Annotated in this window: 42 protein-coding genes and 9 pseudogenes (1 of these 51 only partly in view); 25 read left to right on the top strand and 26 right to left on the bottom strand. The window is 34.3% G+C overall.

The genetic code is table 11. From position 1 onward, the window contains the following. Window positions 1–2: 2 nt before the first annotated feature. Together AB3210_RS02645 and AB3210_RS02640 are read right to left on the bottom strand one after the other, a co-directional pair. The gene (locus tag AB3210_RS02645; protein WP_230609182.1) at window positions 3–665 is read right to left on the bottom strand and encodes a RadC family protein; all 663 of its coding nucleotides are present in this window, start codon (window positions 663–665) and stop codon (window positions 3–5) included. Between the two features lie 164 nt (window positions 666–829). Next, entirely contained in the window at window positions 830–1,750 is a 921-nt protein-coding gene (locus tag AB3210_RS02640; RefSeq protein WP_264690051.1) for a helix-turn-helix domain-containing protein, read from the bottom strand. Window positions 1,751–2,113: 363 nt separating this feature from the next. Here AB3210_RS02640 and AB3210_RS02635 point away from each other — a divergent pair. The 3 genes and pseudogenes from AB3210_RS02635 to AB3210_RS02625 form a co-directional block, all read left to right on the top strand. Continuing rightward, a pseudogene (locus AB3210_RS02635) lies at window positions 2,114–2,359 on the top strand (PD-(D/E)XK nuclease family transposase); the annotation flags it as partial. Window positions 2,360–2,992: 633 nt separating this feature from the next. Further along, a complete protein-coding gene (gene ltrA / locus AB3210_RS02630) occupies window positions 2,993–4,540 on the top strand; it encodes a group II intron reverse transcriptase/maturase (protein ID WP_149168704.1) in 1,548 nt (515 codons plus the stop codon). Further along, window positions 4,537–5,295 carry an Rpn family recombination-promoting nuclease/putative transposase gene (locus tag AB3210_RS02625; protein WP_264690050.1) on the top strand — a complete coding sequence of 253 codons (759 nt, stop codon included), beginning with the start codon at window positions 4,537–4,539 and terminating at the stop codon, window positions 5,293–5,295. The genes ltrA and AB3210_RS02625 overlap by 4 nt, the downstream gene beginning before the upstream one ends. 181 nt (window positions 5,296–5,476) lie before the next feature. Here the strand turns inward: AB3210_RS02625 and AB3210_RS02620 are convergent, their stop codons facing one another. The 5 genes and pseudogenes from AB3210_RS02620 to AB3210_RS02600 all read right to left on the bottom strand — a co-directional run. Then, window positions 5,477–5,632, bottom strand: coding sequence for a hypothetical protein (locus tag AB3210_RS02620; protein WP_167495309.1), 156 nt, complete (start codon window positions 5,630–5,632; stop codon window positions 5,477–5,479). Window positions 5,633–5,654: 22 nt separating this feature from the next. Next, complete coding sequence (locus AB3210_RS02615) at window positions 5,655–12,497, bottom strand: latrotoxin-related protein (RefSeq protein ID WP_230609175.1); 6,843 nt, start codon at window positions 12,495–12,497, stop codon at window positions 5,655–5,657. Between the two features lie 8 nt (window positions 12,498–12,505). Beyond that, window positions 12,506–14,026, bottom strand: coding sequence for a hypothetical protein (locus AB3210_RS02610; RefSeq protein WP_149168922.1), 1,521 nt, complete (start codon window positions 14,024–14,026; stop codon window positions 12,506–12,508). A gap of 214 nt (window positions 14,027–14,240) precedes the next feature. Further along, a pseudogene (locus AB3210_RS02605) lies at window positions 14,241–14,788 on the bottom strand (IS630 family transposase); the annotation flags it as partial. A 155-nt stretch (window positions 14,789–14,943) separates the two neighbouring features. Then, window positions 14,944–15,021: pseudogene (locus AB3210_RS02600) on the bottom strand (hypothetical protein); the annotation flags it as partial. Window positions 15,022–15,258: 237 nt separating this feature from the next. On the opposite strand from AB3210_RS02600, the gene AB3210_RS02595 reads away from it, so the two are divergent. From AB3210_RS02595 to AB3210_RS02585, 3 genes are all read left to right on the top strand, one after another. Continuing rightward, window positions 15,259–16,647, top strand: coding sequence for a hypothetical protein (locus AB3210_RS02595; RefSeq protein WP_367363651.1), 1,389 nt, complete (start codon window positions 15,259–15,261; stop codon window positions 16,645–16,647). 473 nt (window positions 16,648–17,120) lie between these two features. Then, window positions 17,121–17,669: an IS5 family transposase gene (locus AB3210_RS02590; RefSeq protein WP_264690049.1), complete on the top strand. Its 549-nt coding sequence runs from the start codon at window positions 17,121–17,123 to the stop codon at window positions 17,667–17,669. A 25-nt stretch (window positions 17,670–17,694) separates the two neighbouring features. Beyond that, window positions 17,695–19,107: an IS4-like element ISWosp2 family transposase gene (locus AB3210_RS02585; RefSeq protein ID WP_214303148.1), complete on the top strand. Its 1,413-nt coding sequence runs from the start codon at window positions 17,695–17,697 to the stop codon at window positions 19,105–19,107. An 80-nt stretch (window positions 19,108–19,187) separates the two neighbouring features. Here the strand turns inward: AB3210_RS02585 and AB3210_RS02580 are convergent, their stop codons facing one another. The 3 genes and pseudogenes from AB3210_RS02580 to AB3210_RS02570 form a co-directional block, all read right to left on the bottom strand. After that, window positions 19,188–19,397 (bottom strand): ankyrin repeat domain-containing protein, encoded by a 210-nt coding sequence (locus AB3210_RS02580; protein ID WP_264690065.1) that lies wholly within the window; start codon window positions 19,395–19,397, stop codon window positions 19,188–19,190. Between the two features lie 14 nt (window positions 19,398–19,411). Continuing rightward, complete coding sequence (locus AB3210_RS02575; protein ID WP_255702879.1) at window positions 19,412–19,537, bottom strand: hypothetical protein; 126 nt, start codon at window positions 19,535–19,537, stop codon at window positions 19,412–19,414. 139 nt (window positions 19,538–19,676) lie between these two features. Then, window positions 19,677–20,502 (bottom strand): annotated as a pseudogene (locus tag AB3210_RS02570) (transposase family protein). A gap of 644 nt (window positions 20,503–21,146) precedes the next feature. On the opposite strand from AB3210_RS02570, the gene AB3210_RS02565 reads away from it, so the two are divergent. The 5 genes and pseudogenes from AB3210_RS02565 to AB3210_RS02545 all read left to right on the top strand — a co-directional run bounded on the left by AB3210_RS02565 (window position 21,147) and on the right by AB3210_RS02545 (window position 30,148). Further along, entirely contained in the window at window positions 21,147–22,484 is a 1,338-nt protein-coding gene (locus tag AB3210_RS02565; protein ID WP_096097233.1) for a hypothetical protein, read from the top strand. A 7-nt stretch (window positions 22,485–22,491) separates the two neighbouring features. Then, window positions 22,492–24,690 (top strand): hypothetical protein, encoded by a 2,199-nt coding sequence (locus AB3210_RS02560; protein ID WP_096097234.1) that lies wholly within the window; start codon window positions 22,492–22,494, stop codon window positions 24,688–24,690. Between the two features lie 649 nt (window positions 24,691–25,339). Next, complete coding sequence (locus AB3210_RS02555) at window positions 25,340–27,283, top strand: ankyrin repeat domain-containing protein (RefSeq protein ID WP_264336127.1); 1,944 nt, start codon at window positions 25,340–25,342, stop codon at window positions 27,281–27,283. Between the two features lie 356 nt (window positions 27,284–27,639). Next, a complete protein-coding gene (locus tag AB3210_RS02550; RefSeq protein WP_019236482.1) occupies window positions 27,640–28,947 on the top strand; it encodes a hypothetical protein in 1,308 nt (435 codons plus the stop codon). Between the two features lie 355 nt (window positions 28,948–29,302). Beyond that, window positions 29,303–30,148, top strand: a pseudogene (locus AB3210_RS02545) (IS982 family transposase). Window positions 30,149–30,315: 167 nt separating this feature from the next. On the opposite strand, the gene AB3210_RS02540 reads toward AB3210_RS02545, so the two are convergent. The 5 genes and pseudogenes from AB3210_RS02540 to AB3210_RS02520 form a co-directional block, all read right to left on the bottom strand. Next, the gene (locus AB3210_RS02540) at window positions 30,316–31,872 is read right to left on the bottom strand and encodes a recombinase family protein (protein WP_096097267.1); all 1,557 of its coding nucleotides are present in this window, start codon (window positions 31,870–31,872) and stop codon (window positions 30,316–30,318) included. A gap of 2 nt (window positions 31,873–31,874) precedes the next feature. Further along, window positions 31,875–32,297, bottom strand: coding sequence for a DUF2924 domain-containing protein (locus AB3210_RS02535; protein WP_019236408.1), 423 nt, complete (start codon window positions 32,295–32,297; stop codon window positions 31,875–31,877). Between the two features lie 17 nt (window positions 32,298–32,314). Beyond that, complete coding sequence (locus AB3210_RS02530) at window positions 32,315–32,884, bottom strand: ankyrin repeat domain-containing protein (protein WP_019236409.1); 570 nt, start codon at window positions 32,882–32,884, stop codon at window positions 32,315–32,317. After that, complete coding sequence (locus AB3210_RS02525) at window positions 32,885–33,592, bottom strand: ankyrin repeat domain-containing protein (protein ID WP_230609168.1); 708 nt, start codon at window positions 33,590–33,592, stop codon at window positions 32,885–32,887. A 276-nt stretch (window positions 33,593–33,868) separates the two neighbouring features. Next, window positions 33,869–34,682: pseudogene (locus tag AB3210_RS02520) on the bottom strand (IS982 family transposase). A 227-nt stretch (window positions 34,683–34,909) separates the two neighbouring features. On the opposite strand from AB3210_RS02520, the pseudogene AB3210_RS02515 reads away from it, so the two are divergent. Beyond that, window positions 34,910–35,239: pseudogene (locus tag AB3210_RS02515) on the top strand (IS481 family transposase); the annotation flags it as partial. 225 nt (window positions 35,240–35,464) lie between these two features. Here the strand turns inward: AB3210_RS02515 and AB3210_RS02510 are convergent. After that, window positions 35,465–37,225 (bottom strand): hypothetical protein, encoded by a 1,761-nt coding sequence (locus tag AB3210_RS02510; RefSeq protein ID WP_230609167.1) that lies wholly within the window; start codon window positions 37,223–37,225, stop codon window positions 35,465–35,467. 395 nt (window positions 37,226–37,620) lie between these two features. On the opposite strand from AB3210_RS02510, the pseudogene AB3210_RS02505 reads away from it, so the two are divergent. The 4 genes and pseudogenes from AB3210_RS02505 to AB3210_RS02490 form a co-directional block, all read left to right on the top strand. Beyond that, a pseudogene (locus AB3210_RS02505) lies at window positions 37,621–37,818 on the top strand (IS5/IS1182 family transposase); the annotation flags it as partial. A 201-nt stretch (window positions 37,819–38,019) separates the two neighbouring features. After that, the gene (locus AB3210_RS02500; protein ID WP_064085359.1) at window positions 38,020–38,319 is read left to right on the top strand and encodes a transposase; all 300 of its coding nucleotides are present in this window, start codon (window positions 38,020–38,022) and stop codon (window positions 38,317–38,319) included. Between the two features lie 415 nt (window positions 38,320–38,734). Then, complete coding sequence (locus AB3210_RS02495) at window positions 38,735–38,908, top strand: DDE-type integrase/transposase/recombinase (RefSeq protein WP_230609163.1); 174 nt, start codon at window positions 38,735–38,737, stop codon at window positions 38,906–38,908. Window positions 38,909–39,012: 104 nt separating this feature from the next. Beyond that, entirely contained in the window at window positions 39,013–39,150 is a 138-nt protein-coding gene (locus tag AB3210_RS02490) for an IS3 family transposase (RefSeq protein ID WP_353272237.1), read from the top strand. A 43-nt stretch (window positions 39,151–39,193) separates the two neighbouring features. Here AB3210_RS02490 and AB3210_RS02485 read toward each other — a convergent pair. From AB3210_RS02485 to AB3210_RS02470, 4 genes and pseudogenes are all read right to left on the bottom strand, one after another. Further along, window positions 39,194–39,542 (bottom strand): annotated as a pseudogene (locus tag AB3210_RS02485) (ankyrin repeat domain-containing protein); the annotation flags it as partial. Between the two features lie 3 nt (window positions 39,543–39,545). Beyond that, window positions 39,546–40,022, bottom strand: coding sequence for a hypothetical protein (locus AB3210_RS02480; RefSeq protein ID WP_230609162.1), 477 nt, complete (start codon window positions 40,020–40,022; stop codon window positions 39,546–39,548). A gap of 7 nt (window positions 40,023–40,029) precedes the next feature. Then, window positions 40,030–41,241 (bottom strand): DNA modification methylase, encoded by a 1,212-nt coding sequence (locus AB3210_RS02475; protein ID WP_230609160.1) that lies wholly within the window; start codon window positions 41,239–41,241, stop codon window positions 40,030–40,032. A 112-nt stretch (window positions 41,242–41,353) separates the two neighbouring features. Further along, a complete protein-coding gene (locus AB3210_RS02470) occupies window positions 41,354–41,812 on the bottom strand; it encodes a crossover junction endodeoxyribonuclease RuvC (protein ID WP_367363650.1) in 459 nt (152 codons plus the stop codon). A 217-nt stretch (window positions 41,813–42,029) separates the two neighbouring features. Between AB3210_RS02470 and AB3210_RS02465 the strand changes: the two genes are divergently transcribed. After that, window positions 42,030–43,262, top strand: coding sequence for a hypothetical protein (locus AB3210_RS02465; RefSeq protein WP_230609158.1), 1,233 nt, complete (start codon window positions 42,030–42,032; stop codon window positions 43,260–43,262). Beyond that, window positions 43,228–44,343, top strand: a complete 1,116-nt coding sequence (locus AB3210_RS02460; RefSeq protein ID WP_264953165.1) for a hypothetical protein — start codon at window positions 43,228–43,230, stop codon at window positions 44,341–44,343. Before AB3210_RS02465 ends, AB3210_RS02460 begins: the two co-directional genes overlap by 35 nt. Before the next feature lie 779 nt (window positions 44,344–45,122). Here AB3210_RS02460 and AB3210_RS02455 read toward each other — a convergent pair. The 6 genes from AB3210_RS02455 to AB3210_RS02430 all read right to left on the bottom strand — a co-directional run bounded on the left by AB3210_RS02455 (window position 45,123) and on the right by AB3210_RS02430 (window position 51,166). Next, window positions 45,123–47,267, bottom strand: coding sequence for an AAA family ATPase (locus AB3210_RS02455; RefSeq protein ID WP_264690047.1), 2,145 nt, complete (start codon window positions 47,265–47,267; stop codon window positions 45,123–45,125). 35 nt (window positions 47,268–47,302) lie between these two features. Next, complete coding sequence (locus AB3210_RS02450) at window positions 47,303–48,295, bottom strand: AAA family ATPase (RefSeq protein ID WP_264690046.1); 993 nt, start codon at window positions 48,293–48,295, stop codon at window positions 47,303–47,305. Window positions 48,296–48,457: 162 nt separating this feature from the next. Continuing rightward, window positions 48,458–48,961: a hypothetical protein gene (locus AB3210_RS02445; protein ID WP_230609029.1), complete on the bottom strand. Its 504-nt coding sequence runs from the start codon at window positions 48,959–48,961 to the stop codon at window positions 48,458–48,460. Between the two features lie 27 nt (window positions 48,962–48,988). After that, window positions 48,989–49,798: an AAA family ATPase gene (locus AB3210_RS02440; RefSeq protein WP_367363649.1), complete on the bottom strand. Its 810-nt coding sequence runs from the start codon at window positions 49,796–49,798 to the stop codon at window positions 48,989–48,991. Window positions 49,799–49,821: 23 nt separating this feature from the next. Continuing rightward, on the bottom strand, window positions 49,822–50,625 hold the full coding sequence (locus tag AB3210_RS02435) for an ATP-binding protein (protein ID WP_264377111.1): 804 nt from the start codon (window positions 50,623–50,625) through the stop codon (window positions 49,822–49,824). Window positions 50,626–50,677: 52 nt separating this feature from the next. Then, the gene (locus AB3210_RS02430) at window positions 50,678–51,166 is read right to left on the bottom strand and encodes a sigma-70 family RNA polymerase sigma factor (RefSeq protein ID WP_264377110.1); all 489 of its coding nucleotides are present in this window, start codon (window positions 51,164–51,166) and stop codon (window positions 50,678–50,680) included. Between the two features lie 252 nt (window positions 51,167–51,418). Here AB3210_RS02430 and AB3210_RS02425 point away from each other — a divergent pair, with 252 nt between their 5' ends. The 7 genes in view from AB3210_RS02425 to AB3210_RS02395 are tightly spaced (at most 16 nt apart) and all read left to right on the top strand, a layout consistent with a single transcriptional unit that may run on beyond the window. After that, window positions 51,419–52,105 carry a hypothetical protein gene (locus AB3210_RS02425; RefSeq protein WP_264686082.1) on the top strand — a complete coding sequence of 229 codons (687 nt, stop codon included), beginning with the start codon at window positions 51,419–51,421 and terminating at the stop codon, window positions 52,103–52,105. A 16-nt stretch (window positions 52,106–52,121) separates the two neighbouring features. After that, complete coding sequence (locus AB3210_RS02420; RefSeq protein WP_264690044.1) at window positions 52,122–54,053, top strand: DUF4815 domain-containing protein; 1,932 nt, start codon at window positions 52,122–52,124, stop codon at window positions 54,051–54,053. 11 nt (window positions 54,054–54,064) lie between these two features. After that, window positions 54,065–55,249, top strand: a complete 1,185-nt coding sequence (locus AB3210_RS02415) for a hypothetical protein (protein WP_264377107.1) — start codon at window positions 54,065–54,067, stop codon at window positions 55,247–55,249. Then, window positions 55,249–55,443 carry a hypothetical protein gene (locus AB3210_RS02410; protein WP_264377106.1) on the top strand — a complete coding sequence of 65 codons (195 nt, stop codon included), beginning with the start codon at window positions 55,249–55,251 and terminating at the stop codon, window positions 55,441–55,443. The genes AB3210_RS02415 and AB3210_RS02410 overlap by 1 nt, the downstream gene beginning before the upstream one ends. Next, window positions 55,440–56,825 carry a hypothetical protein gene (locus AB3210_RS02405; RefSeq protein ID WP_264377105.1) on the top strand — a complete coding sequence of 462 codons (1,386 nt, stop codon included), beginning with the start codon at window positions 55,440–55,442 and terminating at the stop codon, window positions 56,823–56,825. The genes AB3210_RS02410 and AB3210_RS02405 overlap by 4 nt, the downstream gene beginning before the upstream one ends. 15 nt (window positions 56,826–56,840) lie before the next feature. Next, window positions 56,841–57,392, top strand: a complete 552-nt coding sequence (locus AB3210_RS02400; protein WP_264377104.1) for a hypothetical protein — start codon at window positions 56,841–56,843, stop codon at window positions 57,390–57,392. Beyond that, window positions 57,385–57,671, top strand: the start of a protein-coding gene (locus AB3210_RS02395; protein ID WP_264377103.1) for a phage tail sheath subtilisin-like domain-containing protein. Its footprint extends 889 nt past the window's final position; 287 of the gene's 1,176 nt are visible here — the first part of the coding sequence; it begins with the start codon at window positions 57,385–57,387; the stop codon falls past the right edge of the window. The genes AB3210_RS02400 and AB3210_RS02395 overlap by 8 nt, the downstream gene beginning before the upstream one ends.

The raw sequence follows: 57,671 nt of genomic DNA, 5'->3' as shown, positions 1-57,671 counted from the left end.
TGCTATAACAATCCGTTTTCTCTAAAGCTAAAATAACCCCCACTTGTAATGATAATATGATCAAATAATCTAACGCTTACAGTACTACATGCTGCTGCTAAGCTCTTTGTTACTTCTTGATCTTCTTCTGAAGGTTCTAAACTTCCCCCAGGGTGGTTGTGTGACATTATTACTAATGTTGCATTCTTTATTAATGCTTTTCTTGTAATTTCCTTTATGTATACTGGTGCTTTTTCCATTTCACCAATATAGGATTCTTCTCCAATTAGTTGACGCCTTTTATTCAAGTACAGTATTTTTACACATTCCCTTTCTGAGTGGCCTATACTTACGTTTAAGTACTCTACTAGCCCTTGTAAGTCCATTATTGGCTCACTTTTGAGCTTTTCTCTCAGTACCCTTTCTAGTGTTTCCTTAACACACATAATCATTGCTACTGCAGAATCAGTTACTCCTTCTATAACTTTCAGGTCATCCATTTCTCTACCTAAAATCCTTCCTACTCCTGCATAAGTATTCACCAGATTTTTAGCAATTTCTTGAGCTTGCGGCCTTTCATGTACTGCACTTAAAAATGTTTCCATTATTTCACGATCAAGTAGTGCTTTGCCTTTGCTTTCTAATATTCTGAATTCTATTTCTTCTTTATTCTTATTATTATTCATATAATTTACCCTTCACTAACAACAAACTTTTTTTTAATATTTACTGCTTTATCAGCATTGGCATAGAGCCATAGCTTCCGAGTGAAGTCAAATCAATTTTTCAATCTTTTTTACTTATTTTTTCATCAAAAAGTAAAGATATTAATAGATACTGATTTTTTATTTTAAATTTGTTGAATTTCGTCTAAAGAGATGCCCACTGTTTTTAAAATAATATTGATAGAAATTCCTCCTTTTACTAAATCCTTTGCAATTTTCATCTTTTCTGCTCTTTTCACTTTCTCTTCGCAAATTTGTATGCTTTTAAACAGAGATTTCATTAGTGCATTACGTAGTTCTTGGCTTTCAATTTTTTTGTATTCTTCAATTAAATTAGGTACCACTTTATCATCTGCATCCTCTGTTAGTTCAAGTAGGTCCATGATATTAATCGATAACGCCTTTGCTATCTCATATAATCTTCCCAGTGGAACAGCAGTTCTTCCTTGTTCATAGTTGCTTATTTCATCACGTGTTGTACTCATTTTCTTTGCTAAATCCTTCTGAGTATATTCCCGCACTAGTCTCCATTCTTTTATCTTCTTTCCTATTTTGCAGTATATAGAACCTATTTTTTCTTCAACACATTCATCAGCAGAGAGGCCAATTGCTTGTGAAACAATATCAACAGAAATCCCTGCTTTAACCAGACCTTTTGCAATTTTTATTCTCTCTGTTTTTTTACTATTTTCTTCACCAACTTGGGCAAATTTTGCTAATAAGTAAAATATCTTACGCAATTCTTGATCATTAATCGTTTTATATTTTCTTACTAGATTTAATATTTCCTCTCCCTCATCTTCAAAACAGATTTTTTCATTTGATACAGGAATTAGGTCTACAATACCAATCGACAATATCTCTGCTATAGCATACAACTTTTCAATCGAAATTTTTCGTGTTCCTTTTTCATATTGTAGTACTATTTGATACGTTACGCCGATTTTTCCCGCTAAATCTTTTTGAGTATAACCCTTTGCTAACCTAAAACTTCTTACCTTCTTTCCTACTTCGTGATCTAAAGAATTAGTATAGCTAACGGTCATTCTTTTTCATAACCTGCCATTTTAAAAGTTTCAGATAGAAATTTTGCTAGCATATGTTACCTTTGTTGAGAACTAGTATATTAAATGCCTATACTATGACAAGCTAAGAAGTTCACACTTTAAATAGGTATCTTTGGAGGCTGCTAAATCATGAATCCATTTGTTGGCATTTTAATATACCTTATAGAAGAGTTGATAAAAAGATCTACAAAAGGGCGTCTAAGGTGCATACTAGGGTTATCTATGAAGGTAATTTTTCCCAACTCTTGAAATTTTGCTAACTTTAATAGGCTTTAGTATAAAAACGTTGAATATTTCTTCACAATTGTGTATAATGATCAATGCTTTTTATCTTACTTTCTCATGGCTCTTTCGAAGTTTCTTGACGCACGCAACGATTATGCATTTAAAAGAATATTTGGCACCGAGAAGAATAAAGATATCCTCATTCATTTCCTGAACGATATTTTAGGCTTTACTGGCTTAGCTGCTATTCACGATGTTGAATTCTTAGCTACCATTTTGGACCCTGAAATTGCCGCTAAAAAGCAGAGTATTGTCGATGTTCTTTGTAAAGACTCTCAAGGTTCAAGATACATCATAGAAATGGTGCGACCTGAAAGTCTTCGGTCATATTGTTTAAAAGGAGAGGAATTCATTCAGAAAGAAACTGAAAGGATTCTAAAACTTATTAAACCAGATGTTTTGCCGTCTGAGTCTACGCATCAGTGCGAATCGGGCAACCGGTTGGTGCCAAGCGATGCGGACAATGAACCTCCTCTTGAAAAAGAAGATGCTCAATCGTGAGAGGGGCATAAACTGCAAGCATCATGTGGTTGGAGGGCTAGGCTAGTGGTATGGTGAACGTAAGTGAAGCTTTATAAGTACCGATACGATGAAAGAGCTAAAGATGCTGATAAGCTCTGACCAAAAGGTAATGTGGATAAGTTACATTTTTCATTTCTAGATGTACGCAAATAATAACTCCACCGGTATAGAGAAGCCACCTAACCCACTGTTGTATGACTGGAGAAACAGGGTAAGCCTGTATTTTCGCCTACATGGCAAGCAAACCGCAAGGAATGCTGATGGAAGTGCAGGTAAAGGAGAATGGAGAAAGCGAATGCCATTTTGTAACGAAATGGATAGAATTTGTAACATTAATTCGCGTGAAAACGAGCAGACTTCCATTTGGTCCCTCGTGACAAGAAACTTTGTTAACCACTTAAGGTAGGAAAGCAGATGATTACAAGTAAACCCGTAAGTGCATCTACCGAAAGCTTTGAAGCATGGAAGCAATTGCCATGGAAGAAATGCCAGAAAGTTATTGTGAGGCTACAAAGACGTATTGTTAAGGCTGTCCAAGAAGGAAGATGGGGTAAGGTAAAAGCTTTACAACATCTTCTCACACGCTCTTTTAGCGGAAAAGCTTTGGCTGTTAAGAGAGTAACTGAAAACCAAGGAAAAACCACAGCAGGTGTAGATCGTCAACTATGGTCAACTTGCAATGCTAAATTTCAAGGAATAAAGCAGTTAAAGCAAAGAGGATATAAACCTTCTCCGCTAAAACGGATTTATATCAGTAAATCTAATGGCAAAAGAAGACCTCTTGGAATACCCACGATAAAAGATAGAGCCATGCAAGCATTATATCTGTTTGCTCTGGAACCGATAGCTGAAACGATCAGTGATCGTCACTCCTATGGCTTTAGACCTAAAAGATCCTGTGCAGATGCTACAGTAGCTTGTCATTTGTTACTGGCAAGTCGTAATCAACTACAATGGATACTTGAAGGTGATATCAAAGGATGCTTTGACAACATTAATCATGAATGGCTTATGAAGCATATTCCTATGGAGAAAAAAATTCTGCATAGTTGGTTAAAAGCTGGCTTCCTAGAATCAAAAACTCTGTATCCCACAACTGCAGGTACCCCGCAAGGTGGTATAATTTCTCCAATACTAGCCAATTTAGCCTTAAACGGACTTGAAAAGTTATTGGAAAGTCGATTTGGTAAACTCGGCAGTAGAAAAAGAAACAAAATCAGAAGTGGAGTGAATGTAATCAGATACGCAGACGACTTTATTATTTCAGGTTTCACACATGAAGTACTGGAAAAGGAAGTTAAGCCTTTAGTATCATCTTTTCTTCATGAGCGAGGTTTAATTCTGTCAGAAGAGAAGACAAAGATTACATCTATCACAACAGGGTTTGACTTTCTTGGTTGTAATGTACGTAGATATAATAAGAAGTTAATTATTAAACCTTCGAAAGAAAGTATTAAAAGACTTCTTAATAAAGCACGTACATTGATAAAAGCAAATATAGCGAACACTCAGGCTATAGTAATTAAGTCACTCAACTCTCTACTGAGAGGATGGGGAAATTACTATCACCATGTGTGTGCTAAAAAAGCGTTTAGAAAGATCGACAATGAAATTTGGCATAGTTTATGGAAATGGGCAAAGAAAAGACATCCTCGTAAAGGATTACGTTGGATAAAGAATCGTTACTTCAAAGTAATGGGTCAACGCCAATGGGTTTTTGCTGCACCCATATGCAAGAACAAACCAAAAGAGATACGGTATTTAAGACTGCTTAAGCTGATTGATATACCTATCAGACGACATGTTAAAATCAGAGCGGATGCAAATCCCCTTGACTTAAAATGGAAAAAGTATTTTGATGAGAGAGTGAAACGAACAAGAATGTTAGCAAGCTCTTTCTCAAGAGAAGGTTCTCTACTGTTGGTGTCACCATTAAGAATGATGTTTCCTGAGGAATCATGAAGGACAAGCCGGTTCTAGAAAAGAAGAACTTAGATAAGGGGCTCAAGCGTAGTGTGGGGAAACCTGCATGCTGCGTTTCTAAGGGAGGGGGTAGTAGTAATACTGCTTCCTTACCTGACCAGTTTACTAAGACCAAAGGCTTCGAAAAACGTGCTCAATATTATGCTGCTAAAGCCTACTCAAGTCAAGCTGATCAAGGTGATAATTATCATAATCTCAAGGAAATTATCTTCATAGCTGTTGCTGATTGTATTATTTTTCCAGATAAGGCTGAGTACAAATCTAATCATGTCATTTTAGATCAAAATAGCTTTGAACATGACTTAAAGGATTTTTACTTTGTATTCATAGAACTACCAAAATTTACAAAGACAAAAGAAGACCAATTAGAAAATATAGTAGAAAAATGGTGTTACTTTTTTCGCTATGCAGGAGAAACAAGGGAAGAGGATCTAGATAAGATAGTTGGTAGTGACGTAATAATAAAACGAGCTTATGAAGAAATGAATAAGTTTAATTGGTCAGAAGAAGAGTTACTAGCATATGAACAAATGAAAAAACGCATAATGGATGAGGTAGCTGCTTTAGCTCAAAAATTTGATGAGGGCCTTAAAGTAGGTCAAGAAAAAGGTAGACAAGAAGAAAAAATTGAAGTAGCAAAAAACTCACTCAAGGCCGGTGTATCTATTGATGTTATAGCTCAAATTACCGGTCTCTCTCATTCTGAAATTTCACAACTCAAAGAAAAAACATAATATTCCTACTTATTCACTTTAACACTTATAAAAACCTTTTCTAAGTTAGACATGTCCCCTAATTAAGAATCTAGTGAACTGTCTAAAATGGCTATAAAGATTGCACATAGAATTATATAAATTACTATCATAACGTTACCCTCTTATTCAGCCTTACATATTAAAGATATATACCGTAAGTTTAATATTGATAGTACATTAACCATTTATTTCCCAATTCTAGTCTTGTACTTCTCATTCCTACTTCATCCATGTTAGTATTAGAACCATCAAACTTGCTAAGGGGATCTACCACCTCCACTTTAAATTCTATTATAAGCTTTTCACTATTTGGCATATTATACCTTCCATATTCTCATCTACTTACTCAAAGTATTTCCAAGCTTGGTTACTCCTACATCAGAAAGACAAGTTGATACTTTGTCCTTTGAATGGCTGTGAACTGAAGCATTACTTAAATAACTTTGAGGCTCTAAACTTATCTGCTGTTTTTTTGTACCATCAACTTCTAATCTACCATCTCTGTTGTGTAATATCTGCTCTATTGATTGATTTAGCAGACCCTTATTAAATTGAGCTATAAACTTTTCAAATTTCTTCGGACTTAATTTACCAGCTTCTTTACCAGAACATGCTTTCTCTACATATGAGTTGAAAATCCCCGAAATCTCATCAAATTTACCACTCATGATTTTTCCTGTAACTTCTTTCTGTATTTCCACAAAATCAATATTTAATCGATGCATTGACACACCACTTTTTAATCCAGCTTGCTCTACTACTTTCTCAAATTCCTCTGTAATATTTAATGCATAGCCCTGCGCTTCCAGTAATGATACGTGCTGATCTGCTGTAGAAATGTATTTTTGACCTGTAACTTTTCTAATAAGCACATCAAGTAACATGATTGTGCCGTTTATATCTACTGGTGAATCAACTTGTGAGATTGGACTTGTAGTACTTGATACTCCGTCAGACAATGTAGGTTTAGAATCTAATAACCGACCTATTGAGGTTTTTACTGAACCGAACAAACTGTTTATCCATGAAGATAGTGCACTTGCTCTGCTTGTAGCTTTCTTATAGCGCACCTCTTCTGCCTTATTCACTTTGATTTTTTTTCTATTTATTGCAGCAATCTCTATGCCACCTATTACCATAACCTCTACATCATCATATCCTACTGTAGGACTTTTTTCATCTATCATAGACTCAATTTTACCTACTATAGCTTTTCCTTCTATTCTAGCTTTTGTTGTCTTTTCAATAGGTGAATAACGATGACGGTTCCCTCTATGATAAGCATGTCTTTTATGATGACGTATATGCTTTGGTGCAACGTATTCATTTCTTCTTTCTGCCTTCTCTAAAAAGGAAATTATGTTTGTGAAACCTTTATCTCTTGCAATATCTAAAGGCTTCTTACTATTATTGTCACGAATATTAACATCAGCATTTTTAAAAATCAGAAGTTGTAACAAACTAAAATCATGATTATTTTGAACTAAATAACCCATTAGAAGGACAACGCGGTGCAAAGACGTCTTGCCCTGGGTATCCTGAGCATTAACATCAATACCACTGTTAAGCAGCAGCTCTACAATCTTTAACTTAGTATCTTTTAGGTTATTAACGCCGTTATCAACAAAACACTGAGAGATAGCAAGGTGCAGAAATGTCTCGCCGAAATCGTTTTTAGCATTGATAAGAGTATATCTATCATCCCTGTTTCTCATACCATCAAGAAGAGCTTCAAGCAAGTTCGACTTATTCTCCTGGATAGCTTTTCTTATAAGTGACTTTGCTTCTTCAGGCCCTGAGGTTTTTATTAGCTGAGAATACTGTTTCTGTTTTTCTTTATTAAAGTCCATTATAACATCTTGTGGATTGCAAGTAGAAGCTATACATTTTGAGTTAGAAACTATTGTATCATTAAAAGCAAACATCATTTCTCTTGCTGGTTGATAAGTATTCCAGTTCTCTACTTTTACAAGAGTGTTATTTTTATGTGATAGCAATAAGGTATCATTCATAACTTTCATATCGAAATCTAATATAGACTTACCTTTCAAATCAACTAAACCAATATCATTCTTATTAATAGGCTGATTATGATAAATCTGTAACCCTTGTTCATCTGGTTTATAATACCTGAAAGAACTAAAATCATCAGCTCTTTCTCCAAATTCTTCTGGTTCTATAATTCTATTGTTTAGTTCTATAGATAAATCCCAGTTTCTATGAACAAAAGAATAGTAATCTGTGATATATGCTCCTTTATCTGATAACAATAGCAAATCATTATTGAGTTTTAAAAAAAGCACCTTATCTGAATCAAATGTGAAACAATTATAATGATTTAACAGATCAGTACCATTAACGCTAAATCTTCCATCTATTTTTAAGCTATGAGAACAATAATCACGCTCTAGTTCACCATTCTGAAGTTTATAATATTTTTCCCTATCAAATGTTACCGTAACATCTTTATAATCTGGTAGCAGGGTTACATTTAGTCTACTTTTGTTAATCTTTATTTCTCCTTCATTATTCTCTGCAAATTGTATATCATTTAATGTGCTATTTAATTGACTAAAGTCTAATATACCATTTGCTTGAGCAATCGTAATATTAGCACTTTTTTCATCGAAAAGATAAAGATGGTTTATATTACTTGGAGCTTCCCAGTAAAAATTATGGTGCTCTTTATCAGGATAAAAAATATGATTACTAAAACTACCTATAGTACTACGATAATTAGTACTTGATAATTGCTTTGTAATATTAAAGTTCCGATTATCTATTGTTTGCAACTTATCTAACTCATCATCTAATATAACATCACTACCAACGCTTTTTGTTATTTGTAGACTTGCTACTGTTCCAGTATTACTCTCTACTTTCGTTGGAGTTACAAACAAACCATCTGCTGTTTTTATTAATGTCTGTTTATCTACACTTATAGAATCTCCACTTTTATTATAAATATTTGTTCTGTCGTTAACATGAGTTATTTTATCTATATCACTAAAATTTATCGGCAATAATACTAAGCCACTTCCGTGAATAGAATCACCAAAATAACCTTTTATTGTAGCAAAGTTTTTTGCTGTTATTATATCATTTCCACCCTTACCATCTACATAATCTGCATTAGAGAACTTTATATAATTAGTTCTATTACTGCCGATAATAGAATGTATGTTTATTGAATCTGTAGTAAGATTACCTTGTGTTATAACTATATTCTTTTGTCTATCTGCTCCTAAATCACAAGAGAACTTCCCTGCTATGTAAAAGAAATTTCTACCTGAGTTATACACCTTGCAACTATCTAATGACTTTTCAAAATAGTACCTATTTTCTACCTTACCTCTTCTACCTCGATCACCATTTAAAATATCCTTTTCTTGAAAAACAACATTAATATTAGCATTTTGAGCTGTTATATAGTATACGCTTCCATACCCACGGAAATTCTTATTTCTGTATATAACCGCATTATAACAGTCGCTAGGGTATTCTTGTAAAAACCACTTTTCAAATGTTCTATTTAGTAATACATTACTATGATCATATAAGTTATCACATCCTGAGCCAATTCCATTTACAACACAGTCAGTACAGGGAGGATTATCAATTTGTACTTTAATATCGCTATCGTGTGGTCCGCAAACGACACTATAACTTTCAATGTTCGTAGGAATCACTCTAGAATTAATATCACTGATATGAAATGGATATGTAACATTCGTATTGAATCCAAAATCAAACTTAGTATCAACTATTTTTGTGTTAGTACGACAATAAACTCTGAGGAGTTGTATTTCCCCATAAACACGCTTTTCCTTTGTAACCAATATATAAGGCAGCGACATAACTATTTTATCATAATTACCTTTATATTGGCTTATAAGCTTTAATACATATTGTTTATATATACTTTCTGCCTCTATATCATTTTCTATATAATCTGGTACTTTTTTACCAAGAAAGAAATCCCAATACAAATCATGCTTCTCCTGATCTGTAAGATTTATGTGCTCTTCCAATTTCTCTACCTCAAGCTCTGCTTCTACAAATTGCGATATAATAATAACAGCAACTGAAATAGCAGTACCAACTGGACCAGCAAATTCTCCCATTACTCCAGCTTCTATTCCTACGGCTGACATTGTCTCAGTAACAATCGCAGGTACATCTGCAGCTATAAAAATGGAGTTAGTTGCGATGTTTAGGTCAGCAATCTTTATATCTACAGGATTCGTTGCACTTTCCCGAGCTTTTATCGACTCTGCTAACCCTAAAAATGCTGCAAAGTTACCTATAGCAGGTCCCATAACTGGGGCAAACCCCTTTAGCATTTGAGAATCAAGTTTTTCTCCTAATCCTAATATTTTTCCAGAGATTTTCTCACCAATCTTTGGCATTACCCAGAGATTTAATGCATCATAACCTAGGCCTTCTACATCTCCATTTGCTATATGTTTACCAACTAAAAATACTGTAAAGGCAAAACCTGCACTTTCTGCTACTTTCCCTATTTTTTCTGCTACCCCATATCCTCTGAGAATATTTTTGATTTCTTCTTTATTTTCTTTCATCTCCTTTACAATATCCTTGATCTCTGGGTCTATTGAATTTAGATCTACATTTTTAACCTTTGCAATAAATGCTTCTTCAACATTTTGGTCTGTAGCTTCACCTCTAGAGATTCGTTCAGAAACTTTGAAAAGCTGATCATAAAACTCAATATTCTTTACTCTTTCCGCTACCTTGTTAGCATTAAACAACTCTTTAATACGTTGCTCTTTTTCTTCCTCTGTAATATTTTCTTCATCACGTGAGTCTATGCAGTACATGCCTATATTTCTTATTTTTCTTCTTTTAGCTTCTAAACATTCCATTTGAGGCCCAGTTTCAAGCCTTAGCCTTTTTCTTGCACCACCTCTTTCGGGAGAGCTAATCTCACCTTGAGATGTGGTATGATAGACTTCAATACTTTTTATGCTTGCTGTAATTAAATCTTTATCGGACCTACTAGATTGATTAAAAACCATGGCTAAAAACTTGGCTGTTCTCTTATCAGTAAAAGATCTAAGAATTTTATATTTGTCACTCATCTGTTTTTCTGCATGTCCTAATTTTTTCTTTACACTACTATTAGCACATTTTAATTCTATGATAATTGGTTCATCTTCCTCAATAGTAGATTCATCTCCTTGCAAATATGTAAAAGATAGCGCCAGGTCCATTTTCCCTAATGAAGATATATTAGATTCCACATACACTTTAATCTCTTTACCATCTTGCGTTTTTCCATTTATCAATAACCCTTGCATTATTGCTTGAAAGTCCACTTCTCTTTTTATTAATTCCTTAAAAGGCAATAAAGCTTCTACTAAAGGAGATAGTGACTCTTTTAACTTATTTCCCATCATCTCTTCATCTTTACTTTCCTTAAGCAAGTCTACAACATCAATTCCACGTAATTGTTCAATTAAGCTATTTACGTCAACATTCCCTATTCTTTCAAATTTACCCTTGTATCTATTTTTAGAGTTATGAGAGACTTCTTTTATATTTATATCCTGAAAATAAGACTTATCTTTTCTTTCTCCTACTTCAAACCCACCTAGGTTATTCTTTACTCCTGTGTTTATTATCAGGTCGATTTTAACTGCAGAATCAATATCCAGTTCATCAATTGGAGGAATTTTATTACTGTCAAATCTCTTTTGCCTTCTAAGTTCTCTTAATTCACCACTACGTTCTATAATATTTAATATTACTGCTCTATCTTCCCCTTGATTGAATAGTAGAAATGTAGTAGCCTCTCTTCCTATACTTCTATCTTCATTCTGATAAGTGAAAATATTTTTATCTATACTATCCATAGCTAAAATCTGTCCGAACACTAGTTTGCTTAAATAGTTTTTATCCTTACTTGGTATCAAGTGATATAAGTTCTTTAGTTCTGCCTTTAAATTTTCCTTTGCTTCATTGCCATCAAAATCTTTAGCACCTTCTAATAATTGATGCACAAAACCTTGGGATTGAAAAATCTTAGCTTGTTCTGTCTTTACTTCAGCATAACTAATTCCCACTATAACCGCCTCTTCTGCTTTAGTTCTAATGCTGAGGTTATACAAATAACCTTTGTTCTTGATCTGTGTTATAGCTTCATCAGCAGTATGACCTTCTCCTTTAAACTCAACAACTACTGGAACAGGTTTAGGATTTATCCTACCATTTGCATCTTTTGTACGTGACATAAGTATTAAATCTGCACGTCCGTTACCTGCAGCACGTTCAACATAACAATTAAGACCATAACGATATTTAAAATTTAATGCTAAAGCTCCATAAACAAACCCATGATATGCTGCTTCTGAGTTGCCCAGTGAAAACTTTCCCTGATTACTTTTGTATATTTCGGCCAGTTCAAGAAAAATTTCTCTAATACCAACTATTACTTGATCTATACTCTTATCAGAAAGCTGTTTAAATGCACCTTCAAGACTTGTAGACCGACCTATATTGATCTCCTCAAATTCACTAGTTTGAGATGGAGAAGACACCAAATCCTTAAATTTTTCTTTTACTCTATCTCTTTGTTCTCTATATAGTTCGAATGACAGGTTGCCTAAATCTTCTTCAGTACGCATATGAAACGAATACTCATTTATATCTGTGTTATCTATGTCAGAGATCTCTAGTGTTTTTGCTATCTCTTTAAGTTCATCATCATTATAACAATATTTCCGTTTTAAATCCCCATAACCTGTAATTTGATCATTTGTAAAAGCTCTAAGAACCACTTGTTTTCTTCCACTTTTTTCAAGAAAAAAGCATAGTTTTACAATGCTAATCTCATTTTTCAATCCCTCTACTTTCAAATTAGTACGCTTAATATACACCTTATTGATGCCAAGCTTTTCTACTAGACCACTATTAGGAAGGGTTAAAATCGATCCTAATATGCTATGAATAAAAAACTCAGGACTAGATGTTGAACCAATATTTGGAGTTTCACGAAGAAATAAACTAAACTTTTCAGCAAATCCCTTAGGTGCATCGAAATTTACTGAGAGAACAGGGTTACCCTTACTGTTACCTGGATTAATTGGTTCAGTGAGTAATAATTCTATTAACTCAAGCTTGTGTTCAATATGTTTCGCTTCAGCTGTTGCTCTTGGCATTTTCTTATCTATTTCTTCATACTGTGTGTCACTTCCTCAAGTTCTATACTACGAAGTTTCTTTGCTGGACTACTTTCTTCTCCTTCTATTCCTCTCTTTTTGTCATTTTCTTGAATAAGATTATCCAGTAATTGAAAAAACTTATCCCATTTATCTTTCCTCTTTGTAAATTCCTCTCTTGAACAACACCATGTTATACGTTCTTTAAATTCCTCCCTAAATTTTACCATTTCATTTTTTGATGATATACATTCTCGAATGAAGAACTCAATAAATCCCCCCCTATCACCATAAATCAAATCTTGGCAAATATCTTGCCCCCTACTACAAAAAATAAGCCTTTCTTTCTCTTTGGGAGTTGCATCTTGAAAGATCAGTTTGATATTTTCCACATCTTCAACCTTAAATAAGTCTAGTAATAATAACCCACCTGATCCGCATTTATCTATTACATGTTTTGTGTGAGTACTAGGACCTTGCTGCCAAAATATTCCAAAGAGCTTTTGATAATTGTAATCTTTATTACCATCTATCATCTTATTAACGATTACTCTCAATAAACAATCATAACCTTCTTCAGAAAGGAAAGCCCACATATGCTGCGCTGTTTCCATAAAAAAACTCTGCCATGGCCAATCCAAAAAGCACTTTAGCACTTCATAAGAGCAGCTCTTGAACACTTCCATTTGTTGTTCTCTATCCATTTCTGAAAGTAAAAAGCACAAAACATCAATATAATTCTCCCTGGAAAAATCTGTAAACTCACTAACACAGTCACAACGTCTTTTTGCCACATATTCTGCAGTTCTTACTAAGACCTTATCTTTTTCTTCAGGAGTTAACTTTTGTAGGAAATATCTGGTTGCTGCTTCATTGCCACTAACTGCTGAACGTCGAAATGCATACTCATAATGAGTAACACTATCATCTTGACAATATCTTCTTATTATATCGCCTAACTGAGCTGTTTCTTCTTCTATATGATGGGACCAGAACGATACTAGAGGTGATTCATTTATTCTTATTTTCCTAAGATCTTTTCCATAGAGTTTCCTACCACTGATTTGTTTCCATAGGGTGAGAATGTTATCTTCTAAACAATAAGTGCATGCTAATCTATAGCGCTTAGCAATATCTAAATTTTCATCTTGCACTAATATCTTTGCTGTTTTCTCTTTATCAATAGTGCCTTGTGGTGTCCAACAAAGCTTGCTTAAGCTTGCTCTAGCATCTTTGCCACCTAAAAGATTTTTATGATATTGTTTCCATATGAGTATCTGCCAACCTATTGCTTCAACAAAACTTGATAGTTCCTTTTTTAACAATTCTGGCAGCGGAAGTTTTAGTACCTTTTTTATCACTTCATCCTCTACCTTTTGCCATTCTCTTTTTCTTTCACTGACATTTAGGATTGGTGATGAGAAGTAAAACTTTGACGCTAAATCCCAGGCATCATCTTGATTCCATAACGTAATAGCTATTTCCACAAGAGCTTTATGCTTAAGTGATGGCATTAGAGTGTAATTCATTACCTAACCCGATTAAAATACTCAATATACTATGATTTTCTATCGGTTCAAGATAAAACACAGCTAAAAAATTGTGTAAAGTTTAACGGCACAAAAAAAATTCTATTAACCCCAACTATGGGTTAGAAAGAAGTGAAAAAAGGCTGGAAAGTGGGTAAACTCCAAGTAATTCTTTCAATTTAGGAGATTACCTATGAAGAAAGATATTACAGAGCCCAACTTTCGAATGTGTGCCAAACCTTGATTCATCAAAGAAAAATAGCTCTTTTTCTGGATACTTGCCAATAACTTCATTGAGATTTTTTTTTGAATTCCTCTTGTTTACTTTTATCTTGTACGTTGTGTACTGGTCTTGGTGTAATATATGAAAATTTCATCTTTTGTATATGGCGGTGTACTGTAGATTTGCTGATATTTAATCCGAACTTTTCCTGGATTCTTATTCTCATTTCTTTAATGGTAATATTAGGATTTTCTTCTATCCATGCTTCAACTTGCTGTAGTTGAGCCTGATTTAATTTAGTTCTTTTACGGCGTTGTGGAGGAGCAAACAGTTTTTCTTCTCTGCCAAATTTTAAGAATTTTATCCACGAAGTTAGTGCGCTTCTTGAAATGCAATATATTTTTGCTACAGCCGTTATACTATGCTTTTTTGCCGCAATTACAGCATTTAGTTTTTTTGAAACATATGCATTGTTCCTTACTTTCTTCAGCATTTCTTTTCCTCACTTTTTCATCCAATAATTTTGATCTTAATGCCATTTAAACCTCGCTACTTCACTTACTTTAGTATGGCTTTTTTTCCATTATTGTCTATCCGTTCTTTGTATAGTGGGAATGGGAATTGGTATTACTTAATAAATTTACTGATATCGGTATGCCTCTTTTCGAATTTGCCTTGTAAATTCCTTCCATCTCTACATCTTATTGACAGCTATGCAACAAAGCCATTCAGGATCTGCATTATTGTTTAACAGAATTTCGACAATTTCTCTGTAACCTTTTTGAGCTGCAAGGTGTAATGGTACACAATCCTGATTTTCAAGTTAGCATTTTCTCCATTATCTAGCAGCATTTTAGCTATCTGATTCACAATACAAGAGTTCTATTTAGAGCTATTTTCAAAAATCTTTGTGCTTTGTATATGTAGCTTATATTTGTTTGGAATGCTTGACTCCTGATTTATAAAATGCTATCATTAATGATACTACAATGTGTAAAGTGAGGAGGTTATGAATCTTAGACTAATTCAGGAAGAAACAAAAGAAATTCCATTTTGCACAACTCCTTATTCATTGCATTATGAAATTCGAAGGCCACTAATGGAAATGTTTGGGCTAGGGTCTAAAAAAGGCTGTTGTTCTAATCCGTACACTGGGAAGTGCATGATAACTGATAATAAATTAGCCCCTATTGTGCAGCTTACACAAGGAGTGGATGCGGATATAGTAATAGATAACACAACTAAAACAGTATATGCAAAAGAGATTAAAAATAAACAACAAAAAATAGATTTAATATATGATAAGGATCGTATTGGCGCAAAAGAAGTGCATGATATTCAGCTTCTTAAGGCTGGTAAAAGAGTAACAATACCATCTAAATATAAAAGTTTTGAAGATTATAGGAGAGAGCTACAGAAAAAATCTTCTTATATAGTTATAAGGGCTGAAGTAACACAACATTTAGATCATTCAGGAAAGCTGCTGAATGATCCTATAGAAAGCGTTGTTCATTATACTACTTTTCCTAAGTTAAAAGGAAATACCTTAGACTACAAGTATTTTGCTAGAAGTCGAAAGTTAATAGGTAGCAGAAAATCTGAGCTACAAGATAAGTTTAAAAACGTAGTAAAACTGAATGCCTTAATGGCTGCCAAACATAAAGAAGGATTAAGCATTGTGGTACCTAATGCTTTTTTGAGTGGTTTGAGTAATGATGAGCAAAAAGAAGCAAAAATAGCTTTTGTCAATGCAGAAATAGAAGCTGCTAAGGAAATAGAGCAAGATAGTGGAAAATACTCAGGATTTTGTGGGATATTTGTCAATACTGGAAATACTCAAGATTTAAATAAGCTGATAAGCGACAGTGGCATCAAAAGCATTGCTATTAATTATGGTGATCTTAGCGCGCCAAGTAGGGTATCAAAAGAAGGAAAGTTTGCAGAATCTATAATGGGTGAGGGAGTTGGATACGTTGGTAATGGTGCATTATCCGCACGAGGTAATATTGCAGTGGAGGAAAATCTTACTAGAAGAACGTTAGGAGAAACTGTGTTAATGTTTAGTGGAGCATTTAATGAAAAGGTGCTAGATAAAAATTGTTACAGGGGAGAAAATGTGAAATCTGACAGAGTACAAAATAAGACACAAAACATTCAACGTCACAGGTCAACTGTGTATTTCACTTTATCAGCATCTCTTTCAGCTTTGATTATAGCATTAGCATTTGTGACACAAACATATATATTTTTAGCAGCACTTATTGTACCTGCAGTAATTGGACTATGTGGGTGGTCATTATATGAGAAAGAAAAAGGAGATAAACCTAGCTCTAATATTCAAAATAATGTAAAAGCAGAGAGAGCCCTTGATAGTTATAGGGATACACAAACGAACTAGAGCACTTTGCTTATGTACTTATTTAATTTCAGTGTTTGCTATTTGTTTTTTATCCCATTGCTAATACCAATACTCATTGTTGGTAGGTCAAATAGGAGAGATTGCAGATGTAATAGTTTAGACTTAATCTGACAGGGTAATAAAGTAAGATAAAAATATAAACAAATTTTAAAGGAGTGTCAGATATGAGTACAACACAAGAAAAAATACTAAAATCAAAGTTGGGGTTGTTAGAGCCCGTCTTGAAACTGAGTAGAAAGAAGTTAAGAAGTATGGTATAAGATATATTTTAAGATGTACCAAGCGACATAAGTGACAAAGAATGGAAGATAATAGAGCCATATTTTGAACCTTAAAAGACCGGCAGAGCAAGAAAACATAGTATTAGAACAATTGTTAACGCAATCCGCTATATGATGAGAACAGGATGTCAATGAAGACAACTGCCTAAAGATTTTCCACCATGGAAAACCGTGTATAGTTGTGATTCGCGCTTAAAAAAAAGTGGAATATGGCAAGAAATTCATGATTTTCTAGTTAAAAAAGTAAGAGAGATAATCGGTAAGAATGAAACTCCATCAGTGGGAATAATAGACAGCCAGTCAGTAAAAACGACTCAAAAAGGGGATCGAGAGGGATACGATGCTGGAAAGAAAATAAAGGGCAGAAAACGCCATATCATTGTAGATACTGTGGGTCTTGTAATTGCTGCTGAAGTACACAGTGCAAGTATTCAAGATCGCGATAGTGCTCTAGATCTTTTTGCTCAGGCTAAATGCAAAGCCCCAACCTTACGAAAGTTTTTTGCCGATCAAGGGTACACAGGTAAATTACAAAATCGATGTTTATTGGAAACTGGATGTTTGCTAACAATTGCCAAGAAATTGGTTGATACAGGATTTCAGATTATTCCTAAACGTTGGATCGTAGAACGGACATTTGCCTGGCTTTCCAATTTTAGACGTATCTTACTATTACCCACAAATATAAATGGACATAAAAATAAAGTATTACAACATTAAAGTTTGCAAACATTGAGGGTAAAAAATGGCAAACAGGAATAATGAATGGGCTGAAAATGAATTTGGAGATGCTGTACTTGGAGATAAAAGGTTAACTGACCGATTAGTAAATATTGCTGATAGTTTTACAAGTTTACCTGAAAGCTCAATCAATCAGGCGTGTGGAAGTTGGTCAGAAGCAAAAGCAGCATATCGTTTTTTTCAAAATGAGAACGTGAAAGAAGGCGATATTCTAGCTTCACACGTTGCTAAAACAGTTGAAAGAACAAAAGCCCATAAAAAAATTTTTGTGATCCAAGATACAAGTTATATTTCATACACAGACCATGAAAAAACAAGTGGATTGGGAGTTATTACAAGAAAACATAGTCAAGGTATTATAATGCATACAGCTCTAGCTGTTAGTATAGAAGGTTTGGTACTAGGGATACTAGATCAAAAAATTTATTCAAGACCTGAAGAATCTGAAAACATAAAAAAAAAGAATAATGACAGTATCCGCATTGAAGATAAAGAGAGTATAAAATGGTTAGAAACTTTAAGCAACACAAACAACATTATTGATTCAACTCAAACTGAGACTATAACCATATGCGATAGAGAAGCAGATATATATGAGTTTTTTGAGCTTGCATATAATCTTAATTCGGCAGTGTTAGTTAGAGCTTCCAAAGATAGGGCAGTAAATAGAAAATCTCGATATCCTGAAAAAGGTGAGCAGAAGTTATGGGAATTTATTAAATCCTCTCATTGTGCAGGTACGGTAAAAGTTGAAGTTCCTGCAAAAGATAATAAGCCAAAAAGAACAGCACATTTGGAAGTTAGATTCGGAAAGTTTATTATGCATCCATCTAAGAATAGTATTAGGCATAAGACAGAAGAATTACTTAAATTACCACACTATGCAGTTTACGTTGTTGAAAAAGACTTTCCTTCTGAAACAAATCCGCTAGAGTGGATGCTTTTAACAAATCTTCCAGTCAATACCTTTGATGAAGCTGTTGAAAAAGTTAGGTGGTATTGTCTTAGATGGAAAATAGAAATATTACATAAAATTTTAAAATCTGGTCTCAAAGTTGAAGAATGTAGGCTTGGAACAGCAGAAAGGTTGATGCGATATTTAACAGTAATGAGTATTATTGCTTGGAGAATTTTCTTTATTACAACAATTGCAAGAACTGATCCAACATTACCGTGTACTACCTTATTAGCCGAAGAAGAATGGAAAGTTCTATATGTAAAAATACATAGAAAACCATGTTCAAATGCAACTCCTACTATAAAAGAAGCTGTTTCATGGATTGCTCAACTTGGAGGACATTTGGCTAGAAAAAATGATCTAGAACCAGGCCCCATTACTATTTGGAAAGGATGGAGACGTCTCTTTGATCTAGCAGAAGGATGGCGACTTGCTCACGAACTTTATATTTGTGGGTAATAGTAAGAGACGTATGAACAAGGATTATGAGCATTCTCCCCTCACTTCAAAAACTAATATCTTCTTTAATATGATCACTATTATACTTCACAAATTAGCTCATTTTTTGGTTTGAAGACATGCTCTAAGTGATTATTTTTAGCAGCAAGAGATATAGGTGTTTGTCCGTATTGATTTTTTGCATAAATATCAGCTCTTTCTTCACCCACAAGATAGGTTACTACACTCAAATTACCAACTTTAGCAGCTAAGTGTAAAGGAGTATTGCCATCACTACCTTTAGTGTTAATGCTGGCTCCTCTTTCTATAAGCTCCTTAACTCTATCAAGGTTACCTTTTTTACAGCATCAAATAATTCGCTGTTTGGGTTCTCAATAGAAACCTCTGTTATAGTTGTTGAAGTTTCTGTAGTAAGCTCAGATATTTGCATAAACCCCCCAATGATATTAACCTTTCTTTACACTATAAAGCTGTTACTAAATTATATAAATTTGAGTATCTATAGCATAAGACCTGCTGCGAATCAAGCGATAAAAAAAGGGAAGGAGGGTGACTAAAATCAAGGTTAACTAAAAGGAGTGCTTAAGATTCACAATACCAGCAATAATATTGAACCTCAGGTTATATTTTTTCTGAAAATTGCGGTAAACATGGGACATAATCTTAAATATCTTTACCTCACGGATCTTATTTTCTACTCTCATTCTAAATGATGCTAATCGTCTATTATGCTCTTTCTGCTCTGAAATTAATGGCTTTTTACGGTACTTTTTATATGACATTACTTTGCAATTTTTGCCAACCTTGATATCCAGAATCGGCATATTTTATGCTATCGAGTGGTAGATATTTTCCTTGTTTCCTTATGCGAAAATCACTAATTCTACCACGATATGACTTTGACACTGATAAAATTCTTCCATCTTCTTCGATAACAATCTCAGTTTTCATAGTGTTGGTTCTTTTTTTTCCTGAATATGACTTCTTCCGTTTTTTACTATCTTCTGGCCTCTGTATTTGCTGTTCTGTAACATCAGCCAGAATCTTTAGTATTTTTTCTGATGTCATACTTCTATCTTTTGTTATAGTAACTTTCTTGGCAAGTAATGGCTCTATTTTCTTCAGTAACCTACATACATTTGCGTTGTGCATATTGAACAGGCACCCTAAAAATCTATGTGTTATGTAAGTGCGATAGTACAAAATTACGCAAAATAACTTATCTTCCAGAGTTGGTAGTTGTGATCTTCTACCATGGCACTTTTTCTGTTTTTCAAGTTTTTTCCACTCAGACCTCACTTTTTCCACCACCTTTTCAAACTCCTCTATAGTTAAACCTGTTATATTACGAAAGTTTCTTGGGTGCTTCTTCATTTTATAGTAACTAAAGCTCATTTTTTACCTTACTCGATCTGCTTATTCTTCTTCTACCTCTCTCGCATCACTTTTTCAATTACCTTTTGCAGCAGGTCTTTTGCTATTCTCAAATGGATTACTGTTAATTTAATATTAAGTATTATTAAGAACCTAAACAATATGACCATTTCCAGTGTTCAAAACTAATGGTGGTGAGAAGTGTTTTTCTTGGAATCAATTGGACTACCAAACGATACATACGAACTTTTCTAGATAATAATTTCATTATACGCTGAAATCAGCTATATTGGCTCACTTTTACTAAACCTACGTACGAACTGTTTTGCCTAAGCTTATGAAAATAATTTAAACCTTCTATTTTTATAACCTTATTTCTATGCGGCTTGTTCTCGCAAATATACGACCTTTTTTGCAATTTTAGAAAGAGTCAATAATTCAAATTTTTGCAGCACTAAAATAGACGTTTCTTTAGTTACAACAAGGTCTATTTTTTCGTAAATAAAAATGTTTTATAATAATTAATTATTAGAATGAAAATATCATACTTGGCTCTCAAGAAATTTCCTGTTGTGCAGTGGTAAGGTTTGGAGAAAAAGATTGACTTGGCAACGATAATTTACTAGACTAAAGTTTATATTAAAATACAAAATGGGGTTGCGGGTATGGAATCTGGTTTGGATCACAATTACAATAAAATACTTGATATATTAAAAGGTGCTATTAAAGGCGACGATAATCAAGTTAAAGCAAGAAAACACCTTAGAGTAGAAAGATGGTTGAGGGCTTATATTCAATTAATTGAAGATTTTGATGAGGAAAAACTAATTTTTTTTTCTGATATATTCTCTGATAATTCTTGTTGGGATGGAATAAAATTAAAGAATAAAGCTGTTGGTGAAAGGCTAACTGAAGAAAAAAATAAAAATGGAAAAGAAAATCCGCTTGATCTTGCAGATAGATATTACTTGGCATGTAAATATTGTCTAGAAGATAAGATTCCTGGATTATTTGAACAAGTATTTATGAGATTTAAGAGAAGTGCCTTTGAAGAAGATGGATCTGATGATGATCTGAGAAGAGAATTATTGGAAAATATCGAAGAAACTAGCCCTATAGAAGCTTTCTGGTCTTTTCTTATTGATAAGCAGATTGGAAAACTAAACGAATATAAATCAGTTGAAGGTTTGCAAAAATCCATACAGATAAATTCTAATAAAAACTGGGAAGAAGGTATAGAGTTCTTCTATAATAAATTACACAATGATTCCAGTATTTCTAGTCAAGATAAAGATGATCTGTTAATTGAAGCAGCTTTATCTGCAGTAAAGGGTTACAAAGAAGTAGACACCATAGAGTTTTGCCTGTCTAAAATGGATGATGAGCAAAAGAAAAAATTACTAGATAGAGATTATAAGGAAAATACTTATTATGCAGTGTTGAATGTGCTAGTAGGTCAGTATTACTTTGATTCTTTTATGGAATTAATCCGATTGTGTAGTCAGATTGAATGTGAACGTTACACAACTTTTTTATCTTCATTATCAGATCAAGTACTGAAGAATCCAGATCTGTCTGAAGAAACAAAAAAATGTATGATGAATGTTTGGGAACGTATAATAAAATTAAAAACTCAAGACCGCGGGGAGCAATCTATTTCCTCTATTTTTGTAGACTATTCAGTTACATATACAATAGCAAATTTAATTGTGGATCCAAGTAGACAAGGGGTAAGTAAAGAAGAAATATTAGGGAAGATATTAAAGCACGTAAAAGAAATGAGTGGTGAAGAGATGATAAAGGTTAAAGATTCTGTATTAAGTAAAATTCAGTTATTTCATGGGGGTAAAAAATTGCAGTTAGGAGAACAAGTATTTTCTAAATTAGCTCAAGAAGCTTCTAAAGAATCAATTTTGCGTGAAGCTGGTGATACTTTGCCACAGTCAAGTCTCAGTACGACTGATACCCCATATAATATAAAATCTTTAAGCCATAGCAAATAGGAGTAATATGCCAAGTAATGTCAAGCCGCTTGAGTTGGTACAGCTTCTGTTAATGAGAAATAAATCAAAAGACGAGTTCCTAGATTTTCAAAAAAGGTTCCAATCGTTTATCAATCAATCTCCTTCTTTTTTGCATTCAGTTGGAAAGCCAGGCTTTTTCCCTAGTTTCTTTTTTGGTATGTTTGCTACTGTATTAGACACAGAACTTGCTACTAAAATTGGTATTAAAAAACTTCATTTTCGTTTTGATGATAATAGAACTTTAAAAATAGCTATATTAACTAATGAGGGACTTAAGTGTATAACGATGTCTGATCAAGTTGATGGTAACATGCATCTAAAGTTCTCTCAAGGAGAGTTAGAAAAAATAGCACAGAAATGGAAAATGGGAGCAGAGTTTGATAAACTAGAAAAAGAAGAGCATGAAATAACAATTACAGGAAAAGAAGTAAAGTACGGAAAGGTTGATCCAGCTTTTAGTAAAAAGACTGATTATTCACAAAAAGGTTTTACAGAAATAGAAAAAGATCGTGACCAACAAGACCTAGAGAGCTTAATTTCAAAATTGAGTAATCAAGATTTCGAAGAAGTAAAAAAGAACGCTAGAAGAATGTTTAATTATATTACAAATGTCTATAAGAAATATGAAAAAGAAACTCTATTTAGCGGTAAAGAATCAAGTCATCATGGGTTTTTAGCTGGGTTTTTGATAAATTTTAAGTATCGTTTTCACCTAAAACTTTATCTCGAATTATTTGCTGGAAAAGGTTACGCAGACATTATTTTACTTGTGCGCGGTTCTGATAAGTCGCTAAGCTCTATTCCTATTATTATTGAGCTTAAAGCAGGTACTGGTGAGATAAGTACAGTGATAAAAGCATTGAAGCAAGCACAAGATTATGTTAAGGGCTCTTTTTCTAACTCTATAAGAATGATTACTATAGCTAATGAAGCTATTTGTGTAGGATTAAATTTTGACATGGTTCATCACGAAAATGTTAAAATTGATGTAGAAAATTTTCTTAGTCGAGAAGGTAATTCTGTAATAGAAAAGTTACTTGGCACTGAAGCAGCGAATGCTGAGGTGATAAGAACACAGCTAGAGTATCTTTACTATGGAATTGTTTGGAGCAATGGTGGAAGTGATAATATTAATTATGTCAGCAGAATGATCTTAGGTCAGCTAGTACTTATTTCTAATATTATTAAGCGTGAAAAGTTAGGTAAACATATTTTTATTTATGATCAAAATGATAAAATGGTTACTGGATCACAGAAACGCCCAGAAGCAGCAAAAGAAAGTATTGAGGATTGTGTTACAACTATAGTGCTAACTTTAGGTAAGAAGGTGCTTATACTCAACATAAATGAAAAAAATGAATTTGCATTGAGAGTGCCAGATAATAAAGGAATTCCTATTGAAAATATTAGGAGAATTCAAAACGTCAATGACATAAAGATACAAGAAATAACCTGTAACTTATACAGTACGCCTAGTAATAAGAATCCATTTGATCAGTACTGTAATAAGAATAAGGGAATTACAGTAAATACGTATGACTCATTGGACAAATACAAAAGAGGTAAAGAAATTTTACAAGGTAATTTTACTCGAATTGTGGAAAATAAAAAATTTAAAGCAGCTTTGAGCAAAGCTATAGAATCTGGTAAATATGATGATTACAAAAAACTATTTGAAGAAATTTCTCATATACTACATCCTTTCAAATCATTAATAAGCAATGAGGCTACATTTCAAGCTGTATTGCATGGTTTATTTAGTAGCTACGGAGAAGATAATATAAAAGTTATTACTGAATTTCAAATAGGTGGTGGAGAGAAGTTGGATGTTATTTTGGTTATAAATGCTACTGATCAAAAAAAAGAATACCCCCCAGTTGGAATAGAGCTAAAATTTGCTAAGAAAGGAGAATTGGATAAAAAAGAAAAAGATGCTAAGGACCAGTTGAAAAGATATAAAGAAGGTGAAGCGTATAAGGTAATTACTGATGCTGGCAAAGTGAAACTGATATATGCTGTTTTTAATAAAGGTGCAACAGATGAAGGTTCCCTTATAAAAATTGGTAATGAGTTTGTAGAGGTAGATGTAAGACATAGCTCTGTGGTTGCTTTTGGTCAACAGCCAGGTAGTCTCCAACAACCTTATGTTAAACAAGCAGGTCTATCTCGAGCAGTTAATCAGTGATCTAGTCTTAAGAAATAGTCATCTTAAGTAGGTTATGCTGTCGGGAAGTTTTGTGACAAAGTTATAGAAGGAAAACAAAATGATCCTGATACGAGTACATGGAGTGCTGTTAAAAGTTCGTTTTCCGATACATTTATTACTAAGCATAATATGAATTACATTTATAGTAATCAATCTCCAGTGAATTCCTTAGATAGCTAAGAGCTAAAAGTATGTATTGTGTAAATAGTTACCAAGGCTGGAAGGTTTTGAACTTTTTTTCACAACACTGATGTTCTTGCTAAAATATTTTTGAAAAAGTTAGTTGACTTATAAATAATTCTCTACTAATACTGGCATGTGTTTGTTTATTCTGCTGAAGTGGCTCCGCAGGTTACTGTATAAGCTTCAGCAGTTTCCGTGCTCCTTTAAAGCATCATGCTCTTATAGTAGTGATATCAAGTATAGGTCTTAACCATGTTGATTTATAGTAAAATTAGCTCAAATTTGGAGTCATAAGCAACTTTTAACCTCTCTATATACTCCATTGTTACTCACCATAAAAACTTAACAAAAGCTTAACGACGTGAGCAGTAAAAAGATTATGGTTATTGACTTAATGTTACATATCGCATACAATATATCATATATCTTAGCTTAAGGGGTAAGTATGAGTGAGTCTACTGGGATGGTAAAATCTATCATCAATCTACTAAAGCCAAAATCCAAATCAGAACTATATGATTTCGAATATGAGTCCATTATAGAACATCTATCATCTAAAGAGCATTTATTAAATGAGCTGATGAATGATATGTGGTACTCAGGAGACTTACCATCAGTCAGAAACTATAATGAACCATTATCTTTGATAGATAGCAAACTTGGATTAAGTGAACAAATTTGTGTTTGGTTTGCTCTGGACCATGATCTTACGCCAAGTCAAAAAATTTTAAACAAAAAGTTACTTAGTGCTCTAAAATGTTTAGCTTCTAACTGTGGTTCATTTGATAATACTGAGCCCCTTGAAGAATTTTTACATGATAATAAAAACAATAAAGATTTAAAAGTGATTCTTAACCTAAGAAGAGGAGAATCTCAATCAACAGTATTGCATGCGATTGCAGGAGCAAATATTGGTGGATTTCGTCGCATAGGAAATCAGGCTATAGATTTACTCTTAGAAGCAGGCGCAGATCCTAACATACAAGATAATAAAGGAAAAACACCATTATGCCTTGCTGCTGCCAAAGGTCATTACGATAATACAAACTCTCTCCTCTCAAAAGGAGCTAACCCTAATATAACAAGTAGAAAGGGTAAAACTCCACAACAAATAGCAACTAATAAACTCTGCTATAATATAGAAGAATTATTTTTAACTGATAAACAGAAAAAGATGAATAAGGAATTGTATGACTTACTTGCACTAGATTCAGACTGCACTAAAAATTTAAAGGAGTTTTTAAGTAAGCATAAAAGAGACTCAGACCTAAAAGTGGTGCTAAATATTCGGCACGGAATGGGTGAGTCAAAAGTGTTCTCATATGTTGAACGTTTTGCTTGGGACAATGAAGATCTTGCTCAAGAGTTAAGAAAAATATTTCTAGAAGCAGGAGCATTAGATTATGATAAAAATATTATTTATCGTCAGCAAAAGAAAGGACAGGTCAGCAAATTACTCGTTAATTTAACCTCAAATCAAAAGGAGAAGTTAAATAAGTTTTCTGATAAGATGTTTCAAGCTCAAAATATGGCTGAACTTGAAGAGATTGTAAACGATGCTATAAAGTCTGGTGTACGATTAAACTATTCTCTTTCACAAGATTTCTTTTCAGGTAATGAATACACTTTTACCGATTATGTGATGAAAAAAATCAGTGAGTTGGAAAAAAATCCTAAAGTTGCTAGTAATATAATATGTCAATTAGTATCAAAAGGGGCAGTGTTTGGTAATACAGTTGATGCTAACACACTGACACCAGAATTTAAAGAGCATAAAACTAACCTAAAAAAAGCTTATATAGATTATGTTAGCAATTCTCATAAGTTTATTGAAATCGCAAAAAATGCAACCAATAGCGAGCTAAAAGATGTAAGAGTAGACAACTCCGTTTTTTACTTAGAATATTCTAAAGATAGTAAAATAGACATTATAAAGATAACAGATGGGGTAAGGGATTTAGGTCTCACAGATGGGGATGTAAAGTGTGGAAGAAATATAGTAAGGATTGGTAATAGTGAAGTAGAAATTAAAACTGAAGATGGCATAAGGAATTATACAGATCTTACAGAAGGCAGCAGTATAGTATTAACTTTCTATACTAGTTTGGGAGAATTGGAAGTTAGATTATATCCTGATGAGAACAATAAAAAATTGATAAGAGTAGAAGTGAGCGATGAAGATCTATTTGAAGAAATAGCAAGTCATGAAGAAATAGGGCAAAATTGCTTATTGGGAGGTTTATCGGTTATTGAAGCTATAGATCAAGGTGTTTTTGCTAGATCTGGTGGATTAATGCATCCTGAAGTAATAAGCGAGTCTAACAACAAATGGACAGAACGTGAAGAGTTAAGAAGAGTTTCTGACTCTAGGGGAGAAATTGCTAGGTAAATTATGCAGCTAACCACTTTTGCATCTAGAGTGATTATGCTTTAGTATATAATCAAGTTCTGTAACACTGTTCTAACCCCAACTATGAATTAGATTGTAGGTAAATTATTGAAAATCACTACTTTTTTAGTTAAGTTTGATCAAATTTAAAAGTAGCGTATGCATCATGCAGCTAATACCAACACTCATTGTTGGGAACGCAAATGATAAATTTGTTTAACTTCTCAATTATAGGCAAAAACAGCTCTTTTTCATGTGTTTCATAACTAACGGAAATTGGTATTAGAAAAATTATACTTGCATTAGCTTTTATTCATGCTAATTATGTACATAATATATCTATAGATTGAGGGATTATGATATTAGAATATATTTTAGGAACTAAGCAAGTTCATGCAAATGGTGGATTAGCTACTGAAGAACAGCACATGGAACGTTTTGGTCAGCAAACTCTGGAGCCTAGTCCATCATTGTTAGATCAAGAACAAACTGATGACTGGCATGAGTCCGTTGTTGAAGACAACAATACTGTTGTTGAAAGTTCTTTTATTCCAGAGAACTCAATTTTAATGAATTTAGCAAATCTGTTAACTGAAAGCGAAAAAGTTTCGATTGATGAATTTCATGACAAGATGGAAAGTATAATGAAAGAGTTTCATGAAAATAGATACGAAAGTTCTGCAAAGGTCACTCTAGAAAAGATGGAACGTTTAATAGATGAACATTTGAAAAGAAAAATAAAGCTAAATTTACGCTGTGATCACTATGAACGTAGTGTGTCGAATTTTATATTTAAAAAAATAATTGACATTGCTAATGCTAGCAGTGTTATGCGTATAACTCCTACTACTATATCACGTTATAAGGACAATGGGGAAGAGGCAATAGATGAGTGGGAAGAGGCTTTAGAACCTTTATTCAATATTGTCAATAAGCTACTATTAGCAGGTGCAAAAATAGAGTCTGATTTTTACAATGATAGAATGATAGGTGAAACTATGTGGGGAAGTGATGAGCCTATTTTTACAGAGTGTAAAAAAATTAAGGACAAACTGAAAAGTATCGCATATGAAGGTTTAATAAATAAGAATGAACAAGTTCAAGATGATGATCTGCAAGTAGAAGTAGATAACAATCTTGTTCTTTTTAGGTGGCCAAAAAACAGTATTGTTGAAGTTGGAAAGGTTATGAATAGTAAGGTGAATGAAAACTTTAGTATAGAAAGTAGCATCCTACAGATTGGAGAGAGTATAGTAAGAGTTGAAAATATAGGAGGAAAAAGAAATTATACAGATGTCTTAGGAGATAGCATTGAAATGTCCTTTACCACTGAAGTAGGCGAGATTAGTATTCATCTGTATCCTAGTGATAGTAATATAATAAAAGTAAAGCTTGATGGAGAGAACCAGGAGAAGTTTAACAAATTAAAAGATAAATCAAGTCTAGGAGAAAGCTGCTTTTTAGGAGGAAAAAGTGTTCTACAAGCTGTTAACGATAAAGGTTTTGAAAGAAACGGTAGAATACTTATAGAGTCAGCTGAAACTATTAAACAATCAAATTTTGTAGTGAAAGAATCAGGTGTCCCATCTACTCTTATGAGGCCAATCGATAGTTTAGACCAGCTGCAAAAGGTGGGAGCTTCGAAAGAAATAGTAGTGTGTTAATGAAGTCAACTAAAATTAGTAAACAAAAGAAAGGTCTTGGAGGGTAAAAAAATTGATGTATCTTCAAAGTAAGATTTTCTTAGGTATAAACTATACTCTCAAGGTGAGAAGAAATAGTAGGGGGATAAGTGTTGACTTAATAATTTAGAGATTCTTCTAAAGAAATTATTTTTCTCTCTTGATGTTTATTCTTTTATAGGTATAGCCTTTTGTGTTTGATTGAATTGACTTTTGTGATACCTACAGAATTTCCTTTATCACCCCAACTATGGATTAAATAAAGAGATAAAAGTGCAGCTAAGAAGAGGAAAACAGGGTAAGCTCAAGTATTTTATCAATAATTAAGAGGTTACCCATGAAGAAAGATATTACAGAACTTTACTGTTGCGTCGAGGATTTTTGTCGCACAGTCGATGATAATTTTGCTAATATGCTCCTATCAAAAGGAAGAAAACCCACTAGAATAACGGACTTCGGAAATTCTCACCATAATTCTATTATATCATCAATCCCCTTGCAAAAGTTTCAAAGCTTTTTACCTACTTTATCTGCCACTTTATAAATCTGAGTTTTCTAAATTGCCAACATATGACCGATTTATCGCTCTTAAATCACGGGTTTTATGGATTACTTTTGCAATGGTTCTGCAAACAAGCAAAAATGACAGGTATTGCCTACATAGACACTTCTACAATCGCTGTTTGCCACAAAAAAAGAATCTCCAAGAACAAAGTTTTTGATGGTTTGGCAGAAATTAGTAAGAGCACATATGGTTGGTTTTTTGGCTTTAAATTGCACTTGGTAATTAATGAAATTGGAATCACTTACTCTAACCAAAGGTAACGTTGATGACAGAAAACCTGTGCCAACTCTCACTAAAAGACTGACCGGACTTTTGTTTGGAGATAAGGGCTATATAAAGAAAGAGCTCTTTGAGAAACTCTTTGATAGAGGCCTAAAACTCGTCACTAAAGTAAAAAAAGGTATGAAAAACGTACTCATTTCACTTAAAGAGAAGATTTTACTAAGGAAAAGATCGATTGTTGAGACTGTTTTCGACTCCTTGAAAAACAAATTTGAGATTGAGCACACAAGACACAGATCGCCAACAAATTTCCTAATTCATGTTTTTTCTGTTCTGATTTCCTATTCCATGCAGTCGAAAAAGCCCTCTATTTCTATGCCTTTCTTTGCTGGCTAATCCATAGTTGGGGTTTTATCAGACCCACCACATGATTCAGCGGGAGAAGGGCTATCAGGTTCTTACGCAATAACTTTGGAGTTCTGGAATCGTTTCATATGTATGTTTAAGATTATCACTATTTTTATTACATAGTTAAGTATCAGTTCCTGTAAAACTAGTTTACCTTAATTCTTTGTTTTAAAGTATTGGTTTTCTGGCACATAGTCTTTTCCATTGCCTATTGCTTTTGTAAATTGAGATTCTAAGCCGTAAAACTTCTCCAATTGGTCACTCCATAACATTGGTACTTCTCTTAAATAAGCTAGCTTCAAATCTCTTGGCTGTCTCCCATTTACTATGTCTTCCTTTATTTTTGGAGCTAAATAATTTAATCTCAAAATTTGCTGTATACGTCTTGTACCTATATTAATTTTGGCACTCATCTCTTTAACACTTCTATACTTTCCCTCTTCTAGCTGACGTTTCCATAGGTGAGCTCTCACCACTGCTTTCAGTAGTGCATTATTTGTTTTCCCTTCTGGCTCTACTACTGTGCATTTATTTCCTTTCTTTTTTATTGGTATAAATGTTTCCTCTGACTCAGAATGTACCTCTATTCCATCTTCTCTTATCATTACTCCCTTTATTAACTTTTTCACTACTTCTTTCTGCTTTCCAAAACTTAAATTTTCCCATTTTTCTTCGGTCTTTTCTCTCCAATTTTCATATATCTGCTCCGCTTTCCTCATCACTTCTTTTTCTACTTCTCCTGCTATTACATTTCGGTTTTCTGATTCACAACCTTTTCCCCTTAAATGATTGTTGCATACGTAATATCGATATCTCTTATTCTCCTTTTTTGCATATGTCAGTGTCATATTCACATCACAGCTCTTGCACTTAATTATTCCCCTAAGCAGTGCTTCCTCATATTTTGCTTTTCTATATGGTTGATTCCTTATCAATTCCTGCGCTTTTTGCCACTTTTCTTCTTCTATTATTGCTTCATGCTTTCCCTCATACTCTTTTTCATAATGTTTGATTTTTCCCATATATATTGGATTTGTTATTATTCTCCTTACCGTCGCTTTTTTAAAGATATCTGATTTTGTCCGGTATCCTTGACTATTTAACTCCCTTGCCAATTCTGCCATTGATTTTAGCTCCAAATATCTTTCAAATATGTGCCCTACTATTTTTGCTTCTTTTTCATTTATTATTAATTCTTTATCTTTTACATCATACCCAAGCGGTAAAGTTCCACCCATCCATAATCCCTGCTCTTTTGATGTTGCTATTTTATTTTTTACCCTTTCTACAATCATCTCTCTTTCTAGCTGTGCTGCTCCTGATAACACTGTTTGTACAAACTTTCCCATTGGCGTATTATTATCAAATATCTGCGTTACTGCTACAAAATTTACTCGGTGCCTTCTAAAAAATGATGTTACTTCAATGCTGTCTTTTGTCTCCCTTGATAGCCTATCCAGAGTATACACTACCACACAATCTACTTCTCCTCCTTTAACATCTTCAAATAATTCCTTTATTGCTGGTCTTTCTAAATTCTTTCCTGAGAAACCTCCATCATCGTACCTTTTGGCCAATACTACCCAACCCTCTCTGCTCTTTATGTACTTTTCACATGCTACTCGCTGCGCATCTAAACTGTTAAACTTTTGTTCTAGACCGTCTTCATTTGACTTTCTCGTATATATCGTGCATCTTACTTCTTTTAGCATTTTCAACTTCCATTTTTATCACGCATTCCAAATAATAAAGGTCCGTTGTAACTCATTCCCATTATTTTTCCGGCTACTGCTGACAATGATGTGAAAAATTCTTCTCGGTAGATTAAACCCTTGTCTGTTACCATTACCGCATGTGTTTCTTCCCCTCTCTCTAATATTAGCTCTGTTCCTGCTACTGGCAATTTGTCACTACTTATTCTTTTTCCCTTCTCTAGTCGATCTGCCAGATACTCTAGTCTTTTTGACCCTTTTCTTGACATTTTTCCATATGCTTCCTCCTGCATTCTATATGATAGTCTTGGTATCAGATATTTCTTTGAATGTTTAGGTGCCTCTTCCCCATATACCTTCTTCCATATTTTTCTCAGTTCTGATAACGATTTTCTCTCTAATAACAACACTTCCTTTTCTACCATTTTCTTCCTTTTCTCAATCAACTTCCATAACCTTCTACTAATTCTCTCATGATCTCTTCGCTATTTCCCATATATGCCAAATCTATCGGTGTATATCCTTTATCATCTTTCTCATTTACATCTCCCCTGGCTTCTAATATTGCTCTTACGTTCTTTATCTCCCTCATAAATACTGCTCCGTGTAGTGGCGTCCTTCCTATATAATTTCTAGTATTTACATCTGATCCTGCTTTTATTAGCTCCCTTACCGTTTTTTCACAGCTCATCATGCTTGCACAATGTAATGCCGTATATCCTCCATCATTTTTAGCATTTACTTCTCCTCCTCCTTTTATCAGTGCCTTAATATTTTCTACCTTTCCCAGAAATGCTGCTAGGTGTAACGGTGTATCTCCGCTATTATTTTCTATATTTATTTCTGCTCCCCTTTCTATCAGTAACTTGACTACTTTTTCATCAGAGAATTGTGCTGCTAGATGCAATACTGTATTACCACCTTCGTCTTTTTCATTTATTACATAAAATGAATTCTTCTTTAATTTTTCCAATCTCTTATTTAAATTGAACATCTTAGTTACCCCACCCATTTACCACCTTAAGTCTGTCTCATTAATCATTTCATTCACTTGGCTTATTATCTTGCTTGCTAAATTTTGACATTCCTCCTTTATTAGTGATTTGTCTCTTTTCCTTATTTCTCCTATCTCTATTATTTTTAGCTCCGGCATGTAGCTTCCATTCAACATGTCTGCTATTTCTCCCACTAGCCCCTCTATTCCATAGCAGGTCAGTTCTCTACTTTTTGTTATTCCTCCTTTTTCTCTCAAAAATTTACTCGCCTTTTCACTCTCTTTGCTATCACATAGACGATACTTTTCACTTTCCCATATGTAATACATTGGCGTTGCTCCGTACTTATTCAGTTGATTAACTTCAGCTCCAGCCTTTACCAGCTCTTTTATTATTTCAACTCCTGCTCCTCCTATTTTGCACGCAGAGTGCAGTGGCGTACATCCAGTGACATATTGAGTGGCATTTACTTCTGCTCCCGACCTTAGCAGCACTTTTACATTTTCTAAACTTTTTGCGAATACTGCACAGTGCAGAGGTGTATAACCATTTTTGTCTCTTGCATTAACCTCTGCTCCTTTTTTTATTAATAACCTTACTGTTTTGTAATCAGAGATTTCTACTGCTTGATGCAAGATCGTCTCTCCTTCTTCATTTCTTTTATTAATGTTTTTAAACCCGTTACTTGATACTTCTTTAAAAAACTTACTCTTGCTAAAACTCATTTCATACCTCACAAAATTAGCTTTTCTAGCGCCAGACAAATTTCTTATATTTACCTGCTGCTATTCAAGTCATGTCCTTTTTAGCATGAGAAAGCAAGTCCTTTTCTTTTTATTTCATACATTTTAACCTATTATTAATATAATATATGAGGATCTAAATATAAGTACTTAACTTATTATAGATACAACTTGACTACTTTTCCAACTTCTGTGCAAATGTCGATGTTCGTGCCATTTCAGTACTCCTGGGTAAAATACTAAAACCCCAGTTATGGATTAACCAAGGCAATAAAACTTAGAAATAGAAGGCTTTTTTGACTGCATGGAATATGAAATTAATGTAGAAAAAATATGTACCAGAAAATTTATTGGCGATCTGTGCCGAAGCTCAAATTTATTTTTTAAACAACCAAAGACTGTCTCAATAATCGACCTTTTTCTCAATAAAATCTTCTCTTTTAGTGAGACTAGTGCGTTTTTCATGCCTTTTTTCACTTTAGTGACAAGCTTTAAACCTCTATCGAAGAGTTCCTCAAAGAGCTCCTTCTTGATATAGCCTTTATCTCCGAACAAAAGTCCTGTCAGTCTTTTAGTTATAGTTGGCACAGGTTTTCTGTCATCAACGTTACCTTTGGTTAGAGTAAGTGATTCCAATTTCGTTAATCACCAAGTGCAATTTAAAGCCAAAAAACCAACCACACGTGCTCTTACCAATTTCTGCTAAACCATCAAAAACTTTGTTCCTAGAGATTCTTTTTTTGTGGCAAACGGCAATCGTAGAAGTGTCAATGTAGGAAGATTTTCGCTTGTTCGCAGAACCATTGAAGAAGTAATCCGTAAAACTCTCGGCTTTAAGGCAATAAATCTGTGATATGAAGGCATCTTTGAAAATTCTGATCTATAGAGTAACTTAAGGTAACAAAGATAAAAAGCCTTGAAGTTTTTACATGGCGATTGGTGGTATAACAGGATTATGGTTAGTATTTCTGAGTGCGCTATTTCTGGTTGGTTTTTTGCCATTTGATAAGAACTTATTTGCAAAATTTTCATCTACTACACGACAAAAATCCTCGACGCAGCAGTAAAATATCTTTCTTCATGGGTAACCTCTTAAATTATTGCTAAAATACTTGAGTTTACCCTATTTCCCTCTTTATTAATTCTACTTTTATCTGTTTTCTAATCCATAACTGGGGTTCTTAGAGCAATACAAGATAGTATAGCAAAACTCTCTAAACACTATAACCTCAACTCCAAAACTATTGTTAAGTGGAAAAAACGCTCATTCACTAAAGATGCTCAAACCATTCAATGCACCATAATTATGCTTTCAAACATATATTTGATCATGTTTATGAAGAAAATAATATCGAACATCGCTTAACAAAAGTCAGCCACCAGTCAACTAATGGGCAGGTTGAGCTTATTGAATAGAACACAATTCAACAGTCAAGAAATATTACTATAAGTCACATCAACAACTTAAAGAGCATCTCTATAACTTCGTTATAGCCTATCACTATGCGAAAAGACTTAAAACTCTCAAGGGTTTAAACACCTTTTGAATTCATATGTACAAAGTGGACAAAATCTCCAGAGTTGTTTATAGTTAATCCATGCCATCATATTCTGGGGCCATACATCTAAAAGGTTTAATATATTTTGCTCTATGGTTATCTTTTTAGATTCCTTGTCTATCCTATTCTGCCAATCTCCTGAACGGATACAAAAATAGTAATATCCTACATGCCTTGAAGCAGTTAATACATGTAAAGAGGCAAGCTCATCATGCAACTCAACCCACATAGACAAGGTTAACTGAAAAAATCAAGAACAGAAACAACAAGACCTCTCTTCACAATAAGTGATATTTTACCGCGCAAGATCCTTCTTAGATTCTTGACAACATTGTGCGTCCTGTAACATACCAGAGGGAACGTTATCAGAAAGAGAGGATATAGAATCAACATTACTTACACTAGCAACAGGTGATACATTTTCATCAGAATCAATATTACTTATACTAGTAGTAGAGCTAGCAAGAGGGGATACATTTCTAGAGCAAGAACTACTACCGTACAAGAAAGAAGTACTACCATGAACAATATCTGAAACAGGAGGAGAAGTAGGAAAAACATTAGGACGTCTAGAAAGATTAGGCATGCTATGGTAACTAGGCAAGAACTGGTGACGTGACATGGGAAATGGGAAGCCTTGAAAAGGTGGACGAAAACGATTAGGAAAGGGGTGAAAGGGCCTAAAAAATGGATGTAATGCAGGTGGACGGTTGAAATAAAGCGGGGGCTGGTACACTGAAAAGTGATCTCTATCCGCAAAACCTTGACGGCCACTTCTGCCTCCTACTCTATCATATGGCTTGCCAACATCAGAAAAACTCTCACATCTTTTATTTCTCACCTTTCCACGACTTTCATTACCACTCGAAGAGTCTTGTCGTGTAAAAAGCACTGTCCCATGTTCATCACTATCAGCCGCTCTGGACGAAGATGATTTACTTTCTGAACTTGGTTTCTCTTCGGAAATAGCACCCACACCATTAGAGACTGCCTTACAGTTTTCAGAACCCAACCTTTCACGATAGCTCTCACTCCTACTTGAAGAGTCTTGTCGTGTAAGAGACGCTGTCCTATATTTATCGCTATCAGCTGTTCTAGAGGAAGATGGCCTGCCTTCTGAACTTAGTTTCTCCCTAGAAATAGCACCTGTGTCCTTAGAGACTGACTTATGGTTTTCAGAATCCAACCTTTTACGGTAACTTTTACTCCTACTTGAAGAGTCTTGTCGTGTAAGAGAGGCTGTCCTACATTTATCGCTATCAGCTGTTCTAGACGAAGATAGTCTGCCTTCTGATCTTAGTTTCTCCCTAGAAATAGCACCTGTGTCCTTAGAGACTGACTTATAGTTTTCAGAATCCAACCTTTTACGGTAACTTTCACTCCTACTTGAAGAGTCTTGTCGTGTAAAACGTACTGTCCTATATTCATCGCTACCAGCTGTTTTGGAAGAGAATGGTCTACTTTCTGAACTTGATTTCTCTCTAGAAGTAGCACCCATGTCCCTAGGTACTTTTCTTCCTTCCATCTCCAGGAAACACAGATCAATTGCACGACGAAAGACTTGTTCCTTACTTTCCGATTTGGCAAATCTGAGCAGATTAGAAACATCTGACGAAGCATCACGGACAGAATGGATTAGCTTTTTGAAGGAAGAGTACAAGCGATCCCCTTTCTCAATGGAAGTCTCCAAACCCTCTACCATAGAAGAAAAAGTACTGATAGATTGAGAAAAGCTTTCCAAAAGACTAACAAAATCCTGCTTATTAGAATCAAATCGTGGTATTGATCCTAATGCTTCACCAGAGGAAACAAGCCTATAAAAATCCTCAGCATTGAAAGACACAAGCCCGGAGGATTCTTTCAGATTGTAGCACAAACTCCATAAAGCTCTAAAATCATTATCACTGGAACACTTTTGAATAAATTCATCTTTTGTCGCTAGCGCTACAGATTGCAATTGATCCACCTGTTCATTCAAACTTCTACTAACATCGAACAACGACTTAAGCTTGTTCTTCAAACAATTTAACAAGAAGAGAACTATACTATTGTCCATTTCTTTATACCTAATAACATACGTGCTCAGCTCATTGTAAGCCAATATCATAAGTACTTCAACAATTATTTTAAATTAACAATGTTTTATACCAAACATTCACTATTGGAAAAAAATGGAACAAGTTATAAATTTGCTTAACTCTCCAAATTAGAGGGAAAAAGAGCTCTTTTTCATTTGTTCTACTACCAATGAAACTTGGTATGAAACAGCTATATGCAGGTTTGCTGTAAAACTTCAGCAGTTTTCCACTCCTTTAAAGCATCATGCTCTTATAATAGTGATATCAAATATAGGTCTTAACTATTTTCATCTCAAGACCTTCTGCAAAAGGTGATTGAAAAAGTGATGTAAGAGAGGTAGAAGAAGAATAAGCAGATCAAGTAAGGTAAAAAATGAGCTTTAGTTACTATAAAATGAAGAAGCACCCAAGAAACTTTCGTAATATAACAGGTTTAACTATAGAGGAGTTTGAAAAGGTGGTGGAAAAAGTGAGGTCTGAGTGGAAAAAACTTGAAAAACAGAAAAAGTGCCATGGTAGAAGATCACAACTACCAACTCTGGAAGATAAGTTATTTTGCGTAATTTTGTACTGACCTTACCCAGAAAAAGTAGACAGGTAGTTAAGACGTTTTTTTCATGAAAATGATGAATCAAATTTTTCAGGAATGCAATAGTTAATAGTAGAATGTCTACGTTGTTTGTTATAAAAAATTGACCTTACCCAGAAAAAGTAGACAGGTAGTTAAGACGTTTTTGAAGTAAAATAAAACGTTTTTTCAAAGAGGTGTAGTATGACAAAAAGAAAAGAATATACAGCAGAATTCAAAATTGAAGCTATAAGACTAGTAAAAGAAACAGGTCAATCATCAGCAAAAATAGCAAGAGATTTGGGTATTAGCGGTGATTCATTAAGCAGATGGGTAAAAACATACAATGATAGAATGTCTGGAGTAGATGCGTTTCCAGGAAAAGGGAAAGTAGCTCATTGCGACAAAGAAAAGTTTGATTTAAAGAAAGAACTGGCAAGAGTAACTAGAGAAAGAGATATTTTAAAAAAAGCCCTGGGATATTTTGCAAACCAAAAAGAGTGAAATATTCTTTTATAAAAGAGCATGAAAACTGCTGTAAAATAAGAGAGCTATGCAGGTTTTTGAACGTATCTGCTTGTGGTTATTATAAATGGATTTCTAAGGAAAAAAGTAATAAAAAATCAACAAGAGAAGAGCTCATAAAAGATATTCAAAAGATATATCAAGCGTCACAATGCAGATACGGAGCTCCACGCTGAATTAAAGGTTTTAGGTAAAAATTATAACATCAAAACAGTGCAAAATGTTATGCAGGAAAATGGCATTCAAGCCCAACTTAGACGAAGGTTTAAGACTAAGAAACTTCAAACAGACAATAGAGTTATAACTCCTAACATATTGGATCAGAATTTCACCACTGATCAGCCAAACAAGATATGGGATTACATACATAAACACCAACGAAGGATGGCTATATTTGGCAGCAATAATAGATTTATATTCACGCATGGTAGTTGGTTGGTCAATGAGTAATTCAATAAATAAGCAATTAGTTATAGATGCTTTATTGATGGCTGTTGATAGGCGCAAACCCGTTAAAAATCTACTATTTCATAGCGATCAAGGATCACAGTACACCTCTAAAAATTAGAGATTTTTACTGAATACAAAAAGTATTATTTCTAGCATGAGTCACAAAGTTACGATAATGCTGTTTCGGAGAGCTTTTTTAGTTCACTAAAGAGGGAATTACTCATTGATACCTCACAACACTCCGCACAACAAGCTAGAACCGCAATATTTGAATACATAGAAATTTTTTATAACAAACAACGTAGACATTCTACTATTAACTATTGCATTCCTGAAAAATTTGATTCATCATTTTCATGAAAAAAACGTCTTAACTACCTGTCTACTTTTTCTGGGTAAGGTCAATTTCTTCATGTCCAGCTCCTGATGCTAAGTGTAACGGTGTATGTAGTAAAGCATTCTGCTCATTAACATTAACTCCTTTGTTGAGTAAAAACCTTACAGCATTTGCTTCATTCAACATCGCAGCTAAATGAAGTAAGCTATCTTTTCTTGCACAAGAGAGCGCACTTTTACCATCATCATCAGTGATCAGTGGATTAATATTTTTCCTATTGAGTAAGAGCGCAACCATACTAAGCTCGTTAATTTCTACTGCATAATGTAGCGGTGTCTTTCCATTTAATCCTCTGACATTAACATCTAATCCAGGTTAGACACTTTATTAATTCTAAACTTAAGTTAGCAGACATTATTTAAAACTTAATATTAGATAATTCTTGTAATGAGTTTGTAATCTCTTCGGTTAGCGCCATATGAATCTTTTCAGTGTCACTCAGTGATGCAAGTAGTGCTGACACTCTATTTGGAATATTAAGCAGATTATTACGGACAACTCTTGCTACATTAAATGCTTCAGTTTTTACTTCCTCTACTGCTACAAGTTCACCAATCTCAGCCCTAGCTTTTGCCTCAAGCAGTTTACCACGTTCCATTTCATTTTTTATTCTAGTTTTTAGCAACATCGTGGAAAGGTTACTTGTATTTTCGTTTTCTGGATTTTTCCTCCTCAGTGGCTGACTTGGATCTCTTATTGCCGCTACTGCTTCATTTGCTTGTTCTCTATTGATCAAACCATCCTCCAACTCAACTATTCCTTTCTTTACTAAATAACAGACATATTGCTTTGATACTCCTATCTCTCTTGCCCATTCTGTTTGTGTAATTTTCACTTTTTTCCTACTGTTTTTCTCCTTGAATTTCTGCAAAAGTTTTACCAGTACCGGCTAAAATGGCATCTCTTCCGGTATATATTTGCCAACGTTTTATGGTTACATCTACAAATTTTGAATCTAGCTCTATTGTTCTGCAAATTCTTCCTGTTCTCTCACATGCAATCAGTGTACTTCCAGAACCGCTAAATGGATCAAGTACTATGTCTCCTGGTCTGCTGCTGTTTACTATTGCTCTCTCCATTAGCTCTACTGGCTTCATCGTTGGATGTAGTGTATTATGCGTTGGCTTATCATAAAACCACAGATCACTTTGATTTCTACCACCATGCCACTCACGTTTATTGCCGCTTTTCCATCCATAGAGCATTGCTTCGTATTGTCTTTGATAATCAGACCTGCCTAGCGTAAAATGATTCTTTGCCCAAATGATAAATGTTGACCATTTTCCTCCTGCCTCTTCAAATGCTTTTTGCAACGTTGAAAACTCTGATGATGATATGCAGATGTAAATTGCACCTTTCGTATATGCTAAAATATGGGAACAGATGTCATAGAGAAAAAGTTCGTACTTTTCACCTTGATTATCATTTAATATCTTTTTGTCTTGGCTATTACCATAATCAACGTTATATGGAGGATCACAAACAGTAATGTCTGCCATTTTATCATCTAACAGCGCTTTATATGATTCAACTACAGAGCTATCACCACAATAGATTCGATGATCACCTAAAATCCATAAATCACCTGGTTTTGTTATTTCTACCTTTTTGTCATCAACAACTAAGTCAGAAAGATCTTCTTTTTCACTATCTAAATCATCAAGGAAATGTTGAACTTTTTCTAATTCAAACCCTGTCATTTTTAAGTCAAACTGTAAATCTTCTAACTCTTGAATTTCTACTTTCAAAAGCTCATCATCCCACTTTGCCCAATTAGCTGATTGATTTGCCAGCAATCGAAAAGCTTTGGTTTGTGGTTCATTTAGATTATCACTGAGGACTACTGGAATACTTTCCATACCAAGTTTTCTTGCTGCTTTAAGTCTTAAATGACCATCAACCACAGTTCCATCGCTTTTTGCAACTATTGGTATACGAAAGCCGAATTCCCTGATTGAAGCACACATTCTATTTACTACGTCATCATTTTTACGAGGATTACGCTTATATTCGACGAGGTTTTCAACAGGATAGTAGTGGATTGCTAAATTCATATAATTTAAATTCTTAATAATTAAAAGGTTAATATTCAAAATATGTCTGACGCTAAAGAAGGCCTGAGGTCGAACCCACCAAACCCGCCAGTATGGCCGAAAGGACCCACTTTTATGGTATTTTTGATATGTTAAAATCTTTACTGATATAGAACATTAATGCCAAAGCATCGGCCTCATTATCATCTTTAGGCAAAAAACCTTTTTCACGTATCGCTTCAATAACTTCACTTTTACTTGCATTGCCATTACCAGCTATAAAGCGTTTGATAGTTTTAACATTAACACCTTTGTATGGCACATGATGTTCTTCACACCAAGCAGATAGAACGGCAAGAAAACCACCGTAGCAATGCGCTGCATCAGTTCCTAGATTTCTTCTCACTTCTTCAAAATACACTGCAGTGAACTCATGTTTCAAAGAATTAAGCCAATTACGAAAATTCAAGAAGCACATGCCACCTCCACTGAAACGACTACCATGAAAGCTTTTGCTTCCACTTTGAATTATTCCATCTGTTAGAATTGCCCAGCCCGTTTGCTTGCCAAGGTCCAGTGTTAGGATTGACATTTATATTCAGAGTTTGTTTCGCTAGAGTGCTATATAATATATATTCAGGATTTGAAAAATTTTTGTCCAAAAAATCTTCTTCTTAAGCAAACTTTTTAGAAAAAACTTGGTTAAAAATCAGTAAACAGCCATTGCATAATTATTGGTCAAGACTTTCAGATTTCTATCTTAACTATTTAAATAGTCTATTATGTTATTATGGTGTGGTTAGTTTCTTATGAACATTTATCCAAATCGTAAATTTTGGGAAGATGATTTAGAAGTACCTGTTAACCATTTGCTTGACCGTTTTCACAATACAAAAATACGTCAGTCTTGGATAGATTCACTTTCTGGTAAGCAATTAAATATTATTTTTCAAAACTCCTTTAAAGATAAATTAAATGCTCAACTCTTTGATGATGAAAGTTACGATAATACATCTGTACAATACAAACGTAAAGTGATTGCTAATTATTCCGATTCTCTCGTTACTTACTACTTGATTACCTGTTTTGACCGTGCAAAACTAGAAGTTACTGTCAGTGAAATTGCAAGATCTGCATTAACTACAGAACTCATGAAATCCTACCTTGTAAAAAATAATAATAAATATGATAAGAAGTCTTTGCTGTTTCTACTGTTTCATGCAGATTACAATCTTTTAAAGTCTGTCTATCACTTTGAAAAAATACAAAGAAAGAGTTTCATGTCTTTTGCCTTACAAAAAATACCAAGACGACCAAGTACTCCATTTAAGGACTTTATCTCAGAGGAAATCATACAACAAATACTGAAAGAAGATAACATTAAGAGAAATGACAGTTTCGAGAATCAACTACAAGGTTTCTTCTATCATCAGAATCGTTTATATGTGTTAATACGCAAAGCTAGCGATATAGATTTGTTGTTAAATTCAAACAAAGTTATTCATGGCCATAAGGCAGAGTGGATGATTTTGGATTTTCTACTAAATGGCACTCAGGTAGATCTTGGTGCTAGAAATATTGATCAAGCTATAGAAATAGCAAATAGCATTGCAAGTTGTTACTTTGGCTGCGAATGTATTTTTGTAGATGTGCAGGATAAAAACTTCGCGGAACAGGTGCATAAATTTATAGAAACTTGTATTAATGAATCTGATTCAAATATTCGTGTTTTTGAGTTAAAGTTTCAGTCAAATCGTTTCAATTACAGCTATACTAATATCACTTTGACTGTCGCTCCATATGATCCTATTGCACCGGAATTGCATGTTTTAAAGCCATTTGTAGGAGACATAGTACCATTGATAGAGTCGATTAAAGTAATATTTCAAGGCAAAAAGATAGGCTTATTTTTCAAGCGAAGTGATGAGTATATAGCAATTTACTACTCTGAACATCCTCTGAATAAAAGGGAAAGAGAGGATTTTAAAGCATACATAAAACAATTTTATGGTCTTACAATCTTGCCAAGAGCAAATCTCTGATCTTCTTAATTCTGGCAGCTCTTGGGTTAACCCAAATCAAAATTACATCAAAGCAGCAAGGTATTTGTCAGATCTTGAATTAATTAAGATGCAAGAGAGGTCTTACATTATCTGCTCTCGTAGACAAGATAAATTAGATTGGCCAAATATAGTTGATCCATACTGTAACAATGAGATTTTCATTGATGAGGACTTTAACGAAGCATGCGATAATATAATTTGTGAAAATTGCAACCGTGATATTTTACCTAATACCTACAAGAAGCAAAGATTTCATCGCTTATCTGTATATTTAAACCCAGAGAAAATCATGCATTGGTTTGAAGGTCAGCTAAGTGATACAAATTTTATGTGGCAAAAAGTGGAAAGTGGAGTTTATCATGTTGGTGGACAAGGTCAATTTGTAAATCTCATTGTTCTTGATTTTTGCACCAATCCAACATTCTTAACGATAGATAAGCTTAAAGCTAATCCAACTGTATTAATAATACTGAGAAAAAATCCATCAAACATACCTCTTGATTTGCCCATAGTAAAAATGGTTGACCTTTTCTTTCAGCATAAGACTTTAATTGAAGTATTCCAAGAAGCAGCACAAAGAGGAGTACTAGAGTTCATACCAAATACTTCAATGCAAATCTTACATACTGCACTTAATCTAATTGAACCTTCTAAAGAGAAGGAATTACTAAAGTTGCAATTGATAGAGGGCTCACTTTACGTAAACAATATAGAGATTCTAAATAAGAAAGCTGTAGCATGTATGAAAGTTTTGCGCGTATTATTTGAACAATTTTTGAATGATTGTAAAAAAGAATTACCTCCTGAAAAACACATGTTGCTTAGCATAACTGAAATAGAAAAGCGCCTAAATCTTGATCCAGAAGCAGATCCAGAACATCACATCAGAAAACCACTAAACACAATCCAAAGAACAATAAAAACTACATTAGCCAAAAAGTTAGGACTAAACATCGAACGTAATGATGTGATTCAAACAGTTGGTTGGCCTGGATCATCGCGTAGAGATTATGGTTACCGTATTAACCCTTTTACTTTGGTTATAAAAGCAACTCGTTAAGTTTTAGAGATACTAAATAACCAATTAAACGCCATAAGTTACGTAAAATATCGACTATACAAATCTGTCATACATTAAAAAAATTTCTTTACAACTAAAGTAAAACGTGATAAAATTAACATAAGGTTTTTCTTATAAGTTAAGACATGGTGTTAATCGGCTTTTAAGGGCTGTTATAAGCATTCTTTAGGTCAAGGTGGTATAATTGTACCCTCGGGTCATAGAGTCTTTTTAAAATGCTATTATAAATTGTTTTGTCTTTTGTAAGCATTTGTCTTTCACTTTTAGGTCCTTCATCTTTTTTTTCAAGTTGTTCAAAATGCAATAGTAGGTTTTTCATATTTTTGTCTCTGTGTTGTATTTTTATTAGTGACTACTTTTCCAAACTTCTTTCTTTTTGCTCAAAAGTTACTATGAACCATTACTATAGTTATTGTATTTTATATTAGTTTATTATTATATCATTTATTATTATTTATATATATATAATATATAAGATTCTCGGAAAGTGGAAATCAGCCACTGTAGCGGGTTTGAGTATTACCAAATTAGCTAAATTTTTTGGAAATGGAAACGTAATATTTCTTATATTAGATGGCTAAAAATCAACGAATTTCAATAGTTTAAGTGTGAATATACTCTAATTTCCAAATCTTGATAAATTTTCCGGAAATCATGGAAATTTGGTCGTGTGGAATTCATTTTTTGTTCTTAAAACCTTACTTTCAGAGAGACAAAATGAACCCACAAAACTTTCATAAGTGAGCTTTAAGTATTTTTTAGAAGTTACCTATTTCAAACCTTCCTGCACCTAGCTTAAACTTACCTTCTCCTCTGGCAAAAGAACCAGTTTTGATATCAAGCCATTTATCCTCTTTTGAGTTTGTAGCCATACCTTTTACTATTTTTCTTTCGTTTAATAGTTCCTGTGCTAAACGTTCAAGTCTATGCCTACTAACACCATGAAATGCAGCTGGTAATCTATGCCGTTGTTGAAACACTCCTGGTCCACCTGTATGAGTAAACGGATGACCTTCTTCTGCTGACACTGCAATAGCTTGCATCAGTATCTTTTTTAAGTATTCATCAGATAATTTTCCAAGCTTAAATTCCTCAGATATATCCTCAAGCAAGCCAGTTGAGGAGCGTAAGTAAGTTCTTATATTCCTATCTGTTGCTCCATTAGACTTAACTATAGCTCCTTGGTATACTGCATTATTAACTTTATTAACCTTTAATGTATTAAACACAGTATTCTGATGCTCTGTTGAAGCAGGCCATAATGCAAAAGAACACCTCACACCATCAACAAGTGCAGTTGTACCTCTTATCGCATCTCTTGCCTGTTCCACAGTCGTAATCGGTTCACTGCACTTAGGTTTTCTCATATGATGTGCTACAATTACAGCTGCTCCTGTTTTATTTGCTAAGCTTGCAAGTAGCCCAATTGCGTAATATCCCATTTCTGGATCTGAGTTTATATTAGCATGGACAAATGATACTAGTGGATCAAATACTATTAGTTTTAGATCTTTAATTTTATCTAATTGTCCACAGATGTCTTCGAATTTATCTGAAGTTTCAGGACATTTACCACGCATGTTGCTTTTCACTATAGAAAAGGGCTCTCCCGTATTTGGAATAGGTATAATAAATAATCGATTTTGATATTCTGCTCTCTTGCTACCAGGATCAAGACGATCAAGACGACGGTGTATCTCACCTGCATCATCTTCTGCTGAAAAAATCACCACTGATCCATGCTCTGTAACAAGGGAACCAAAACCACATATCTGATCTGCATCACTTGCAACCTTAAGTGCCAAGTCAAGGAGTAGCATACCTTTACCTGTATCTCCCATAGCAGCTACTATTGAGGTAACACCTAAAGGAAATAACCCTTCAACAAGAAACCTTTGTATTGGTACTGAACCTAAATAACGACTCACACTCCAGTCTAAAATGTTAAGCGGCTGTTTTGTAGATCTTTCTAAACTTTTCATATTTGAAGTATTTGGAATGTCAGTAGATGGGGTATCAATAGTAAGTAAAGGAGTTGAAGCTAAAAATTCTTCAATGCTTATACCCTCCTTTACACAATCAGCGGCATCCCATTTCTCAGGCTTATCTTGAGGAATTTCAAGCACAGCAAGTGATGCAACTCCAAGATCTAACAGCTTTTTTGCAGCATTTTCAGCATATCGTTTGCCTGGTTCATCATTATCTGGCCATATAATAATGTGTTTACCTTTAAGTGGAGTCCAATCTGTCTTCTCAATAGGTGCATTTGCTCCTGACATTGCTGTTGTTGCAATTATTCCTTTCTCTATCAGCACTTCTGCACATTTTTCTCCCTCAACCAGAACAACTTTATCGGACTTTAAAATACCTGGAATATTATATAGTGGCCTTATCTCTGGTACACTAAAGGTGGATTTTTTGATATCAAAAGGAAGATATCTCTTTCCACTATCATCATCATAACGATATACTCTAACAAGAGCTTGGCCTTTTTCATCGTAATAATCCCAATATGCAGTTGGATTACCTGCAGTTTTGTCAGTTTTGATCTTTTTAAAATGACCAAGCCATTCAGCTATAGAGTCCATTACTTCAGTAAACTCTGTTCTAGTACTTTTTCTATGCACTTCTGCCCAAAGGTCGATAATGTCACCACCTTCTCCTGTTGCAAAATCATGCCATAGGCCAGCTTCACTGCCACTTAATTCTACTACTAGACTCTTTCCTTTATCACCTTGTATATTGCCTACATAAAACTTATCACCACGAAAAATCCCTCTTGGCAATAGATAAGAAAGGCATGATCTGATATTTAACAGAAGCTGAGCTTTAAGTTGTTCTTTTTCTACTAACGGTGCATTTTTTCGTGGAGCTGCAGTATTAAAATCACAATAGATATCCATAAAATCTCCAATATATTTAAAGTTTAGAAATTTGGTTAAGCTGTAGCTATCCAGCGTCCGTTAACCATATTTATGAATTTTGTTGGTATTGGTTTGCCGTTTTTAAGTTCGTACATCAATTGCAGAGTATTCCTTTCTGGCCTAAATATCATTATTCCAGATGTATATAAACTTCTTAAAACATTAGCACCACTCAATGCTTGAAATGGATTCTTTTTTAACGTGGTTGTTGACATTTTTTTGGTGTAATGTGTAACTATTACTCCAGCAGCAGGATTAGTTATAGAGCGTAGTTCATCAATACTATTTTGCAGAAAAGAGATCATACTCCTATAATCAAAAAGAGAGTCTATCACTATAAGATCAACTGTTTTTACATCGAGATTTTCCGACATAATTTCTTTTATTTTTTCCACATTCAAAGTTAACTGTACTTTTTTAGTAATAACTAAGTTTTCTGTTCCTTCATCAAGGATTTTCTTGCTGATTCTTAGCTTCTGTAAGCGCTCTCTATATTCCATTTCATTCTGTAGATAGAATATCTTAAGTGGCCTTGCAGGCTTCATACCAAGAAATGATACTCCAGCAGCTAAATGTACTAACATGGAAAGTAGAAAATTACTTTTTCCTATTTTTGGAGTTCCACCTATAACTAAAAGACCACTTGGAGTTAGAATTCTTGGGCCTATTATATCTTTTGGCATTGGTGATTTATCATTCAAGTAATGCCTTGCTGAAAACGATGTAATTTTATGTTCTGTTGTGTTTTCTTTAGTATTTAACCACTTCTTAGCGGAATTTATATCACCTTTAACTAAAGTCCAAAGATCAATAATATCACCACTGATTCCTTTAGTAAAATTACGCCAATTTCCAGCTTCTTTACCCACTATTTTAACTGTAATCGTATCCCCATCACAATTGCCAACATAAGTCCTCTCTCGATAAAAATTACCGTTTGGAATTAGGTAAGGTACACACTCCTTAATATTATCAATCAATAATCCTTTTATTTCCTTTCTCTGCATAAAACCCCCATACATACTTTTCATACGTTTAGAGCTGAGATTAGCTAGCTCACAAACAGTTTCAAAAGACTCTGCATTTAATTGCTTCTTTCTTTAGCTCTACTGCTGCATCTTTGATAGCTCTCTCAATTACAGCAATCCAGAGCTTCTCTTCGTCGTACTTCAAAATGGCAACCAGTCAGATTCAATACCATTGTTTTGTTCTGGAGTAACAACTGTAGCAATTCTGTTTCTATCTCCGTATCTACTGTCGGCTTCAATACCAACTTTTGCAGTAAACTCTAACCCGTTAAAATCAGCTATAGAGTTGATTTTTCTAGCAATCACTGCTTTTTCTGAAGTGTCATTTGCATGAATGTTCCGTGCTGACTCTAAAATACTTCTAAGCATAGAACGTCCAGATTCTCCCCAAGTATCTTCTCCTTCAACGCTTGCTTTGCCACTTTTAATACCAATTACTTGAAAAATCTTACGTTTTGCATATTGACCTTCAGTGACGGTAAATTCAGCGTTTAAATAGATGCTGCCGGTAGCATAGCTTTTAGTGAACCAATTTTCATAACCTCCAGGCTTTATTGCCATTTTTACCTTGACTATTGTACCTTTTGGTATTAAATTGCTCTGCAGTTTTGCGTTATTAAAATCAGTTAAAAAATCTGATAACATATTGTCCTCCTATAAATTAAGTAAAAATCAGTTACTCCATTGGTCTGCAAGCTTCCAACGACCATCTATCTTATCAACAAGCTTATTTGCTACACGTTCACCATTACGAAGCTCAAATACTATTTGACGGACAGTGCTTTCCTCATCATGAGCAAACATCACCATGCCAGTGCTATAAAATCCACGTAAAGATCCAGCACCACTTAGGCCTTGAAATGGATCTTCTTCTAACATTTTTTTGGATAGTTTTTTTGTATGGTGAGTGAGTATTATGCCCGAATCTGGATTGATAACATTTCTCAGTCTTTCAAGTGTTTTTTGCAAGAAGAATAACATAGCGCTATTGTCGTTTTCATTGCCATATTCACTTGAGTTAAAAATGTTACGAAGAGGATCGACGGCAATAATATCAGGTTTGAAACGCTCTTTGATAACATTTTTAATTTCATCTATTTCTTCACTGCTGAAAGATAATTGTACTCTTGGTGTAATGATTAAGTTATTGGCAGCTATATTCAAAAGTTCGTTATCCAGTTGAAGTTGTTGCAAACGTTCTTTCATATATTCATATTCAATTTCAGTTTGCAGATAGAAAATTTTCATAGGTTTGCTTGGAGTCATACCCAAAAATGAAACTCCAGCAGCCATGTGGACAAGCCATGAAATTAGAAAATCGCTTTTGCCAATTTTAGGTGGGCCACCTAGTACCAATAGACCTCTTTTTGTTAAAATCCTTGGTGCGATTATATCTTCTGGTATCGGTGCTTTGTCGTTTAAATACTCTTTTATGCTGAAAAAGGGAATTTTTTGACCGATATTGAAAAAGCTTTGTTCCATAATAATTATTCTCCAATTTTTAATTAAACAATAGGAGCCAAAGTTTTGGCTTTAATTTTCGCAAGTAATTTACCTAGATGTGGTTCCTCAACCATATTCAGGCAGCCACTGCGATCTTTAGCTGGGTATCCCCAAGTATTAATAGTCTGACAGACAAATGAACGTTTCTCTGTACCATCATCTTTCTTGATTCCAACCATGCTGATTACCTCATCAACTATCCCTGGAATCTCACTAGCAGTTTTAGCTCCTTCACATTGAGGTAGCCAAGTTGGACGATTGCAGTCATCGAGATATTGACCTAATGTGCCAACTATTATGATGTCTTTATCTCTGATATGTTGAAACTGATTGAGCCAAGCCATCATCTCTTGCGCAAGTATTCCGTAAGCAGCTCTCATGTCTTGCTTTCCACTTCTCTCAGAAAAAGCTTCCGGTTGCATTTTTGCCCATAAGAGACAAAGACGTGATGCTACAGTGATGCTATCAATAAAAATACATCGATATTTAGAAAACTCTTCATTGTATTTACTTGATACGTGCTCATAGTGTCTTTGGCTATACGCTTGATCAGATTTTAGTGCAGGGTTCGGACCACCAATTAGGCAGGCAATATCCCGAGCTTGATTCCAAGTACGAACACTAATTGAATCTCCCTGCCAATCTTGAACAGCAAGCAGACCTGCTTCAAAGTCAAGACATAGTGTTGGTTCACTTATAGTCTTTAAGAGGCTGGTTTTACCAATACCGTAAGGACCAAAAATTACTACTTTTATTCCTGTAGTTGTTTTCAATCTTTCATTATTGTTTAGAATTTTAAAAGTCATTTATTCACCTCAATGGTATATGTTATATATTCAGGAAAGGTAGAATTTATGTTCAATTTTTCTTTTTGCTCTTGTAGTAGATGGAAGAGAGTTTTATACGTATTTTTCTTATCATAGTATTTAAAGTAGTTCTTGATATGTTGTTCATCTTAGCAACTTCATATAAGTTAAAGTACTTGAGTTGTTCGCATATCTTTTGCATCTTTCTTGGTAGCGTTGAAATCATGTAATCTACATCAGTACGTTTCGCTACTTCATCTTCAAAAGCTTCTGTTTTCTCAATATTGACATAGTTATTAATATTGCGCTTCATACATAGTTGTTTCTCCAATAAGTTATTGGCACGACGTTCAGTTAATCTTGCTACAAAAGTGTTAAAGCTACCTTTACTTTCATCATATCTATCAAGATAAGTCCAAATTTCACAGAAAAGTTCTTGCTCAAGATCTTCATGAGTTTCATGAGCAAAGCATTCAAAAAGTTTTAATCTCTTAGCTTGATACCGTATATTTTGAACAACTATGGCAGTTTTTAGTTTCATAACTTTTCCCTAAAACAATTAATGCTTTAAGGATGAGAACTTACAGGTCCACTTTGTAGGACAGGGGCAAAAATAAATAATACAGATGCAATTTTTAACCTATTGATATTCTATTGTTTTTTTTTCGAGAATAATACAGTTCGATTTTTAAATAATACTGCAACAAAAAATTAGGCAAAAATTCATTTTTTTTGGACAAAAATTTTCCAAATCCTGAATATATATTATATAAGCCTTTCAAACTCATCACAGGTGTCAATTCTTACACAATCAGGAAGAGCAGCAATAGCAGCAAGTATAAAAGAGCAGCCGATACATCTTGCCTGGGGAACAGGTGATGCAGGTTGGGAAAGCAATCATAAAGTAGAAAAAACTTTTGCAGCTGATAGCGAAATCAAGCTTGATCACCATCCCATTAAAGACGTAAAAATTTTTATCAGACAAACAACTTATCAGCCAAGTATAGATTATATAGTTGAGAGTAGTACTGGTGTTATTCAGCGCACAGAAAATAGCTCTATTGTAGAGAATAGTACAGTTACTATAGAGTACGTTCAAAGCACACCACCGGAGCCTATTACTTCTCAAAAACTACTCAATGAACTTGGCAGACGTACTGCAGACGAAGTTCTCTTCTGCAAAGGTGATGAAAACGGCGAACTTATAACTCCTTCTGGAAGGTTTAAATCTTCCGCTGTACCAACCAACAATCTCTACCTTAAATTTACTTTCGATTTCACGGACGCAGCAAATCAAGTTATACGGGAATTAGGGGTTATGGTTGGTACTAAAATAAAAGAAGGATTACCTGAAGGACAGAGATATTTCGAGCCAAAAGACGTGGAAAATCCTGGGATTTTGTTAGTTTTAGAACACACCGTACCACTTATCAGAACATCTGCAACTCGGGAAACTTTTTCATTTGTTGTAACTTTTTGAATTTTTCTAGCATAAAATGACTTTAAACGCCTATTATAACCGCTTTAATCCTGACAAAGAGTACGAAAAAAGTTTGTTCCTGGCAGGAAGAGGTCTACAATCTGCAGAATTAAACGAAACCCAAGAATATGCTCTCTCTAAGCTTAAAGGCATAGGTGATGCAATATTTCGTGATGGTGATGTTATAACAGGAAGCAATTGCATCATAGATGGGGAAAAAGTTACACTTGAGTCAGGAAAAATCTATCTTCGTGGAGCGGTGAGAAAGGTAGAGGCAAAAGAGTTTGTTATCCCGCTTAATACTACAGTTCGCATAGGTGTTTATTATCTAGAATCTACAATTACAGAACTTGAGGACGAAAATCTTCGTGATCCTGCAGTTGGTACACGTAATTATCAAGAAGTAGGCGCTGCAAGGCTTAAAGTTTCCACCATTTGGGGTTATCAAGCAGAAGGTCTTTCTCCACGTTTTTCTGAAGGAGAATTTTATCCAATTTATAACATTGAAAATGGAGTATTAATAGAACATTCACCGCCACCACAAGCAAACATAGTAACTACAGCTCTTGCTCGTTATGATAAAGAAGCAAATGGATCTTACGTAGTAAACGGTCTAGAAGTAATTTGTTTGCAGAGAGAAGAAGGGGACGAAAAGGGGAAAAAAATATTTGTGATTAATGAGGGCAAAGCTCATGTTGATGGCTATGAGATTGAACTTCCTCACAGTATTCGTGTTTCTTTTGATGAAGATCCGGATATAAAATCAGTTGAATCAGAACCACATACTTTTCAGCCAAATAGCCAAAGAGTAATGGAACTTAAAGTTAATGATTTTCCAATAAGTGAAATTAAAAAAGTAGATATAACCGTTCAAAAAACCATTACCATTACTCACGGTTCATACTCAGGAGCTGTTGATCCAATACCTGACTCTGCGGTACTTGAGATTATTCAAATTAAACAAGGTAATGTTATTTATGAAAATAGTATAGATTACAAATTAAACGCAGGAAACGTCGATTGGTCATTACCTGGTAAAGAGCCAGCTCCTGGAAGTAGTTATCAAATAACTTACCACTGTCGCACTCATGTAAGTCCTGAAGATATAAGTGAAGAGGGATGTAAAGTAAAAGGAGCAGTTGATAACAGCTTGGTTCTGATTGATTACACCTGGAAAATGCCCCGCTTTGATTTAATTACTATCGATAGCAAAGGAGCAGTAAGGAGAATAAAAGGTATAGCTCACCCTTGGCGACCATCAATGCCTAAAGCACCTAGCGGACAACTTTTGCTCTGCTACATTCATCAGACATGGAAAAACGGAGAAAAAGAAGGGATAAAAATAGTGAATAATGCTATTCATGCTGTACCGATGAATGAGCTTGAAGCAATGAAAAAAGGAATAAATGATCTTTATGCTCTTGTTGCACAGGAACGTCTACGCAGTGATGCAAATTCAAGAGAACCTACCACCAAAAAAGGAATATTTGTTGATTCATTCTTTGATGATGATATGCGTGATCAAGGAATTTCGCAGTCTGCAGCAATAGTAAATAGAGAGCTAGTTCTGCCAATAGATGTAGAAGTTGCAGATATTGAAAAAGGTGGGGAAAGATATCTTTTGCCTTATAAACTTGAACCGGTACTGGAGCAGCTTTTACAGACCAAAGGAGAAAAGATCAATCCATATCAAGCTTTTGATCCAGTCCCGGCACAAATTACTCTAAATAAAAACATTGACCACTGGACAGAGGTTACCACGAATTGGAAAAGTCCAGTAACTAGAGTGTTTAATACTAGAGAAACAACAGAGCTATTGTCAAGTAATTCTTATGAAACTGAATTTATGCGAGAAGCAGTACAGAATTTTGAGATCGAAGGTTTTGAGCCAAATGAAAAGCTCAAGGAGGTGAAGTTCGATGGTATCTTCATTCAGCCTACTGCGTAAGAGGTAAAAATATGCTCACAGCTAACAACCAGGGAAAATTAAAAGGAAGATTTACCGTTCCTGCTAATATTCCAGCAGGTACTAAATTAGTACAATTTTATGGGGATAAAGGAAGCTATGGAGAGACAACTTATACTGGTAAAAAAACTATTACTATAGAAGAAAGAAGAAGAGTTATCGCAGCAAGAAGAATTGACCCTTTAGCCCAAACATTTACTTTAAATGAGAGCAGACACATAGGAGGCCTAAACTTATGGTTCACAAATAGCGGCAAAAAACGTGTTGTTGTGCAGATTAGAGAAACAGCAGTGGGAATGCCCTCGCAGACTGTCATTGCTGAAAGTTATATTGAGCCAAAAGATATAAAGATAGATGGCACAGCAACATGTATAGAATGGCCACCAGTGTTTTGCCATGCAGGAGAGGAGTATGCAATAGTACTGCTTACTGATGATCCTGGTACTGCAGTAAAGATAGCAGAACTTGGCAAATATGATGCAGTAAATAGCCGTTGGGTAACAAGTCAGCCATATCAAGTAGGAGTATTACTTTCATCTAGCAATGCAAGCACCTGGACTCCACATCAAAATTTAGATTTAACGTTTCGACTACTAGCTGCAAAATTTAGCGAAAATTCTCACGTTATTGATCTTGGTAAAGTTACTGCAAATAACGTATCAGATTTAATTGTTTTGACGAACGTCGAAAAAGTAGCATTTGATACCAATGTAGAATTTATTCTGACAGATGAAGAAGGAAAAGAAAATTTTCTATCTGATAACTTGCCGCTCGCGCTGCGTGAAAGACTATCTGGAGAGCTAACAGTAAAGGCAAATTTAAAAGGGTCAAAAGAAAAAAGTCCAGTGCTATATCCTGGGTTACAGCTAGTTATGGGTAATATAGGGGAAAAAGGAGATTATGTAACTAGAAGCATTACAGCAGGAGCTAACACTAAAATCACCATAACGTATGATGCGCTAATACCTGGCACTGCAGATGTTAAAGCATATGTACAAAAAAACGTGGATTGGCAATTAGTAAATTTAACATCAGGAAAACCAATTGGAGAAAGCTGGGTGGAGAGAACTCATGTACTGACAAACTTTAATGCTAATGAGACAAGGATAAAATTAGTTTTAAGTGGAACAGTTGTTTATCGCCCTAAGGTAAAAAATCTCAGAGTGATTGTCACATAATGACTGTTGACCAAACCAAACGAGGATATCCACTGCCTCATCCAGAAAATATTGCTGTGCAGGATGTTGTTCGTATCCGTATCACAATTGAGAAAATAGATGAAGATATTACCGAAAGAGAAGATGAGCATAATCAACTAAAAAATAATTTTAAACGATTTAGATTTGAAACTTTTTTGAATTTTTGGGAATGAAAGAAGCAATAGAAGCGTTACATCAAAGGATAAAGGATTTAGCAGCAAACAGCACACCTGATCAACTGGCATATCTTGCAAAATCACTGGAATTGATAGCAGATAAAAAAGCTATTGCTGACATTGTGCAGATGACTGAAGTAAAAGGAATAATTGATGCACTACAAAAAAGACTTAAGGATTTAGCAGAAAACAGTACTCCAGATCAACTAGCATATCTTGCTAAAGCACTGGAATCAATAATCGGCAAAAGTTCAGTTTCTGAAATTGTACAGATGACAGATGGTAAGCTAAAAGAACTTCTTGATAGTGCAAAAAAACACTTAACTGATCTGGATAATAAAAAAGCTAGTTCTTTAGCAGTGATCTCTGAATCAGAGAAGCAGTTATTAAAGAGAATTGATGAAAAAGGAACAACAAATTTATCGCTACTTGATACAAGAAAGAATGCCAATATTGCAGCAATAAACAGTGTTGGCGATGATCATAAAGATGGTCTTAAAGGTTTAGTGAATAACTTCCGTACTGTTAATGATGTACCAAGTGGCTCATCAATCATGAAAGAAGTAAGAAATCGTCATATGATTGAACCTGGAGCATTACCTTTTTTATTTGGTGTACTAAGTAGAAAAAATAATTACTTTGGCCACGGAACTTTTACAACTGAGCTTGGTCAGTGGAGTAGTGATGTAACAAAAACAGACTATATGCTACAACTACTAGCAGGTACTCACACATATGATACAAGCTATGTTAGTTTTTATCGGCCAAGACAACTCAGTTTTTTAGAGGGAAGCAAAGGTACATTTATCTATGGAGAATTATACCCAAGATTCATGTATGATGGATTTTCTGAGCAATTCAATATGCTGAAATACCCTTATGCTGCATTGGGAGTAATATTCGTAAAAAACACAAGCAATGTAGATATAAGTAAAACTCTAAACTTTGTTGGATCTGCAATGTGGTATAAAGATGAAGTTAATTATGGAGGAGCAGGATTATTTATAGGTACACCTGATAAAACTAATACAAGGAAGTCAGAGATTTCGAGAATTACTTGGGCACGTATTTACCAGCATGAAATTAACAGTCCTGAATTTATTGCATCAGGTAACATAATCATTCCAGCAGGAAAAACTGTTACAGTGTTACTTTATACGTCATCCAATCTTCACTCAGGGGGTGAAAGAGTTGGTGAGACACCTGAGTTCTTTGAAAGTGAGCATACGTATAGCACAATCTATGGTCAATTTATTCAGTGGGGAATATATAACTTTCGCAGCAATTTTCTAACCACAGGACTTGAGGTGGACGTAGAGAGAACGCTAAGAGCTTGGCAATGCCCAGGATTAGATGCCACTCATAAAATTTGGAATTAAAAACGGAGAAAACCAATGCCAATTTATATTAGATTTGAACATAACAAACAAGTAGAAACAACAACGCTTGAAAGTAAGCCAATTGGAAATGATTGGTATGAAGCGCCAAAGAATTTTGACTGGCAAAAAAGTTATTGTTTAACAGAAGGAGAGAAAATTGTTGAAAGGAATAAGGAAGATATTGAGCTGGAATTATTGGAAAATGCAAAACTTTCTGCACTTTCTAGTCTCCGTACTTATTATAATAACTATACTCACCAATACGCAGGATATTCTCATCAGAAGCTTAAGTCGTACGAAATACAAGCAAAAGCCGCAGAAAACATTCTAGCAGCACCAGAATCTATAGACGAAAAAGATGCAGAAATTATAGAGCCATTAGCAAAAGTACGTGGTATTACAGTTACTGAAATGGCAAGAATCATTGAAGAAAAAGTAAAAAAAGCAGTAAAAGAAATAATGAAATGTGAAGAGTTGGAAGACATTACCAAGAAGAAAATTGCAGAAGCCAAAAGTGTAGAGAACTTACTAAACGATTTTAAACAAAAGATGCAAAGAAATGGTTGAAGAATTTTTGCACGGAGTAAATGTTATTGAGGTAACCTCAGGAGCAAAAACAGTACGTGCAGCTAAATCATCAGTGATAGGTGTAATTGGTACTGCACCTGAAGCTGATGAGCAAAAATTTCCACTGAATAAACCGGTACTGATAGCAGGAAGCTTAAAAGAAGCAGCAAGACTTGGAAAGAATGGAAGTTTACCTTCTGCAGTAAATGGAATATTTTCCCAAATCGGTGCAACAGTAGTAGTTATTCGAGTTAAAGAAAGTGAAAACAGCGATTCAAA

Origin of the sequence: Wolbachia endosymbiont (group B) of Scrobipalpa ocellatella, from assembly GCF_964188425.1 — a bacterium.
In the GTDB taxonomy this organism is placed as follows: domain Bacteria; phylum Pseudomonadota; class Alphaproteobacteria; order Rickettsiales; family Anaplasmataceae; genus Wolbachia.
The sequence above is the reverse complement of the archived record's forward strand: the minus strand, read 5'-3'. Positions and strand labels throughout refer to the sequence as shown.

Bases quoted from the DNA above. Each gene is read 5' to 3' on its own strand.
- AB3210_RS02645 (WP_230609182.1), bottom strand. From the start codon at position 665: ATGAATAATAATAAGAATAAAGAAGAAATAGAATTCAGAATATTAGAA.
- AB3210_RS02640 (WP_264690051.1), bottom strand. From the start codon at position 1,750: ATGACCGTTAGCTATACTAATTCTTTAGATCACGAAGTAGGAAAGAAG.
- ltrA (WP_149168704.1), top strand. From the start codon at position 2,993: ATGATTACAAGTAAACCCGTAAGTGCATCTACCGAAAGCTTTGAAGCA.
- AB3210_RS02625 (WP_264690050.1), top strand. From the start codon at position 4,537: ATGAAGGACAAGCCGGTTCTAGAAAAGAAGAACTTAGATAAGGGGCTC.
- AB3210_RS02620 (WP_167495309.1), bottom strand. From the start codon at position 5,632: ATGCCAAATAGTGAAAAGCTTATAATAGAATTTAAAGTGGAGGTGGTA.
- AB3210_RS02615 (WP_230609175.1), bottom strand. From the start codon at position 12,497: ATGCCAAGAGCAACAGCTGAAGCGAAACATATTGAACACAAGCTTGAG.
- AB3210_RS02610 (WP_149168922.1), bottom strand. From the start codon at position 14,026: ATGAATTACACTCTAATGCCATCACTTAAGCATAAAGCTCTTGTGGAA.
- AB3210_RS02595 (WP_367363651.1), top strand. From the start codon at position 15,259: ATGAATCTTAGACTAATTCAGGAAGAAACAAAAGAAATTCCATTTTGC.
- AB3210_RS02585 (WP_214303148.1), top strand. From the start codon at position 17,695: ATGGCAAACAGGAATAATGAATGGGCTGAAAATGAATTTGGAGATGCT.
- AB3210_RS02575 (WP_255702879.1), bottom strand. From the start codon at position 19,537: ATGCAAATATCTGAGCTTACTACAGAAACTTCAACAACTATAACAGAG.
- AB3210_RS02565 (WP_096097233.1), top strand. From the start codon at position 21,147: ATGGAATCTGGTTTGGATCACAATTACAATAAAATACTTGATATATTA.
- AB3210_RS02560 (WP_096097234.1), top strand. From the start codon at position 22,492: ATGCCAAGTAATGTCAAGCCGCTTGAGTTGGTACAGCTTCTGTTAATG.
- AB3210_RS02555 (WP_264336127.1), top strand. From the start codon at position 25,340: ATGAGTGAGTCTACTGGGATGGTAAAATCTATCATCAATCTACTAAAG.
- AB3210_RS02550 (WP_019236482.1), top strand. From the start codon at position 27,640: ATGATATTAGAATATATTTTAGGAACTAAGCAAGTTCATGCAAATGGT.
- AB3210_RS02540 (WP_096097267.1), bottom strand. From the start codon at position 31,872: ATGCTAAAAGAAGTAAGATGCACGATATATACGAGAAAGTCAAATGAA.
- AB3210_RS02535 (WP_019236408.1), bottom strand. From the start codon at position 32,297: ATGGTAGAAAAGGAAGTGTTGTTATTAGAGAGAAAATCGTTATCAGAA.
- AB3210_RS02530 (WP_019236409.1), bottom strand. From the start codon at position 32,884: ATGGGTGGGGTAACTAAGATGTTCAATTTAAATAAGAGATTGGAAAAA.
- AB3210_RS02525 (WP_230609168.1), bottom strand. From the start codon at position 33,592: ATGAGTTTTAGCAAGAGTAAGTTTTTTAAAGAAGTATCAAGTAACGGG.
- AB3210_RS02510 (WP_230609167.1), bottom strand. From the start codon at position 37,225: ATGGACAATAGTATAGTTCTCTTCTTGTTAAATTGTTTGAAGAACAAG.
- AB3210_RS02500 (WP_064085359.1), top strand. From the start codon at position 38,020: ATGACAAAAAGAAAAGAATATACAGCAGAATTCAAAATTGAAGCTATA.
- AB3210_RS02475 (WP_230609160.1), bottom strand. From the start codon at position 41,241: ATGAATTTAGCAATCCACTACTATCCTGTTGAAAACCTCGTCGAATAT.
- AB3210_RS02470 (WP_367363650.1), bottom strand. From the start codon at position 41,812: ATGTCAATCCTAACACTGGACCTTGGCAAGCAAACGGGCTGGGCAATT.
- AB3210_RS02465 (WP_230609158.1), top strand. From the start codon at position 42,030: ATGAACATTTATCCAAATCGTAAATTTTGGGAAGATGATTTAGAAGTA.
- AB3210_RS02460 (WP_264953165.1), top strand. From the start codon at position 43,228: ATGGTCTTACAATCTTGCCAAGAGCAAATCTCTGATCTTCTTAATTCT.
- AB3210_RS02455 (WP_264690047.1), bottom strand. From the start codon at position 47,267: ATGGATATCTATTGTGATTTTAATACTGCAGCTCCACGAAAAAATGCA.
- AB3210_RS02450 (WP_264690046.1), bottom strand. From the start codon at position 48,295: ATGCAGAGAAAGGAAATAAAAGGATTATTGATTGATAATATTAAGGAG.
- AB3210_RS02445 (WP_230609029.1), bottom strand. From the start codon at position 48,961: ATGTTATCAGATTTTTTAACTGATTTTAATAACGCAAAACTGCAGAGC.
- AB3210_RS02440 (WP_367363649.1), bottom strand. From the start codon at position 49,798: ATGGAACAAAGCTTTTTCAATATCGGTCAAAAAATTCCCTTTTTCAGC.
- AB3210_RS02435 (WP_264377111.1), bottom strand. From the start codon at position 50,625: ATGACTTTTAAAATTCTAAACAATAATGAAAGATTGAAAACAACTACA.
- AB3210_RS02430 (WP_264377110.1), bottom strand. From the start codon at position 51,166: ATGAAACTAAAAACTGCCATAGTTGTTCAAAATATACGGTATCAAGCT.
- AB3210_RS02420 (WP_264690044.1), top strand. From the start codon at position 52,122: ATGACTTTAAACGCCTATTATAACCGCTTTAATCCTGACAAAGAGTAC.
- AB3210_RS02415 (WP_264377107.1), top strand. From the start codon at position 54,065: ATGCTCACAGCTAACAACCAGGGAAAATTAAAAGGAAGATTTACCGTT.
- AB3210_RS02410 (WP_264377106.1), top strand. From the start codon at position 55,249: ATGACTGTTGACCAAACCAAACGAGGATATCCACTGCCTCATCCAGAA.
- AB3210_RS02405 (WP_264377105.1), top strand. From the start codon at position 55,440: ATGAAAGAAGCAATAGAAGCGTTACATCAAAGGATAAAGGATTTAGCA.
- AB3210_RS02400 (WP_264377104.1), top strand. From the start codon at position 56,841: ATGCCAATTTATATTAGATTTGAACATAACAAACAAGTAGAAACAACA.